The sequence below is a fragment of the Armatimonadota bacterium genome (assembly GCA_013314775.1).
Lineage (GTDB): Bacteria > Armatimonadota > Zipacnadia > Zipacnadales > JABUFB01 > JABUFB01.
This window is the reverse complement of sequence record JABUFB010000008.1, coordinates 57,672-115,342: the sequence shown is the minus strand read 5'-3', so window position 1 is coordinate 115,342 and position 57,671 is coordinate 57,672. Positions and strand designations below refer to the sequence as shown.

The 57,671-nt window shown below is 62.3% G+C and carries 45 protein-coding genes (2 of these 45 cut by a window edge); 21 read left to right on the top strand and 24 right to left on the bottom strand.

Translation table 11 applies throughout. The features are described 5' to 3' along the window. On the bottom strand, positions 1-467 hold the start of the coding sequence (locus HPY44_07980; protein NSW55935.1) for an ABC transporter substrate-binding protein. It extends 1,333 nt beyond the left edge of the window; the window shows 467 of its 1,800 coding nt (coding positions 1-467); the start codon lies at positions 465-467; its stop codon lies off the left edge, out of view. Positions 468-654: 187 nt separating this feature from the next. Between HPY44_07980 and HPY44_07975 the strand changes: the two genes are divergently transcribed. Continuing rightward, positions 655-1,704, top strand: a complete 1,050-nt coding sequence (locus HPY44_07975; GenBank protein ID NSW55934.1) for an aldo/keto reductase — start codon at positions 655-657, stop codon at positions 1,702-1,704. A 24-nt stretch (positions 1,705-1,728) separates the two neighbouring features. On the opposite strand, the gene HPY44_07970 is transcribed toward HPY44_07975, so the two are convergent. The 8 genes from HPY44_07970 to HPY44_07935 form a co-directional block, all read right to left on the bottom strand. After that, positions 1,729-2,493 (bottom strand): TatD family hydrolase, encoded by a 765-nt coding sequence (locus tag HPY44_07970; protein ID NSW55933.1) that lies wholly within the window; start codon positions 2,491-2,493, stop codon positions 1,729-1,731. 24 nt (positions 2,494-2,517) lie between these two features. Further along, positions 2,518-3,873 carry an alkaline phosphatase family protein gene (locus HPY44_07965; protein ID NSW55932.1) on the bottom strand — a complete coding sequence of 452 codons (1,356 nt, stop codon included), beginning with the start codon at positions 3,871-3,873 and terminating at the stop codon, positions 2,518-2,520. A 188-nt stretch (positions 3,874-4,061) separates the two neighbouring features. Beyond that, positions 4,062-4,685 (bottom strand): adenylyl-sulfate kinase, encoded by a 624-nt coding sequence (gene cysC / locus HPY44_07960; protein NSW55931.1) that lies wholly within the window; start codon positions 4,683-4,685, stop codon positions 4,062-4,064. An 86-nt stretch (positions 4,686-4,771) separates the two neighbouring features. Beyond that, a complete protein-coding gene (locus tag HPY44_07955; protein ID NSW55930.1) occupies positions 4,772-6,163 on the bottom strand; it encodes an alkaline phosphatase family protein in 1,392 nt (463 codons plus the stop codon). A 40-nt stretch (positions 6,164-6,203) separates the two neighbouring features. Continuing rightward, positions 6,204-7,358: a sulfate adenylyltransferase gene (gene sat, locus HPY44_07950; protein ID NSW55929.1), complete on the bottom strand. Its 1,155-nt coding sequence runs from the start codon at positions 7,356-7,358 to the stop codon at positions 6,204-6,206. A gap of 20 nt (positions 7,359-7,378) precedes the next feature. Further along, complete coding sequence (locus HPY44_07945; GenBank protein NSW55928.1) at positions 7,379-8,212, bottom strand: sulfite exporter TauE/SafE family protein; 834 nt, start codon at positions 8,210-8,212, stop codon at positions 7,379-7,381. 52 nt (positions 8,213-8,264) lie between these two features. Beyond that, the gene (locus tag HPY44_07940) at positions 8,265-8,498 is read right to left on the bottom strand and encodes a CopG family transcriptional regulator (protein ID NSW55927.1); all 234 of its coding nucleotides are present in this window, start codon (positions 8,496-8,498) and stop codon (positions 8,265-8,267) included. Between the two features lie 245 nt (positions 8,499-8,743). After that, positions 8,744-9,187, bottom strand: coding sequence for a pyridoxamine 5'-phosphate oxidase family protein (locus HPY44_07935; protein ID NSW55926.1), 444 nt, complete (start codon positions 9,185-9,187; stop codon positions 8,744-8,746). A gap of 157 nt (positions 9,188-9,344) precedes the next feature. Here HPY44_07935 and HPY44_07930 point away from each other — a divergent pair, with 157 nt between their 5' ends. Then, on the top strand, positions 9,345-11,537 hold the full coding sequence (locus HPY44_07930) for a hypothetical protein (protein NSW55925.1): 2,193 nt from the start codon (positions 9,345-9,347) through the stop codon (positions 11,535-11,537). A 148-nt stretch (positions 11,538-11,685) separates the two neighbouring features. Next, on the top strand, positions 11,686-14,652 hold the full coding sequence (locus tag HPY44_07925; protein NSW55924.1) for a hypothetical protein: 2,967 nt from the start codon (positions 11,686-11,688) through the stop codon (positions 14,650-14,652). Positions 14,653-14,774: 122 nt separating this feature from the next. On the opposite strand, the gene HPY44_07920 is transcribed toward HPY44_07925, so the two are convergent. Genes HPY44_07920 through HPY44_07910 form a run of 3 tightly spaced genes read right to left on the bottom strand, consistent with a single transcriptional unit; the run spans position 14,775 to position 17,124 of the window. Continuing rightward, entirely contained in the window at positions 14,775-15,113 is a 339-nt protein-coding gene (locus HPY44_07920) for a hypothetical protein (protein NSW55923.1), read from the bottom strand. A 51-nt stretch (positions 15,114-15,164) separates the two neighbouring features. Then, complete coding sequence (locus HPY44_07915; protein ID NSW55922.1) at positions 15,165-16,136, bottom strand: hypothetical protein; 972 nt, start codon at positions 16,134-16,136, stop codon at positions 15,165-15,167. Positions 16,137-16,146: 10 nt separating this feature from the next. Then, positions 16,147-17,124, bottom strand: coding sequence for a hypothetical protein (locus HPY44_07910; protein NSW55921.1), 978 nt, complete (start codon positions 17,122-17,124; stop codon positions 16,147-16,149). A 139-nt stretch (positions 17,125-17,263) separates the two neighbouring features. Here HPY44_07910 and HPY44_07905 point away from each other — a divergent pair, with 139 nt between their 5' ends. Next, positions 17,264-20,293 carry a beta-galactosidase gene (locus HPY44_07905; GenBank protein ID NSW55920.1) on the top strand — a complete coding sequence of 1,010 codons (3,030 nt, stop codon included), beginning with the start codon at positions 17,264-17,266 and terminating at the stop codon, positions 20,291-20,293. Between the two features lie 92 nt (positions 20,294-20,385). Here HPY44_07905 and HPY44_07900 read toward each other — a convergent pair whose 3' ends face one another. Next, positions 20,386-20,724 carry a thioredoxin fold domain-containing protein gene (locus HPY44_07900; protein NSW55919.1) on the bottom strand — a complete coding sequence of 113 codons (339 nt, stop codon included), beginning with the start codon at positions 20,722-20,724 and terminating at the stop codon, positions 20,386-20,388. Positions 20,725-21,092: 368 nt separating this feature from the next. Here HPY44_07900 and HPY44_07895 point away from each other — a divergent pair, with 368 nt between their 5' ends. From HPY44_07895 to HPY44_07885, 3 genes are read left to right on the top strand one after another with little or no spacing between them, the layout of a single operon-like run. Beyond that, entirely contained in the window at positions 21,093-22,400 is a 1,308-nt protein-coding gene (locus HPY44_07895) for a hypothetical protein (GenBank protein ID NSW55918.1), read from the top strand. 27 nt (positions 22,401-22,427) lie between these two features. Next, on the top strand, positions 22,428-24,785 hold the full coding sequence (locus tag HPY44_07890) for a hypothetical protein (GenBank protein ID NSW55917.1): 2,358 nt from the start codon (positions 22,428-22,430) through the stop codon (positions 24,783-24,785). A 34-nt stretch (positions 24,786-24,819) separates the two neighbouring features. Beyond that, positions 24,820-26,229, top strand: coding sequence for a hypothetical protein (locus HPY44_07885; protein ID NSW55916.1), 1,410 nt, complete (start codon positions 24,820-24,822; stop codon positions 26,227-26,229). 9 nt (positions 26,230-26,238) lie between these two features. On the opposite strand, the gene HPY44_07880 is transcribed toward HPY44_07885, so the two are convergent. The 3 genes from HPY44_07880 to HPY44_07870 are packed head-to-tail and all read right to left on the bottom strand — an operon-like array spanning position 26,239 to position 30,544. Next, positions 26,239-27,093 carry a sugar phosphate isomerase/epimerase gene (locus HPY44_07880; protein NSW55915.1) on the bottom strand — a complete coding sequence of 285 codons (855 nt, stop codon included), beginning with the start codon at positions 27,091-27,093 and terminating at the stop codon, positions 26,239-26,241. Positions 27,094-27,126: 33 nt separating this feature from the next. After that, complete coding sequence (locus tag HPY44_07875) at positions 27,127-29,283, bottom strand: hypothetical protein (GenBank protein NSW55914.1); 2,157 nt, start codon at positions 29,281-29,283, stop codon at positions 27,127-27,129. 13 nt (positions 29,284-29,296) lie between these two features. Beyond that, positions 29,297-30,544: an alpha-L-fucosidase gene (locus tag HPY44_07870; GenBank protein NSW55913.1), complete on the bottom strand. Its 1,248-nt coding sequence runs from the start codon at positions 30,542-30,544 to the stop codon at positions 29,297-29,299. Positions 30,545-30,886: 342 nt separating this feature from the next. Here HPY44_07870 and HPY44_07865 point away from each other — a divergent pair, with 342 nt between their 5' ends. The 7 genes from HPY44_07865 (at position 30,887) to phoU (ending at position 37,961) form a co-directional block, all read left to right on the top strand. Then, the gene (locus HPY44_07865; GenBank protein ID NSW55912.1) at positions 30,887-31,570 is read left to right on the top strand and encodes a response regulator transcription factor; all 684 of its coding nucleotides are present in this window, start codon (positions 30,887-30,889) and stop codon (positions 31,568-31,570) included. A 4-nt stretch (positions 31,571-31,574) separates the two neighbouring features. After that, a complete protein-coding gene (locus HPY44_07860; GenBank protein ID NSW55911.1) occupies positions 31,575-33,356 on the top strand; it encodes a PAS domain S-box protein in 1,782 nt (593 codons plus the stop codon). Between the two features lie 174 nt (positions 33,357-33,530). Next, entirely contained in the window at positions 33,531-34,475 is a 945-nt protein-coding gene (locus HPY44_07855) for a PstS family phosphate ABC transporter substrate-binding protein (protein ID NSW55910.1), read from the top strand. Between the two features lie 95 nt (positions 34,476-34,570). Further along, positions 34,571-35,521, top strand: coding sequence for a phosphate ABC transporter permease subunit PstC (pstC, locus tag HPY44_07850; GenBank protein NSW55909.1), 951 nt, complete (start codon positions 34,571-34,573; stop codon positions 35,519-35,521). A gap of 49 nt (positions 35,522-35,570) precedes the next feature. Further along, positions 35,571-36,452, top strand: coding sequence for a phosphate ABC transporter permease PstA (gene pstA / locus HPY44_07845; protein ID NSW55908.1), 882 nt, complete (start codon positions 35,571-35,573; stop codon positions 36,450-36,452). A gap of 1 nt (position 36,453) precedes the next feature. After that, positions 36,454-37,284, top strand: coding sequence for a phosphate ABC transporter ATP-binding protein (locus HPY44_07840; protein ID NSW55907.1), 831 nt, complete (start codon positions 36,454-36,456; stop codon positions 37,282-37,284). Further along, positions 37,284-37,961, top strand: coding sequence for a phosphate signaling complex protein PhoU (phoU, locus tag HPY44_07835; GenBank protein NSW55906.1), 678 nt, complete (start codon positions 37,284-37,286; stop codon positions 37,959-37,961). Before HPY44_07840 ends, phoU begins: the two co-directional genes overlap by 1 nt. Positions 37,962-38,054: 93 nt before the next feature. Here the strand turns inward: phoU and HPY44_07830 are convergent, their stop codons facing one another. Together HPY44_07830 and HPY44_07825 are read right to left on the bottom strand one after the other, a co-directional pair. Beyond that, the gene (locus HPY44_07830) at positions 38,055-40,376 is read right to left on the bottom strand and encodes an RNA-binding transcriptional accessory protein (protein NSW55905.1); all 2,322 of its coding nucleotides are present in this window, start codon (positions 40,374-40,376) and stop codon (positions 38,055-38,057) included. A gap of 197 nt (positions 40,377-40,573) precedes the next feature. Then, a complete protein-coding gene (locus tag HPY44_07825; protein NSW55904.1) occupies positions 40,574-41,503 on the bottom strand; it encodes an MBL fold metallo-hydrolase in 930 nt (309 codons plus the stop codon). A gap of 117 nt (positions 41,504-41,620) precedes the next feature. On the opposite strand from HPY44_07825, the gene HPY44_07820 reads away from it, so the two are divergent. Together HPY44_07820 and HPY44_07815 are read left to right on the top strand one after the other, a co-directional pair. Further along, positions 41,621-43,105: a hypothetical protein gene (locus tag HPY44_07820; GenBank protein ID NSW55903.1), complete on the top strand. Its 1,485-nt coding sequence runs from the start codon at positions 41,621-41,623 to the stop codon at positions 43,103-43,105. A 91-nt stretch (positions 43,106-43,196) separates the two neighbouring features. Beyond that, complete coding sequence (locus HPY44_07815) at positions 43,197-44,192, top strand: Gfo/Idh/MocA family oxidoreductase (protein ID NSW55902.1); 996 nt, start codon at positions 43,197-43,199, stop codon at positions 44,190-44,192. A gap of 87 nt (positions 44,193-44,279) precedes the next feature. On the opposite strand, the gene HPY44_07810 is transcribed toward HPY44_07815, so the two are convergent. Then, on the bottom strand, positions 44,280-45,071 hold the full coding sequence (locus HPY44_07810; protein ID NSW55901.1) for a prepilin-type N-terminal cleavage/methylation domain-containing protein: 792 nt from the start codon (positions 45,069-45,071) through the stop codon (positions 44,280-44,282). Between the two features lie 230 nt (positions 45,072-45,301). Between HPY44_07810 and HPY44_07805 the strand changes: the two genes are divergently transcribed. Then, positions 45,302-45,502: a hypothetical protein gene (locus HPY44_07805; protein ID NSW55900.1), complete on the top strand. Its 201-nt coding sequence runs from the start codon at positions 45,302-45,304 to the stop codon at positions 45,500-45,502. Positions 45,503-45,569: 67 nt separating this feature from the next. On the opposite strand, the gene dusB is transcribed toward HPY44_07805, so the two are convergent. Genes dusB through HPY44_07790 form a run of 3 tightly spaced genes read right to left on the bottom strand, consistent with a single transcriptional unit; the run spans position 45,570 to position 48,191 of the window. Beyond that, entirely contained in the window at positions 45,570-46,592 is a 1,023-nt protein-coding gene (dusB, locus tag HPY44_07800) for a tRNA dihydrouridine synthase DusB (protein NSW55899.1), read from the bottom strand. Next, positions 46,585-47,373, bottom strand: coding sequence for a type III pantothenate kinase (locus HPY44_07795; GenBank protein ID NSW55898.1), 789 nt, complete (start codon positions 47,371-47,373; stop codon positions 46,585-46,587). The genes dusB and HPY44_07795 overlap by 8 nt, the downstream gene beginning before the upstream one ends. Before the next feature lie 23 nt (positions 47,374-47,396). Continuing rightward, positions 47,397-48,191 (bottom strand): sugar phosphate isomerase/epimerase, encoded by a 795-nt coding sequence (locus HPY44_07790; GenBank protein NSW55897.1) that lies wholly within the window; start codon positions 48,189-48,191, stop codon positions 47,397-47,399. Between the two features lie 165 nt (positions 48,192-48,356). Here HPY44_07790 and HPY44_07785 point away from each other — a divergent pair, with 165 nt between their 5' ends. Further along, on the top strand, positions 48,357-49,529 hold the full coding sequence (locus HPY44_07785) for a hypothetical protein (protein ID NSW55896.1): 1,173 nt from the start codon (positions 48,357-48,359) through the stop codon (positions 49,527-49,529). A gap of 53 nt (positions 49,530-49,582) precedes the next feature. Next, entirely contained in the window at positions 49,583-51,067 is a 1,485-nt protein-coding gene (locus tag HPY44_07780; GenBank protein ID NSW55895.1) for a sulfatase-like hydrolase/transferase, read from the top strand. Between the two features lie 11 nt (positions 51,068-51,078). Here HPY44_07780 and HPY44_07775 read toward each other — a convergent pair whose 3' ends face one another. Next, positions 51,079-53,262: a hypothetical protein gene (locus HPY44_07775; GenBank protein NSW55894.1), complete on the bottom strand. Its 2,184-nt coding sequence runs from the start codon at positions 53,260-53,262 to the stop codon at positions 51,079-51,081. A 162-nt stretch (positions 53,263-53,424) separates the two neighbouring features. Between HPY44_07775 and HPY44_07770 the strand changes: the two genes are divergently transcribed. Both HPY44_07770 and HPY44_07765 read left to right on the top strand, forming a co-directional pair. Continuing rightward, the gene (locus HPY44_07770; GenBank protein NSW55893.1) at positions 53,425-54,570 is read left to right on the top strand and encodes a hypothetical protein; all 1,146 of its coding nucleotides are present in this window, start codon (positions 53,425-53,427) and stop codon (positions 54,568-54,570) included. 41 nt (positions 54,571-54,611) lie between these two features. Next, complete coding sequence (locus HPY44_07765; protein ID NSW55892.1) at positions 54,612-56,615, top strand: right-handed parallel beta-helix repeat-containing protein; 2,004 nt, start codon at positions 54,612-54,614, stop codon at positions 56,613-56,615. Between the two features lie 164 nt (positions 56,616-56,779). Here the strand turns inward: HPY44_07765 and gdhA are convergent, their stop codons facing one another. Continuing rightward, positions 56,780-57,671: the 3' portion of an NADP-specific glutamate dehydrogenase gene (gene gdhA, locus HPY44_07760; protein NSW55891.1), read on the bottom strand. Its footprint extends 449 nt past the window's final position; 892 of the gene's 1,341 nt are visible here — the last part of the coding sequence; its start codon lies off the right edge, out of view; the stop codon is at positions 56,780-56,782.

Genomic DNA, 57,671 nt, shown 5'->3' with positions numbered 1-57,671 from the left:
TTCACCCGCCCATCGACCAGCCAGAATCCCGTCCCCAGCGCGATGGGATCGCAGACGCGTCGGAAGCTGTAGACCACGTCTTCGGCGGTCACCTCGCGCCCCTTGCCTCCTGGGAAACACGGGTCGTCCTGGAAATGCACTCCCTTTCGCAGGTAGAAGGTGTATAGCTTACCGTCGGGGGATATTTCCCAGCGCTCGGCGAGGCAGGGGTCCACGGCGAGGGTCTTCTGGTTGTACGCGACGAGGCCCTCGTAGATCTGGGCGCAGATACGGTGGGATGACGTATCCCCCACGGCAACGGGGTCAAGAGTGCGCACCTGGATGGAACTTCCGGCAAGACGCAGCGTGTTCGCCGTTGGTGCTTCCCGGGCGGATCGCCCTGCAAGCACACCCACCAGCCAGAACATGGCCACGTGGATGAGCACCACGATGATAAAGAACCTGATAACACCCGCGTAGAGCCGCAACGACTGCCTCCGAGACTGGGGTTTCGTACCTAAACACGGCAAAACGCTGTGGTGTTCCGCGCAAGCCATGCGGATTCCTTCTCCTGCTCGCAGCGAAAACCATGCAATCTGATTTGCGCTCTCGGGCCCACGGTGCTATAGTCGCGCAGTCCATTCAGCGCCGGAAACGCAAGGAGTGACACAGACCGTGAAGATGCGGACTTTAGGACGCACGGGCGTGCAGGTCAGCGAAATCGGCCTCGGGGGAATTCCCCTCATCCGGGTTGAGGATCTGGACCTGTGCGATGAGATCGTTAGCCACGCCATCGACTGCGGAATCAACTACCTCGACAATGCCGAGGCATACCCCACCAGCGAGATGAAGTACGGGCGTATCGTCAAGCACAGGCGTTCCGAGGTGTTCCTTGCGACGAAGACCACCGCGCGAGACCGTGACGGGGCCCTGGCGCACCTTGAGGGCAGCCTGCAGGCGCTGCAGACAGACGTCATCGACCTGTGGCAGCTTCATGACATCTCCAGCGAAGACCGCTGGGAGCAGGTTATGGCGCCTGGTGGTGCTCTGGACGCGGCGAAGGAAGCCCGTGATCAGGGCCTCATCCGCTTCATAGGCGTGACCGGACACAATGACGCCATGCTCGTGCGCGCCATGGAGACCGGCGAGTTCGACTCGGTGCTTTGCGTGTACAATCTTGCCATTCACTCCAGCGGCGACACTGTCCTGCGCAAGGCGGCGGAACTCAACATCGGCGTGGCCATCATGAAGCCCCTGTCCGGCGGCATCTTTTTCCGCAGGCCGGAGATCGTCATTCCGCCCGACCGCGCATGGCATTTCGTGCTCCAGCGGCCCGAAGTCTCAACGGGGCTGGCTGGAGCCAACTGCATCCGCGATATCGACCAGGCGGTAGCCGCATCGGAATCATTTCACCCGCTGGATGATGCTGAGGCGGCCGACTTGATCGAGAAGGCGCGCTTCCTGGGCGACGACATCTGCCGCAACTGTGGATACTGCCTTGAAGACTGCCCTCAGGGGATAGACATCCCGGGCCTCATGCGCATTCACGACGAATCGCGCAGGTTCGGATATGAATGGCCGCGTTTCCGCCGGGAGTACGCCGGGTTTGACCCGAAGGCCGACGTTTGTATCGAATGCCGGAATTGCGAGGAGCACTGCCCCTTCAACCTGCCCATCGTAGAGAGGCTCCAGAAAGTGCACCAGCAGTTCAATCGGCCGGTTTGAGAGGCGAGCCCCCGGCGCGAGGCGTCAGATGCGATAGAACGCCCGGGAGTTCTCAGATGTCACCCGGGCGACCTCCTCGACGCTGATACCCTTGAGCGCGGCGAGTTCCTGAGCCACGTATGGCAGGTAGCTCGGCTCATTGCGTCGGCCTCGCACAGCCTGGGGGGCAAGATACGGGCAGTCAGTCTCAAGCACCATGTGCTCCAGGGGAATCCGAGCCCCCACTGCCCGGACGGACTTCGAGTTGGGGAATGTCACCACGCCGCCCATACCCAGGAGGAAGCCGCGACCCGTGCAGTTGCGGGCGAAGTTGTAGTCGCTGCCGAAGCAGTGAATGATGGCGCGCCGGCCGGGCTGCATATGCTTGTCAACGATATCCAGCGTAGCCTGCTCGGCCTCGCGGCTGTGAATCACCAGGGGCATGTTCGTCTCGGCGGCGAGGTGTATGAAGTCAATGAACACGCTCTTCTGAACGGGCCGTGGCGAGTTGTCGTAATGGAAGTCCAGCCCGGTCTCCCCCACCGCCACTACTTTCTCCAGCAAGGTCATCTGCCGGAACTCGTCGAGCATCTTAGGAGTGCAGTCTTTCGCATCATGCGGGTGCAGGCCAACCACTGCATACAGGCCCTCATACTTCTCGGCAAGCTCCACAGCCACCCAGCTTGATGCCAGGTCGCCGCCGATGTTGACAATGATCTCGACCCCGGCGTCCTGCGCGCGGCGAATCACGTCCGGCAGTTCACCGAAGTAGCGCTCGTCGTTGAGATGTGCATGGCTGTCGATGAGCATTGTGGTCCGGGGCTCCGTCCCGTACTATCCCACCCTCGGTTCGCCATCCATTCCCGGTTCAGGCTCTTCGCCAAGAAGCGCAAAGACCGTCGGTGCGCCGTCCATTACCTTCGGGCGATCGTTGAACTCGCGCCCGCGGACATACCAGAAGGCGTCGTTGAAGGTGTGCATGCCCACCAGACTGCCCTTGTAGAAGACCTCCGGGCGCCCCAGTTGGCCTTTGAGGTCATACCCGTCGAAGGGGTACGCCACGAGATCGGGCCCTTGTGCCGCGTGGGGTCCGTGGAAAAGCTCATCCCGTCTCAGCACCTGGGAAACGACACGCTCCCCCGTCTCCGGGCAGGTCATCGCGAGAAGGGCCTCGGTGAGTTCAGCCACCAAAGCCTCGTATTCGGCGCCTGGCTCCACGGAACCGTTGGGCTCACGTCCCTTGAGGTTCACGTAGATACGCCCGGGATCCATGGAATATGCGCGGCTGGCGGTCGTCAACTGGTCGAGTTTCGGCCGTTCGCCCGCGAGTTGCTCCAGGAAGCCGCTCTCCTGCAGCCAGCGGTTCACGAACACCTCGCGCTTGATGGAGCAGAACCCGTGGTCGCTCAAGGAGAGCAGCGCGGTGCTCTCATCGAGCTCCGCGTCGAGTTCGCCCAGCATGTCGTCGATGGCCGCGAAGTAACGCTCGAACTCCGGGGCGTAGCGCGGGTCGCCCTGTTCCCATTGCTCGATGAGAAAGTGCGCGATGCGGTCAGTACCCATGAAATGCACCTGCATCACGTCCCACGCTTCGTCCCTCATCAGGGCGAACATGGTGCGCTTGCGGGCCGCGAGGGTTTCATGCAAGTCCTCGATGAGCGGCCCTTTGTCGTCCTGCCGGCCCCTTGCGGGGTCGATGTCGATACGGTACCCCATTGCCTCCAGGCGCGAAGCGAGTTCAGCGGGATAGGTTGCGCCTTCAAGACGCGGCGACAGGAAATCGCCGACCATCAGGCCATTCACTGGCTTCGGAGGGTAGCTACCGGGAATGTTCAGGGCGATGACCCGCTTGCCGCGCCGGCTCAGGACCTCCCACATGGTCTCTGATTTCATGTGGGCCCCGGTTGCGATGTAGGTGTCATAGGTGCCAGGCTTGCGATCCTGGAATCCGAAGATGCCATGCTTGCCAGGGTTGCACCCAGTGGCGTAACTCGTCCAGGCCACGCAGGACACGCATGGGTGAATGGAATCTGCCTGCACGAGGCTGCCCTTGCTTGCGAGGTTCGCAAGGTTAGGCATCTTGCCGGCAGCAATCTGTTTCGCCAGGAATGAACGGGGCACACCATCCAGGCCGACGATCATGACCCGGGGCTTCGCAGGACGCTTCTTGAGGAATCCAAGCAGACCCATGATATCTCCGTTGTGCGACAGAGGCGTTCGAGACGAGGCACTTATGGCAGCCAGCGCGGGAAACAGCAATGCCAGGTGCGGGGCGCCTTTCGCCGAACGGCGCAACTGCCCCACACCTGACCTGCAGCAGTTGATCTCTCGACAGTGCACACCATCCGTATGGTATGCCACCCGCATTCATAGTGTACCTACATGTAACCCAGGTCCTTGAGCCGCTCTTCGACCTTCGCCTGCTCTTCGGCCGTGTAGCCGTCGTCGCAGCCGCAACCGCAACCGCCATCGCAGGACAGGTACCCAAGCTCCCTGAGTTTGGCGATGACCATATTGGCGCAGGTCTCCAGATCTAGCTCGTGGGTCGGAAGGACGACCTCCGGGTTCTCAGGCTCTTCGTATGGCTGGTGCCAACCGGCGATGTCATTGATCTCGCCGCGCTCACCACGCGCGTACAGGCCTTTGGGGTCGCGCTCCTTGCAGACTTCGAACGGCGCAGTTGTGAAGACCTCGACGAAGCGCGGACACCATTCGCGGGCCCGATCCCGGTAATAGCGCATCGGGGCCACGGCGGCAATCAACACGTGTACGCCATTGCGCGACAGGATCTTGCCCATCCACGCGAGACGTTTGGTATTCTCGTCGCGGGCCTCCGGAGTAAAGCCGAGATTCGGGCTGAGATTCTGGCGCACTTCGTCCGCGTCCAGATTCTCCACGAGACAGCCCATCGCCCGCAGCTTCTCCTCGACCAGGGTTGCGACGGTGGACTTGCCTGAAGCGGGCACTCCGGTAAACCATACGACAGCGCCGGGTTCTACCATGGTAAGTCTCCTTTGTTTGTTTGTGTGGGTCAGTGCCTGAGTTCATGCACGAATTTGGCGGAGCGGCCGCTGGTGATTGGCCGGTGCTAATCCGTCGCGATGATCTTGCCTTCCATCTCCTTGGGCACCGGCACCCCGAGGGTGTCCAGGATGGTCGGCGCGATATCCATCACCTGCGCGCCTTCCACTCGGCTTCCCGCGTTGCCCGTGGGAGACATGACGAGTATGCCGTCGTAGTCGTGCACGCTGTCATCCGGGCCGATCTCGGTGTCGAACGAATGCAGGGAGTCGTGCCCGACATCTTGTCCTGCGCGCCAGTAGAGGTCGTCGAAGTACACGAACAGGTCGGGGGCGTCGTTGCAAGGCCCGGTGAAGATATCCTGGGGTTTCAGAGCGCGGGTCCTCATGACGCGCCCAGTGTGGTCGGTGGTGGCTTCCAGCCTGCGCACGAGGTCGTCACGCACCGCCTCGTACTGATCGGCAGGAACGATACCCTCGGGTTCACGCCCTTGCACGTTCATGAATATCCGTGCGTAGTATCCGCCCCACGCCCAGGCTAAGGTCCTCGACCAGTCGACGTCTTCTTCCGAGAAGCGCCTGACGCCTGTTAGCGGCTCCTTGAGTGTTAGCAGGCCTTCCTGGATGAGCCAGTCATTGACGTTGAAGGACCCGTCCATGCGTTTCGCGCCGTGGTCAGAGACCACGAAGATCCGGGTATCGGGCCCTGCCATTGCGATGAGCTCACCCAGTTGCTGGTCGAGAAGGACGTAGTAGTCGCGCGCGGCGTTCTCGAAGGGATTACCGGGTTCGTATTTGGAGTGGGTCTTGTCGATGTACTTCCAGAACCCATGCTGCAGGCGATCGGGGCCCATGTAGACCATCATGAAGAAGTCCCACGGACCCTTTTCCTGCATCAGAAACTGGGCGACCTTGAAGCGCTTTTCGGTCATCTGGTAGATCTGATCAAGCAGCCACGCCTTGTCTTCGGTGCGGAACTCGTCCACATCGATGATATAGCCACCCGACACCCGCTCCACATCGGCCTTGAGCGACTTGGGGTAAGTGTAGTCGCTCTCGGTGCTTGGAGTGAGGAAGCTGGAGATCATCACCCCGTTGATCGCCTTGACGGGGTAGGTCTGCGGCACGTTGAACACGCACGAGCGCTTGCCGTAGCGGGACAGGATATCCCAGACCCGGTCCACCTTCACGGCCTGTGCATTGGCAATCCATTTCCCGGTGTATTCGCCGACGCGGCGATTCCGGAAGCCGTAGAAGCCGAGCTGGCCCGGGTTACGAGATGACATCATGGAACACCATGACGGCACCGTAATCGGCGGGTCAGTGCTCCGCAGGAGGCCGTGGACGCCCTCGTTCATCAGGCGATCCAGGTTGGGCATGTCCTTGCGCCAGTCCTCAAACAGCTCTTTGGGTGGGGCGCTGTCCCAGCCCACGACAAGCACGCGTTGAGCTTTCGCCATTGGCTCAGGTCTCCCGGTCAGATTCGCGCGTTCGGTTCTCTCAGTCCACAAAGGGGTTCTCGAAGCTGCGTATTACCTCGAACACTTCCGGCCGCATGATGCGGGCATCGGGCGCGACGCCGTTCACAATCCCATTGCGAATCAGGGTGCCGCTGAAGGGAATCTGAGAATCCTTGCCGTGCGGGCACGTGCGGTTGCTGGCCACGGCAGCACACGTGGTGCAGTACCAGAAGTCTCCGCGGATGTTGACCGGCTTGATTTCCAGGTCCGCGAACTCGGGCTTGTCAAACATCTCGATGGCCTCCTCCTCGCCGTAGTAGTTGCCTACCCCGGCGTGGTCGCGGCCGATGATGATGTGGGTCGCCCCGTAGTTCTTGCGCATGATCGCGTGCATAATGGCCTCTTTCGGGCCAGCGTAGCGCATCTCGGTGGGCAGGATGTTCAGGAATACCCGCTCCGGGTTGAAGTACTTCTCGATGATGGTCTGGTAGGCCTTGAGAATGGCGGCGTCCTGGAAGTCGCCAGGCTTCTTCTTGCCGATAATCGGCTGGATGAAGAGGCCGTCGAACAGGCCAAGCACCATCTTCTGCATGGTCTCATGGCCCGCGTGGGGAACGTTGCGGGTCTGGAAGGCGCAGCAGGTTGCCCAGCCGCGCTCTTCGAAGACCTTGCGGGTCTCGGCGGGAAACAGGTTATAGTCTGCGTACGGGCCGCGGTCATTGTCGATGAGGTCGATCTCGCCTGCGACCAGCCAGTCACCCTTCTGGGAGTAGCCCTTGACGCCCGGGTGGGCCATGTCGTCGGTGCCAAAAACGGCCTTCGCACAGCTCTCCTTGTCCCACTGGAAGACTTCGGACACGTGCATGATCGCCAGGGGCTCGGCGCTGCCTTCGCGCATGAGGCAGACGTCCTTTCCCGCCTCAATGCCGTCCGGATCGGACACGTCCAGCATGATCGGTATCGTCCAGGCAACGCCGCTTGTCAGGCAGTTCTTCGTGCAGATACTATCAAGGTCCGCCTTGCCCACGAAACCTTCGATGGGGCTGAAAACGCCTCGGGCGATATTCTGTGCGTCGCGCGCCGTGTCATAGTCAACGGTGATCTGCGGCAGCGATGCGGCCGCCTTCTTCGCATCCTCAAGTGCACTGCAGCACAGGACGCGGTCGGTCAGTTTGCCACCATGCGGTGCGATCATTGTATGTCTCCTCTTGTTATCTATTGGAACAACTTGATGAGCGTGAGAAGGCCAAGAAAAAGGGTCGCAAACCCCACGGACCGGCGCATGTCAACGGGCGGGAGTGTCTTGACCGTCCAGGTTGCCAACGGAACTGACAAGAGCGCGCCAACCGTAAGCGGCACGGCAAGCGGCCAGTAGATGGCGCCCTCGCGCACGCAGACATAGAGGACAGCTCCCGCCAGGCAGACAAGCCCCTCGGCCATCGAGGTAATCCCCACCGAGCGCTTGGGGTCCACTCCGGAAAGGATCTGCCCGCTGGTCACAAGCGGCCCGTACCCACCGCCGCTCAAGCCCTTATTGAAGGCAGCCACCAGCCCCAACCCCACCGTGCGTGGCCATGAAAAAACCGAGGCAAATCGAGGCGACCACAGCACGATGACACCCATTGCCGCAACCAGGACGCCTATCCAAAGCTGCAGCACCTTGGCCGGCAGAGTGACCGACACCGCCACCGCAGCACAGGTTCCCACCAAGCTGCAGAGTGCCAGCACTGCGAGAACCAGAGTGTCGCGGGAACCTTTTCGGAACGTAACATTCCCGACGCTGTGGTGGAGAACGCCGGCCAGGATGCCTGACAGGAACTCGGAAACCAGAACCGCGGGAACGATCTGTGAGGTTTGGAACCCCAGTAGCAGCAACGCAGGTGTGAGGGTTGTACCGTAGCCCATGCCGAGCGCAGAGTCAACGTACTCGCAGAAAAAGGCCCCCGCACAAACGAGGAGCAGAAGCCAAAGCCCGGACCCGTCATCAATGTTCGCGGCCACGCCCTTGTGGTCGCCGGACAACGTCAGATACAGCAGGCCGGCCGCCATTGCCAGCAGACAGATCGTCCACAGCTTGCGAAACAGGTTCATTTCCCACGCCTCACAGGTAACCGAGAGAACGGAGACGCTCCTTCACTGTGGCGAGCTCGCTCTCCGTCAACGCGTGGGACTCCTGGGTCAGACCGTGGGTGCTGACAATGTCCCGCAGCACATACACCACAAAGTCAGTGACCGAATCGTAACCGGCGCCGTCGATCGCGGCTGCAAGCTTTTCATACAGCGGGCGCGGGATCTTGATGGTCACCTTGTCGGATGCAAGCGATCGCTTGTTCATGAAGACGCTCCTATTACACTCTCATAGTAGCGTCATGGGGAGATACAGTCAATCCCCAGAACCCAAGAGCATCGGTTTTGTGGGATATGTGCCTGGCTCGTGTGTGGCCAACGTCCGTTGGAGTCGGTGTTGGGGCCGTGCCGTGTACACGGGCAACCGCCAGTCTACCCCGCTCGAGGGCTCACGGCCCGTGGCGGGGCGGCAGTCGACGGTCGCCGCCCACGGCCATGGTCTGTCGTGCGCCTTCACTGGCAGAGGGAGACCTTCACCGGCTCGTGTGAGGCTCCGATGCACAGGATTTCCATGCTCTCGGGCTCAAAGCCGATCAAGGCGAACATCGGGTCATCCGGCCCAGCGAAATAGCGGGCAAGCGCGGGTGTCGAGTCCCAGACGACTTGCTTCAGGTCCCTGTCGTGCACGGCGCAGGCTTTGCCGCTCACCGTGGCCACACATTGGAAGCCCTCGGTATGGAACATGAGCTGGGTTGCGGGATTGTGGGCGATCTGCACCATCTTCCGCGAACCCGCGCCACAGGCCAGGTAGTACATGCATTCCCGCGCGGGGTCTTTCACAATCGCTCCCATCCAGCGCATCTGGGGGTGATCATTCTCGTCCACCGTCGCCATCACAAAGGAACTGCCCGACGCCATCATCTCTTCGAGCTTGGCCAACGCTTCCTCGCGAGTCATTGTCATCTCTCCTTCTCGGCCGTGGAGTCGGCCGTGATCCATACCCGCCGGGTAGTAGATTTGCCGTGCGTTCTCATTCTCCTTCCGGTGGGGGGAGGTCTGGCGTGCTCGAAGACGAATCTGGGCGCAATCATGCCCTGCTCGGAGGCTGGACGCGATGCGCAACCTACTCCCACTGCAGTCATTCCTGACCTGCATTGCACTCACCACACCCATTCTCGCCCGTGGAGATGGCGCCACCATGACCATTGATCCCGCGACCCGGCATTTCCACATCGCCTACCGTGTGCCGACCAGCGCCCCTGAGACGGTCACGGTCACCTGCCGATGGCGCCATGTCGGCCAGGAACAGTGGCAGGTGGCGCGAGTTACGCCGCTGCTCACTGAGACCGCGCTTGCACTGGTAACCCCCGAGGAGTCAGAGACCTGGGAGCACGGCACCGTCACGGAACGACGTGCTGCGGGAATTCAGCGAACCGTGATCTTCAACCCTTATCCCGACGCACAGGTCAACGGAAAGGTCAATGCGGAGTTCGAGCTGCAGATCGCAGGACCCGACGGTGCAGTGCTGCAGACGGAACGGGTCGCTCTGCAGGCCGACAATTCCGACGTGGTCTATATCGAAGACTGGTCGCAGGTGCTCCAGCGAGACGATCTGGCTGAGAACCCTGCACGAGAAGACCGGAAATGGAATTGGACGCCTGCGGGAGAGCAAACGGAAGGCGCCTCGCTTGGCAGCTCGCTGAGCGTCATCTCGCCGCCGGACGTGGGCGCGCGGCCCATCACATACCCGCTTGACCTCAAGGGGCACTACCTGATCTACGTCTGCAACAAGGCGCGGTACGGCATCGATCTGCGTTTGACCGGGGATGAGCGCGCGGACCGCATCTCGTCCCGTTTCCCATGGCAGGAAGTGCTGTGGCGGTGGGCGCGGATGGATCGCCAGCATCTTGTCCTCCAGCAGCCACACGCGTACACGGGCTACTGCACCGGGCAAATCGACTACGTGAAGTTCGTGCCGATCTCGGATGCGCAGGCCGAGGCCCTCAACTCCCGCATCCAGGGACCCCAGGACCGTCTCGTGGTCGGGTACTGGGAGCCCTACTCCTGGGCTTTCAGCGAGAACATCCGCAGCACTCTCCAGCATCGGGAGCCCCTGGTGGCCTTTGCCGAGGCGCGTGTGGGGATTGTCGACACTCAGGTCGGTCGCTTCGGGATGAAAGTGGTCTACGAGAGCCGTCTTACCGACCAGCTTCTCTACTCCACCCAGGGCGATCCCATCGGCCACGTAGCTAACCCGACCACGGACAACGTGGGGCGGATGCAGCAGTACACCAACACGCTGGACGCCACGCTCCGGTACTGCAGGGAGCTGGGCATGGGGGCCCACGCCAACTTCGGCGCCACCAACTGCTACCCGGGCAGCCCGCTTCAAGGCGACTTCTCCAAGGAGCACCCGGATTGGATGCGCGGTCATGCCCTGCGATACGAAGTGCCGCAGGTACGACAGTACATTCTGAGCCTATACCGGGAGACGCTGGAGATCGGCGCAGAAGGTATCTCCATCGACTACTGCCGTTACCCGGAGGGCATCGATGTCGCGGAGACCTGCAATGCATTCCTGCGCGAATTGCGGGCTCTCGCGGATGAGTTCGGGCAGGCGCGAGGGCGGCGGGTGCCCATACTCATCCGATTCCCGGCCCATGGTGTGCGCCTGTCGGAGCGCTTCGACTATGCGACGTGGTGCAAAGAGGGTTTGGTGGACTACCTGTGCCCCAGCAATATTCAGGGTCGGCACATGAACTTTGACGTCACCCCGTACCTGGAAGCCACGAAAGGCACCGGGGTCATGCTCCTGCCTGTTGTGGATGGTCTTGACTGGGGACTTCCCTTTGCGGGGCCCTTCTTGCAGCGCGTGGACCAGCTGTACAAGGCCGGATGCCCGGGAGTATATATCTATCAGGCGGATGGACGCATTCTTGCGCGCAACTCAGATCGGCGCGTTATCTCGATCCTCCCCGACAGCAGCGCGGTGTCCTCGTGGTGCGAGCATGACCGGGCCATGCGGTTGCTGTGCACCAAGAACATCTACATCACACCATACCACCAGGAGCCCGGCTACCATGGCTGGGAGCGCATCCGCATCTGGGTCGAAGGCGTGCCCGAGGGCCCGATGGAGGTCTACCTGGATGACAAGCTCGTGAACACTTGCGACGGCCCGCCGTACCTCGTAGGCACCGAGGACTATGCGTCGGACGGTGTGATCCCGTCGGGCGATCACGTCCTGCGCATCCGGGTGAAGGACGGGGACGGCTGGCTGGAGCGCACCTTCAAGATTCGCGGAGCGTGAGGACTTTCCCGCACTGATCTCCAGGAAAGAGCGATACGGGGGAACAGGCCCCCGGTATCGGGCCTCATGCGAAATCCATGCCTGTAGCCCGTTTCTACCAAACACAGAGCCTATGCGGCCAAAGACCTGAACTCCGGAGGACCTGAACGTGAGACCCATCGCGCTGACGCCGATCCTGCTTTTCATCCTCGCATCGTGCGCGGTCTGCCAGGACGGGCCCTGGATTGTTGTCCCGCACAAGCCCGACCCTGCCTTCGCTCTGGATGCCGACCTGTCCGACTGGGCCGGCCTACCCGGCGAGGTGCTCATCACAACCCAGGAGCAACTCCACGTCTCACGCGGTCCATGGCCCGGCCCGGAGGATCTTAGCGCCCGGGTGCAACTCGCGTGGCGGTCCGAAGGCCTGTATCTCGCGGCGGAGGTTCGGGACGATCAGCTTCAGCAGTCCCAGCGTGGGAGCCTGATCTACAAGGGCGACCATCTCGAGGTGTTCATCGACGCCACGCCGGACGTGGACACCAACCGCACCAGTCTCGGCGCGGGGCAGTTTCAGTTCGGCCTGAGCCCCGGCAGTTTCAAGCGCACCGGAGACGCTTTGGTGGACGTTGGTCCCGAGCTCTTCGTGTTCCGACCTGAAGACACCGCTGCAGAGGGCGCGGCATTGGCTTCACGCCGCACAAATGACGGCTATGTCATCGAGGCTCTCCTACCTTTCGCGCTCATGGGCATCCAGACCCCGAAGCAGGGAATGCCGCTTGGGCTGGAGGTCGCCCTTTCCGACTGCGACTCCCTCGAGGCCGCGCAGGAGAAGTACATGACCATCGGGACGGCGCCGTGGGCGATCAGCCGCAAGCGCCTGCAGCCCACGCTTCTGGGCGATTCCGAGGGTAAGGCCACCCCGCCGGCGCGTAAGGTGGTCATCCGGGAAGAGCTCTCCGTGCCGCACAAGACCACCACCGAGATCACCTTCGATGCTCCTCCCACCCCAGAGGGATTGGAAGCCTACCTGCGCTTCCTGGGGCGCAATGAGTTTGCAAAGCCCGCCGGGTATGCGCCGGTGCTGCACTTGTGGCTCAACGACCAACCGATTACCGGCGACCGTCTGACCAACCGGCCGCGCGTGTCCACCTACCGCACCGGCCTGACTATGACCTTCATGACCGGTGACGGGTACATCGCTCTCCCCTATTCCCCGGACTTCGAGGCGGTGGACAAAGATCCCACCTACGGGCTGGTGGATTACCCCAAGGCGTGCGAGTTCGAGCTGCGCGTGACGGACCTGTTGAAGGAAGGCACGAACGTCCTGAAGATGCAGACGCGGGAGGACCCCAAGGGCAAGTGGGTGCTGGTGTTCGGTGATATGTCGATTGTCTTCAAGGCTCCGCCGCCGCCCGAAGCGGTCCGCCGACCTGCGCCAACGGGCGAGATCCCCATCATCCGGCCCAATCCGCCCGTGGGCCCGTGTTATCAGGTCTCCGAACAGTCTTCCGGCAGGCTGGTGCTCAAGGTGGGAAACGAGACCTTCGCGGTGGAGAGCCGCTTCTCCACCCCCGACAGCGGGTGGGCACAGGGCAGCAACGCTTTCTTCGAGCACACCCGGCGAATTGAGGAGGGGATCGACGGGGTCACGGTCTTCGATACCTTCCGCAATCTCACTGACGAGAACCTGCCCATCATGCAGCGCCACACAATCCCGCTGGGTGATCGGCTTGCGAGAGTCTGGCTTGCCGGGGCATCGCCCTTCGGCAACAACGGCTCGCGCGGGGAGAAATCAAACCCGACCACCTACGCCACAACCGCAAATGCGGGCATCGGAATCATGCCCATGAACGACGAGTTCCAGGTGCATATCACCAACTACTGCCTGGACGGTGTGCCCGGGATGTCCGACGACGAATTCGTGCTGCGGCCGGGAACCAGCTATACCGCGGAATGGATGATTGTCCCGACCGCAAGACCTGACTTCTGGGACTTCGTGAACGCAGCGCGCCGAGCACGGGACGCCAATTTTACATTGCCCTACCAGTTCGCGTTCCTCTCCGCACGACCCCAGCATACCGACGAGTTCCTGAAGCGGTTTGTCGAGCACAAGTCCCCCGACCTGGTCTGCGCGAGCATCAATTACCCCCTGTACAAGGGCATGTATTCCCACGGGACGTCCTTCCAGCAGGTGGATCATTCGGTCTACGCGAGACACAATGCGCGTCTGAAAAAGCTCTTCCCTGACCTGAAAACATCGATCTACTTCCACTGCTTCCTGGACGTGACCGAAGATGCGCCGGAGCGTTACGCGGACGCCCGCACTCTGCGCCCCGACGGCACCCAGGCGAACTACGGCAAGGACATATACAAGATCTTCTTCCCCACTCTCGACAACACCTACGGGCAGGCAATCGCCAAGAACCCCGAGATGATCATGGGTGTCTGCGGGGCCGATGGTGTCTACTGGGATGAGCTCGAATACAGTGCCTATCAGTACCACTATGGCGAACCGTGGGATGGCTGCAGCGGCGACATCGACCCGGTGACTCACAAGCTCAAAGGGTTGAAGACCTCCGTGACCCTCATCAGTCAGCCGTGGCGAGTGGAGCAATTGAAGAAGATTCTGGCACGGGGACCCTTCATCGCCAATGGTCAGCCACACACTCGCACCGTGGCAAGTCTGAAGCTTCAGCGGTTCGTGGAAACCGCTACTATCAGCAACTGCCTGCGGGCAATTCTGTACTCTCCCATCGCGCTGGGCGACCACATTGCCGAGAAAACCGAGGTGGACGCCTATCGGTGGATGGTCAAGGCGCTGGACTACGGCTGCGTCTACAACTGGTACAGCGAGGGCGTATCCACCGGTTACAAGACACTGACCGAGCACATGTTCCCGATCACCCCGGTGGAACTGCACGAAGGGTACATCATTGGGCAGGAGCGCATCATCACAAATCGGAGCGGACTTTTTGGTTGGGGAGACGATTCGGGGCACGAGGTGCACGTGTACAACGATGAGGGCCGCGAGGTGCCGGACTTCAATGCCCCCTTGGTCACCATCGATGGAAAGACCTATACGGAGCTTCGCCTGGCGGAAGACTGGTCGGCGGCCATCATCCGGAAGGGTCGGTAGCAGGCAATATGCCCGGATAGCGTTCCACCGGATCTCTGGGGGCCCCACGAAGCTCCGCCCAGTGTGCTCTGCGGCGAGCGCTGCTTCTCGAAGCAGTGGCACCCAGAATCCGATACCCAGGGCTACTGCGGAACGGCCGTGGTTGCGTCGACGACCACGTTCTGCGATGAAGCCCGTCCGGTGGTCTCCGCGACCGTCAGGGGGTCGAGGGAAATGTAGTAGCGCAGACGCTCGTCCACCCGCAGTTCTACTCTCCCCCCGGCCTGGACCGTAAAATCCCTTGCGGTCCACGCGCCGGATTCGTCCTGCCAGCTCACTTTCACAAAGGTGGGCTCTGTACCGTCACCAGTGAATACCAGGCTCACTGGACCGCGCCCGATAACGTCGTTCTGATCACTGCTGCCGCAACCAGACAGGGTAAAGACCACCGCGACAGTCGCAGCGACGAGTGTAAGGCGCATGGTGAACTCCTCCGCAAAATGAGTGGGGGACGCGCGGCGAGAGCGCGGGCGCTAGTATGCCGGCCACAAGTCTTCAGCCAACGGGTATCTCCCCCACTTCTCAGCCGCATTCCACATTGCCGCGATGTTCTCGGGCGGGAAGGGCATGCCCTGGTCCGGCGCGATGATGAACCCGCCGCCGGGGGCAAGAATCGACAGCACCCGCCGTACTTCGTCCTCAACACTCTGCGGTGTGCCGCGCATTAGCACCTGCTGGGTGTCGATGCCCCCGAGCAGGGCCATCTTTCCATGGGTCAGGCGCTTGACCTCGGCCAGATCATTGGCCCTGGCCTGAACGGGGTTGAGGATGTCCACTCCCACGTCGATGAGGTCCGGCAATACGGCCTGTACACAACCGCACGAGTGGAAGTTGATCATCATGCCGGCCTGCTTTACCGGAGCGAACATCCGCGCGTACTCGGGCTTCAGGAACTCCCGGAAATGGGCTGGGGAAATCAGTAGGCCCCGCTGGGAGCCCAGGTCTTCGGAGAACCCGATGCCGTCCAGCCCAAGTTCGGCGTATCGCCGGAAAACCGCGATATTGTAGTCGGCGATCTTGCGCAACAACGCGCAGATCAATTCCGGCTCTTCGATAATGCCCGCAAGAAAACTCTCCATTCCGCAAAGAGCCCAGGCGCGCTCGAACAGCAGGTAAGTCTGCTGGCCGAAGACCAGGCAGCGCCCGTCGGCTCTTACCTGCTCAACGCGCTCCGCGAGGCCACTGTCGGCGTCAATCAGTGCATTCGGGTCGGGTGGCTCGAAGTCGGCGATGCGCTCCAGGTCCCGGAGCGGGTTGCCCCTGGGGAAGGGCACCATGTCCTCACGGGTGGTCTCCCAAGCCACGCCCCAGTGGTCTGTCCAGGTGGCGATGCGGAAGTTTCCTTCATATGCAACGCCGCCCAGCACGCCCTCATTGGCCCGGGGCACATACTCCGGTTCGTCGAAGCGGATTGCGCGCAGCAGGTTCTCCAGTGGATCCATCATCAACCGGAGATCAACTCCCGTCGGCCCAGCGGATTTCCGCCGAGGGGAGGATCGCGCAGACTTCCTGGAGCCAGATGTTGAACTCGGCTGCGTGGTCGATGTAGATCAAGAGCTGGTCAGGCTCGGTCTCGTCGCGCCAGCCGCCTTCGGGGTACTGGGTGTCAACGAGGAACTCGCAGAATCTCATAGCGGCGTCGCGGGCACGAATGTCGCCGGTCAAGAGATAGAACAGTGCGGATCCCAGGCTGCTCTTGCCGCTGCCGACGTAGGTGAAACGGTCCTCGAAGCACCGCAGCTTGAATTCGAAGAATCGCGCGGCAAAGTCCAGATATTTCCCGTTTCCTGTCGCCATGTACAACCGGCACATGAGCTGAAGCGGCAGTCCAACCTCCCAGTAGTCCTGCTTGGGCTTGCTGATGTCGATGAACAGCGCGCCCTCAGGATCGACCTCGGGGGTGACGAGACGTCCGTCACGAGTGGTGCGGAAGTAGAAGCGGTCCGGGTCGGGCTGCTGGTACAGCACGCTGATGGCCCACTCCGCGGCCTTCTGCGCGATATCCAGGCGGCCGGCATAGATCGCCGCCACACCCGTCCAGCAGGTGGCCAGGGAACGCAGGTACTTGTCTCCGGCGAAATGCGGCAGACCGCCGCAGGGGGTCTGGCAAGACGCCAGAAAGTTGAACACGGGCATGCTGAGCTCAAACCGGCCCAGGCGATGGGCGCCGTGGAAGAACCACGCCATCTTATAGCAATCCCCGTTATAGGCTTCCAGTTGGCCGTCGGGGCGCAGGCGGTTGTCGCGCACCCAGGTAAGAAGGCGGTGCGCGGGTTCCACTTTCCCCGCTAGTGCCCAGGAGTACGCCTGCTTGTGGAAGGCATCGACGGCGTAGCCATCCCAGATGTAGCCGCCGTCCGCCTGCTGATACTGAAGCTGGTAATCCACGGCCTTGAGTCCTGTCTGCTGGAACTGCGCAATCCGATCGGTCATCAGGATGACCTCCTGTGGTGGGCTAGTGACGGAACGCAGGTGTCAGCAAGCTATTCGCTCAACAGCCAGGTAATCCTTTCGGAGGTCTCGCGAGGCTTGCGAGGAAACCTGGATCAGTAAGCGAAACTGGAGAACTCACATGCGCAAAGTCATCTCGGCGGCTCTCTTCGCACTGCTTTGTCTCTCCGTGACGACTTCAGTCTGCGCGGAGGAGGTGACGGTTCTTTTCGACGGATCGGACCCCGCCGCCTGGGATACTGCAAGAGACCGTGACCGTCTGAACAGGGAGTTCTCGCTGAGTGAGCTGACCCGGATCGAGGGCCCTGCCCTGCGCTGGCGGTTCGTTTCGCGCGGCGTTTCCTTCAATGACATCTTCCTGCGCCGCCCCGTGTCCCGGGGGTTTGAGAAGATCCGCGTGCAGGTGCGCAATGCAGGAGCGAGTGTCACTCTTGCGGCCAAGGTCGCCGACGCCAACGGCGCCGAGTGGACCGCGAACCAAGTGGGGGTCGAGGCCGGCGCCGAACAGCGCTGGATCGAGTTCCCGTGGGGAGAATGGAAGGTCGCCTCGTGGTCGCGCGATGCAGACGGCCGCATGGACTTTCCTCTGCGGTTCTTCACCCTCATCGCCTTCGGGGTGCGCCCGGACACGGAGTACAACGTGGAAGTCTTCCGGGTAGAGACCGTCTCCCCGGACCCGCCTGTCGCAACCTTGCGCTCCCTGGATTTCCCCCGCACCGTGCGTGCCGGGCAGGAGTACACGGCGGCTCTGTCGTTCTCCCTTGACCGTCCCTGCAGAGATGACCAGGCGCGCCTGATCCTGCGCCACGGGAAAACCATGGTGGCCAAAGTTCCCCTGTCACTGCCGGAACCGTTGAGCGCTGCCGAGCCGGGCAAGGTGTACTCGATCAGTGACATCCCGGTGCGCATACCTCAGTTCGCCTGGGGAGGGCAGTCCTCCCTGCAGTTGCAGCTCGGTGAAGCGCATGTCGAATTGAATGGAACTCGAGTTGACGAGGAGGTCTTCCCCGTGACCGTGGAAGCGCGCACGCCGGGACACGTCGTAGCAGCCGTCCGCATGCACAATGGCGCACCGACGCTGTTCATCAACGGAAAGCCCCACAATGGAATGGCCTACACGGCTTACGGCCCATCAGTGGAGGTGTTCACCGACTTCGCGCAGGCCGGGGTGAACCTCTTCTCCTTCAGCGCCACGCCGACGGAAGCTGGGTATGGCCTGAGCCGCACTGCCTGGACCGCTCCGGACGAGTATGACTTCTCCCAACTCGACGAGCGCGTGATGATGGTGCTTGCCGCGAATCCCGATGCCTACATTTTCCCGCGCCTGTATCTGCATGCTCCCGAATGGTGGAGCAAGCAACACCCCGACGAGATCGTGCTCATGGACCCGGGCGACGGTAAGCCCGTGCCCTTTATCCATTCTGGCGGCAAGCCCGCGCCGTGCTGGGCTTCCGAGATCTGGCGGAAGGACACCATCGAGGGTCTGCGACGGCTCATCGCCCACGTGGAAGGATCGCCCTACGCCGACCGGATCGTCGGCTACCACCTGGCATCTGGAACGACCGAAGAATGGATGATGTGGGGCGGCAACGAGAATGAGTGGGTGGATTACTCTCCTGCGAACCACCGGGCTTTCCGCAAGTGGCTGGCGGCCAAGTATGCGGATGTCGACGCATTGCGCGCGGCCTGGGGCGACCCCCAGGTCACTTTCGAGACGGCCGCTGTGCCCAGCAAGGCCCGGCGCCAGGCCAGCCGGATGGGTGCCCTGCGCGACCCGGCGCAGGAGCAACAGATCATCGACTACTACTTGTACAACTCAGACATGGTGGCCGACACCATCGCGGTTCTCTCCAGGGCGGTGAAGGAGATCACCCGGCGCGAAAAGGCCGTAGGCGTCTTCTACGGATACACGCTGCAGTTGTGCGGCGAACAGCGTCAGCAGAATGCCGGGCATCTCGCGCTGGCACAGGTGCTCGCCTGCCCGGACGTAGATTTCGTCTGCAGCCCCACAAGCTATGCTTTCCGGCAACTGGGCGGCGAGGGCACCAGCCACTTCATGTCATTGCTGGGGAGCGTGAAGCTCCATGAGAAGCTGTGGTTCGACGAGAACGACATCCGCACGTCCCTCTCGCCGGGCGAAGTGGGCTCCTGGGGACGTCCTGCCAACGTTGACGGAGACATCATCCAGCAGGACAAGGAACTCGCCAATGTGCTCACCAATGGAGCGGCTCAGTGGTGGTTCGACGTGGGCGCGAACCGCTACGATGACGACCGCCTCATGGCGCGCATCGGCGAATTGACGCGCAATGCCGAGCAGGCCCTGAGCCTGGACCGCCGCCCGGCTGACGAGGTGGCGATGGTCGTGGACGAGCGCTCCCTGTGTTACCTGCAGGTGGCGCACTGGCTGGGGAGCGAACTGCTGGTGGGGTATCTGCCCGGGCTCCACAGAATCGGCGCGCCGGTGGGACACTACCTGGCATCCGACCTGCCGCGCATTGCGGACCACAAGCTGTTCCTCTTCATGACCAGTTTCGCGCCAACCGAAGCCGACCGCAAGGCAGTGGATGCACTCAAGCGCGACGGGAACGTGCTGGTCTTCTTCTACGTGCCGGGACTGTACCGCGACGGGAAGCTGGATCCGGCAGCGATGGAGGAGTTCACGGGGATCAGGCTGGGCCTGTCCATGAAAGAGCAGCCGCTGAGGGTCACCCTCACGGGGGACCATCCCCTGTTAGATGGGCAGGCGGGAAAGCAGTACGGCTCGGGACGAAATGTAGCCCCCATCTGCAGCGCTGACGACCCGGCGGCCACTGTGCTGGGGACGCTTCCAGATGGTTCCCCAGGGCTTGTGGTGAAGGAATACGAGGACTGGACCGCCGTGCACTCCGCTGCGGGGCTCATGCCCACTGAGATCGTGCGGGCGCTGGCTCAGAAAGCCGGTGTACACCTGTACATCGACACTCCGGACGTCGTCTGGGCGGCGCGGGATATGGTATCGGTGAGTGTGAAAGACCCCGGGACGCGAACCATCCGGTTGCCCGAGCCCCGCGGTGTTCGCGACCTGTACACTGGGCAGGAGTTGGCCCCGCGCACCGGCGAGTTCTCGGCGGACTTCGCTGATCGTGCGACAAGGGTATTCGTACTGGACTGAGGGAGGCGACCACGGGCCGCCTCCACAGCCATCCTCAGGCAATCGGCAAGGTCGCCCCACGCGCCCGTGACGAAGTCGCCGGGCAAGCCGCTCTAATCGGTCACGTGCTCCTCGATCCACGCTGCCAGGGCGTCGGGCTTCATCGCGCCGGTCTTGGTCTTCACAATCTCGCCGTCGCGCAGGAGAACAAGACAGGGAATCGAGCGCACCTTGTGGGCTTTTGTCGCATTCTTCGCCGCATCAACATCGGCAGCGTACAGCTTGACCGGACCGCCGTAGCTGTCCGCGAATGCCTCGTAGTCGGGCCGGAACGCCTTGCAGTGCGGGCACCAGGTGGCATAGAAGTCTACCAGACACCAGCCTTCCGCAACGGCCCCGGCATCGAAGTCCGTGTCAGTCAGCTCGATGATCCCGTTTGTCTTTTCGCTCATACCTCGATGCCCTCTCCATTAGACAGGCTGTGCCCCGCCGGGTCATAGGATGATCCAAATCCCATTGCCACGTCAAGAGAGCGTCTGGATCATCGATTCAATGGAAGGCGTGCCGGCCCCGGGTGTCGCAGCGACACCATGCCTCCCCTCTTCGGAGAAGGTTCTAGACACAACCCATGCCGAACAGAGAGAGCGCATGATCTCGACTGGTCCAGACACCCTCGGGCCAGCGATCAGATGACGCACAGATGCGCACAGGTCTGAGATGCACTCCTCGAGTCCAGTGGAGGTCTGCCGTCGAGTTGAAAGGAACTGCCTTATTCCGGGGAACATACTCTGCCATGCACGTCCATAAGGTGATATTCATCATGTACACTCTCCGCCCACCCTACGTCGCCATCCTCGACGAAGTGCTGCGGGATCCCATCATGAAAGCCCGCGTCGACAAGATGTTGTCTGCGATCCCGCCGGACACTCCCGTCGAGGTCATCTCCAAGGACCAGATTCCCGAGCTCTCCATCCGTCACGACTGGGCGCATGCCCGGCAGAGAATGGGCGCGACGAAGGACTTTTCCGACCCCGCATGGTTCCTGGGGGTCATGCGTTTCGACAACGCCTGGGACTCGAAGGCCGTATTGGAAGGCCACCCTGGTGCGGGTGGACCGCTGCAATGCGCCTACGGATATGACGCCTTTCGCTGGTTTGACTCCCACATGAGCAGGATTGCGCCCTGCCCGGATCACATCTGCCGACCGGCGTGGCGGATTCACCTCACCAACGGATGCCCCCATCATTGCTGTTACTGCGGACTGGGCTCACTGATCACGGTCATGATGAATATCGAGGAGTACATCGAGCACCTGGACCAGCTGGTCAGGGCCAATCCGTGGGAGAAGACGTACCTGTTTGAGGACGACTCCGAAGCGCTCGCGCTGGAACCCGAATACGGCGCGGTCCCGGCGCTTGCCGAGTACTTCGGGACCACCGACGACCACTACCTGCTGATCCACTCCAAGAGCGCGAATGTGGACTTTCTTGCCGACGTCTCCCCCTCCGGGCGGAAGCACACGATCATCGTCTGGAGCCTGACCACGCAGACGCAGAGCACTCTGCTGGAGCGCGGCTCGGCAACCACGGCCGAGCGCATCGAGGCTGCCCGCAAGTGTGACGAGATGGGCATCTGCACCCGCTACAAATACAAGCCGATCATCCCCACGCGCAACTGGCGGGACGAGATTGCAGATATGACCCGCATGGTCTTTGAACGCAGCAACCCGGACCTCATCGCTTTGTTTACGCTGGCCTGGATGACTTGCGACGACATGCTGAAGATCATCGACGAGGATATGCTAGACCCTGTGTACCTCCAAGCCGCACGCGAGTCCGTCGATGAGATGAAGGACCTGAAGGTGAAACCCTTCCCCCACTGGGTGCGGAAGGAAATCTACGAGTTCTGCATTACGGAGATCCGCAGGCACAATCCGGAGATACCCATTGTCCTGTGTACCGAGACGACCCAGATGTGGGACGAACTTGGCCCGGTCGTCGGATATCGTCCCCAGGACTACCCGTGCGGCTGTGGTCCACAGGCGACCCCGTGGCTTGCGCGTCTCCCGGAGAGCCCGTGGCGCATTACGAAACCCGTCGGTGTCGAAGGCTACCCGGCCCCCTACTGAACTGCTCTGCACAGCAAAGGAGAGCCCATGCGTTTCGAACTTGCACTCATCGCCGGACTTGCGCTCCGCGCGACGTGCCTGAACGCTGCGGCAGTCGCCGTGGAGTGCGCCTACTATCATGTTGACATCGGCGGCCAATACGCCTGGAGTGAAGGAGCGCCGGGCCTGGCAGATTTCGCCAGCCAGAGCAAACGCGCAGGCCTGCTGAAGGTCTACCTGCGCAACCACTCTGACGCGCCGGCGCAAGTGGATGCGCTGTCGCTGGACGGCACAGCCCTGACCGACCTGCGCAATAACGAGCGCCACGAGGTCATCTGGTGGCGCACCTGGCCGAACCCTATCCCACCTGGCCAGTGTGCCGAGGTGTCCGTGCGTTTGCGGTACCCGATGGAGAGAGATGCCACTCTTGTGCTCTCGGCGCCCCACGGCGAGATGCGGGTCACCGTCCCGCTGGAGCCCCCGCCCTTTCGCATCGAGACGGTCGCCTGGCCTGCCGCGGATACCGTGTTCCTCGTGGCACAGCAGATCCGCGATGAGGACTGCCGTATCGTCCGGGTGTTCCTGGACGGGAAGGACGTGACAGCAGTCAGCGACCTTCCGGCGCCTGGTTTCTTCGAAGGCGTCTGCCCCGTGCACATCAATGCGCCGGAAGACCTGGCACCGGGGTCCTTTCATACATACCGGCTGGAGGACGCAGCCGGTCGCTCCGCCGCCTGCACACTACGAACCCTGGAGCCGGTACTGCGTCTGGGGATGTATGGCGCGTCCGACCTGGAGCGGAACATCAAGCTTGGATTGAACACCGCCGCGCATTTCGGAGGGCAATCTCGTTCGGAACTGGATCGCTACGCCGCCTACGGCATGCGAAACGCCTTCCATGTGAACCACAACCCGCCAGCGCCCGAGGTCCGCGGACACCCGGCGGTACACGCCTATATACTGCACGATGAGCCGGACTGCTGGGACTATTCAGCGGACGAGTGGCCCATGCCCATGCGCATCGGCTTCCACGCCCCGGATATCGTGGCGCACACGAAGCAGTGCGCCGAGGCCGATCCCCTCAAGCCGGTGCAGGTTACGCTGGACCTGACCTTCAAACCTGCGAATTACTTCGTCTATGCGCAGATTCCGGATATCGTGGCGCCTGATTGCTACCCGCTGACTGTGGGTCAGCCGATTTCCTGGGTGCGCGATGTCACCGAAGCTTGCCGCTCCGCGGCCGGCCCGCGCCGCGTGGAGATGGTGCCGCAAGTGGATTTCGAGGATCGTCAGAATGCGGAGATGCGGTTCCGCAGGCCACCTTTCGCGCCGGAGGTTACGATCCAGTATCTCTATGCGCTTGGTGCGGGCGCCCGAGGATTCAGCGGCTGGGAATGGTTCGACGAGAAGGCCGACTGGTGCCACTTCTACGGTGCTCCGAACTTCCCGGACGTGCTGAACGCCGTGGCCACCACTTATCGCCGGTTCAAGCTGTTGGAGCCGCTAATCCTACAGGCCCACCGCCGCGATATGGTGAAGTGCAACCAGGACAAGGTTTGGACCAGCAGCCTGATCTGCGGCACTGAAGCCATGCTTGTGGTGGCCGTCAATGACGACTACGAGTCCCTGCCCACGGATTTTGTGCAGACCCCGGCGACGGAACTGCGTTTCACCGGGCCGCAGATGCCGTGGCTCCGGGTGGGATATGCCGGCCTGGTTGAGGACGGGGCGATCCGCGATCTCACTATGACGCAAGGCGGAGAGCATTTCTCTGTCGAGTTGCCCCGCCTTGAGTCCGGGCAGATCATTCTTCTGGCGCGGGATCGTGCCTTCGCAGATGATCTGGTGGCGCGCTACACCCGTGAGCAGGAAGCCGCCGGCATCGCGCTGTTGCGCGGCGCGCGACTGGACGCGAACCGCAGCGCGCGTCTTGAGGCGACGCGGCGTTTCATCATGGCCCGCTACGGGCCGTACAGGCTGGATGCGACAAGGAACCTGCACGCCTATGGGATGACCGACGAGAGCTTTATGAACCCCGAGAAAGTGCAGTACCCGGCTCTCGAATGGTGGACCGAGGAAACACCGCGGGGCGGCGAGTGGACGGTGGCGATCCCCGAAGAACAGGTCGGCGTCGAGCACACGGTTTACTTCCAGATGTCGCGATGGTGGGGCGGCGGGCGTCTTCGGATTGAAGTCGAGAATGCTGCGGGTGAGATTGTCCTCGAGATGGACGAGCCAACCTGGACGGGCCCGGTGCCCAATGTCCGCGTAACCTTCCCCACTGCGGGCGAGTACAAGTTGCGAATCCTGCAGGTGGGCGGAGGGAAGCCTGGCGGTCGGCTGAACAGGTCGATATGGGTGGTTCCGGCAGACGCGCCGAGCCTGCCAGGCGACCCGTGGGAGTAGCCCAGCCCTTTCCAACGCAATGGAGGGCAATACTATGCTTGCGACAGGCCTGCTCCTGTCTTTCCTCATCCCTGCCGGTTGCTTGGCCGATGGCAAAGCACCCCTGAACCCCACCGTGGAGGCGGAGGAAGAGGTCTACAGCTACACTCCTGCCGACAATGGTGCGGCGCCCACCTGGTGTTGGGGCTGCCCAATACTCGTGCGCGTCGGCGACAGTCTGTTCACCACCGGGCTGGAGACCCTGCCGGAAGCGAAGCCCTTGAACAATGTGCGCTGGACGCTGTATCAACGCACCGAACAGGGCTGGGAGCTCCAGCAGGCGGATCCCACGGGCCGCACCCGCGAGCCTTGTCCCCTTGTAGCGCTGCCCGACGGCCGGCTGATCATCTCCGCTCATCCGACGCTGGTCACCGATCCACAGAAGCAGGGCGGCGGACCGGCCCAACCCCAATTGCTGCAGTTTGACTCATCAGACCCGAAAGCGCCACCGACAGTGCTCTTGCCGGAATGGGACGGCGCCCCTGCCTTCACGGAGCACACGTACCGATACTTCTGCACCGACCCCGTATCGGGCGAGGTGTTGGTGCTGAACAACGTGGGGTACCTGCACAAGGAGTGGGCGCTGCTCAAGAGTGACGGAACGTGGGCAACCGGTAGGCTGGAGTCGCCCCCCGCGCGACCGGGAGACATCGAGCCCTACGGCAGCACCCACTGTCGCCCGCACTACGGCAGCGTGGTGCTCAAAGGACGGGCTGCCTGGATCACGGGGGCGGTCGCGTATGACAACTGGGACCGTGTCGGCAAGCCGGAAGCCGAGGCCGGGTTGACCGGGCGCAAGTGGGGCAATCGCTGGCGCAGGCTGATGATCACCCGGACCCCGAACATCACCACCACACCCTTCACTGACTGGGTGGAAATCAGCAACACATTCGCAACTGGCGGTTGGCTGTTTCCCGGCGATCTGTGGGTGGATGAAGACGGCGCGGCCCACGTCCTGTGGTACGAGGGGCCAATCAGCCAGGCTCTGCGAGACCAGCACTTTCCAGACATCAAGAGGATTCACGCAATCAGATACGCGGTCTTGCGGGAGGGGGAGATCATCCGGCAGTCCACGATAATGGAAACCGGCGAAGGGCTGGGAAACGAGGTACCCGGTGCCAGGCCGCGCTTCCAGGTCACGTCGGAGGGGCGCTTGTTCGCCGTGTTGTTCGTTTCTGGGTGGGACGCCGCCGGGAAAAGGTACTGGGAGAACCGCGTCGTGGAATTGCTGCCGGACGGCAGTCAGGGGCAGCCTGTGCGACTGCCCCTGAAGTTCCCCTTGTCTGAATTCTTCACTGCGACCCCGCGCGGGGGGTCGCCGGCGTCGGCCACGCTGGACCTGATCGGGACCCGCGTGGGAGCGCCTGTGACGACGCTGTACTACGCACGGGTCAAGCTGTGGTGATGGGCCCGGTCAGGAGCTCACAGACCGCAGGAAGCGCAACTGCTCCCCCAGTTTCTGCGCCGGGTCCATGTCCCGGAAGTCTTCCACCGAGATGAACCCCTGGTAACCCATGGCTTCCAGGTCGCCCACGAACTCGGCGACATCCGCGATGCTGTCGGCAAGATCGCAGGTGTCCCAATTCCAGGTGAGCTGTCCCTTGTCGTCGCGCTCACCGGGGCTCACTCTGCCGCCTCCCGCATGCACATGAGCCACGTAAGGACCCAGCAGGTCCAGGCCCATCTTGAAGGGCTCATATCCCTGGCCCAGGCTCATGTTGGCGATGTCGAAAATCACTCCCACATCGGCCGGGTCGAAGTGCCGCACGATGTTCCACGCCTGGGTGGCGCTGCAGGCCACGGTGTTGCGGTGGATTTCCAGGATCACGCGCACACCCAGGGGCTTTGTGATCTCCAGGGCCCTGCCGAAAGCCTCGATGGTGTCTTCGATCAGGCTGGGGTAGCTTTCGTCTCGGGAGTACCCTCGCGGCGCACCGAGCCGGAACATGGGAATGCCCCACTTCGCGCAGCCCTCGGCAACCTTGCGAACCTCATCCAGGTCACTCGCCGGCATAGCGGTAGCCAAAGCCACCACCTTCAGTCCATATTCCTCGCTGACGGCCAGCAACTCCTCGCCGCGTTCCGCCAGGTTGTTGGGGCTGAAGTCGTTCTTCACATTGCCCCAGGGGGAGAAGGGTTTCCCCTGCTGGCCCTCCGGGATGTGTCGGCAGCGCCATTCGGCGCCGTCGAAGCCCAGGTCCGACAGGAATCGGGCAGTCTCACGCATGTCAAACTGCGGCAGCATCACGGTTGTGGCGGAGATAAGCATCTGTGAACCCTTCCTCACTGTGTCGTGTTCGAATCAGTCGACCGGTTTGAGCAACCAGCGCTTGACGCTGATGAAATGCCGCTCTGACTTCGCATTCTTGCCGATGACCTGGAGCTTGACCTTATGCTCCCCTTCGGTAAGGGTGACCTTCCCGAAACTCACACGCTGTCCGTCGCTCTCCAGCGCGGGAGAGTAGCCGTCGAAGGGCTCGCCCACCGGCTGCCCGTCCAGCGAGACCTGGACGATCCCATAGCTCTGGGCGAGAACGAACTCGCCATACAGCTCATAGCCACCGGCAGGCACCGCGGGCAGTGTGAAGGTGATGGACTCGCCGACCCTCTCGGCGCCCAGGAACTGGGAGCCCACGTCATCCAGGCGCTTGGTGCGCGTGCCGGTTTCGGACACGGAAGGGATATCCCGGGCCTCGAAAACCAGGCCGTCGAAAGGCGGTGGCGCTACTCGCGACAAGCGCACAGTCTGCTCCGTAACCCCGTCGGTGAACGGCATCACCACGACAAGTTTGGCATTGGACAGGGGCGATGAGCCGTCCTTGGTGTACGGATTGTGCTGCCTCGCGGGCCAAAGGAGACTGGCGCCCTCGGGCAGGTCAATCAGCAGGCCCTTGAACTCCACGTGCGCACCCGTCTGGTCCCGGCTGAGGTTTACAGGCGCAGCATCCAGTGGAATGGTACCGCCGCCCGACAGCTTAAGCCTGCCACCGCGGTTCATCAAAGGCAGGTGCGCTTCGACGCCCACATCGGACGGCGCGCGGTAGGTGACCGCGAGAGAACCGTCCTCCAGCGCTTCAACAGCCACCGAACACTCGATCTGACCGTACTTCAGCGACAGCCGCGACGGCTCCTCCAGAGGGTCGACGGAGGCCGAGTCCGGGGTCCAGCGAAGCCCGTCGGCGGAGGTGAAGTCGGGGTTCTCATCCCCCGGCTTGTGCTGGAGCTTCGAAGTGTCGCCCACGGTGAAGGTGGACCAGAAGGGCTGCATCTTGGTGTTGCCGCCACCCGCAACCAGCCCCAGTTCGTCGTGGAAGATGTCCAGCAGATTCTGCCGATCCTGAATCCACCGGCTCTTGCTGACCTCGCAGGCGTAAGCCGACAGCGCCCACTGCCAAGGCTTGTCACGCTTGATGAGCGCGCCATTGGTCCCCACGATGGTCTGTCCTTTATCCGCCCCCGCTGGCGGCGGGGTTCCTTCGCCTGACCCACCGTACAGAAGCATGCTCGCGGCCCAGTCGGGATCCACGAGCCTGGTGCCGCCGTTGGAGTACCGGCGCAACTGAGCCAGGAGAAAGCCACGTCCCTCGGGCGTCCAGGAGAAACCCACGTTTCCGCGATCCACGCCGGGGTGATACACCTGCCGTTCGTCGATGCAGGCCACCGAGGAACCATCAGGCCAAAGGATACTGGAGTGGAACAGGGCCGAGCGCCGCAGGGCCTCCAGGGCCACGGGGTCCCGGGAGAAGCAGTAGTAGACGCCAAGCGCCTCCACGTAAACCGCGTTGTAGCCCACCACCGGCCCGGAGTGCTCGGACCAGTACCCCGCCGGGTCCTGGTGCTCGACCACTTCCGCCATGAACGGCCCCACGGCGTCCTTCCAGTCTTGCATCCCGAAGGCTTCTCCCGCGATATAAAGACCCATGGCGTGGTGGGTGGGGATGTTGTGCACCGAGTTGGCGAAGTACGTGCGGATATTGGAGTACCCCAGCTTCAGGCCACGTTCCCATTTCTCACGCACCGCCGGCGGGAGGGCATCCCGGACCAGCGTGTAGGCGCGGATCCAGCGGCTGTAGGTCCAGGGCATGTGTATCTGGCCCCACGTGGAGTTGTCCTTCTTGCGGAAAATCCACATGCCCTTCGCGTCCTGGTCGTCCACAAGCGCTTCGCCGCCCTTGCCGATGGCTTCGAGCAGGCGCGCATCGTGGTACCAAGGGTTTTCCGGGTCTTCGATAGCCCAGGCTGCCGCCAATGGCAGCAGCACGTTCTGATCTGTGCAGATCCATGGCTGCGTCCCGAACCTGCCGGTCGCCGGGTCCTGAGACGCGAGGATGCTTTCCACCGACGCGATCAGGCTCCGCACGAGATAAGAACGCGGCGGCCAGGTGTCCCATTCGTCACAATGCCCGGCCGTGGTGAGCGCCATGAGGATCACTCCAGTCATGACTGCTGTTCGCATCATCTCACGCCTCCAACTAGCCGCATGCATTGAAGAACGAGATCTCGCGCAGATCAACATCGCCATCCTGCTCCAGGATTTCCAGCCAGACCTTCCGGGCCTTCACCAGCGGGAAACGGCAGATGGCCTTGTGGCCGATATTGTCCCCCCGGTACAGCACAATCGGGTCGTGTCCGGAAGTCGTGAGCATTTTCAGTTCGAACCGTCGCACATGCTCGCCCCGTGTCAAATCTTCCTGAATGACAGCATGGTCAATGAGCATCGGCTCCGGCAACTGGCAGCCCCAGCGAGTCTCATTCTCGCGCTCAAAATCGGCGAGCCGGGTCAGGGGATTGGCGAAGCGGCGCCTGACCTCGGCCCCGAACTCAAGCAGTCTCGCTGCGTCGGCATCGGGCAGGAGACCCCGCCGGTCCGGGCCGATATTGAGCAGCAGGTTGCAGCCCCGACCCACAGACATGTAGTACAATCCCATCAGTTCTTCCACGCTCTTGATGGTGTGCTCGTCCTGGTCGCTGTAGAACCAGTTGACTTCGCGCATGCGGCAGTCACACTCTGCGGGAAGCCACTTGCTGCCGCTATCCACCCGCACCTTGCCCTGGGTCTGTATGCTGAAAGGCACCTCTCTCACCGTGTTCCAGATGGGCATAGGTGCGAGACCGGCTTCATTACCCACCCAGCGGATGTCCGGGTCGGCCATGCTAAAGATCAGCACATTCGGCTGCAGCCGGCGTATCTCCTGGACGATTCGGGGCCAGTCATACTCGTGGCCTTCCGACCCGCACCCGTCGAACCAGAGCACGTCCACCTGCCCGTATCCGTCCAGAATCTCGCTGATCTGTCCGACGAACTTGTCGTCATACTGCTCCGGCGTGTGGAAGGTGGGTGAGGCTTCGGCCGGCGAGTAGTAAAGCCCCACGCCCATACCGTGCTTGTGGCACGCATCGGTGAACTCGCGGACGACATCGCCCTTGCCGTCTCGCCAGGAACTGGATGCGACGCTGAAATCGGTGTACTTCGAGGGCCAGTTAGCAAAGCCGTCATGATGTTTCGCGGTCATCACCATATACTTCGCACCGGCCTGCTTCGCAGTGGTGACCCACTGCTCGCAGTCCAGGGCTGAGGGCTGAAAGCCTTCCGGAGACATGGGCTTGCCATCCCAGTCGCGGTGGCCCTCGTAGAACGTGCGGACTCCGAAATGAAGGAATATTCCGAACTCCCAGTCCTGGTACTCCAACTGGCGCGGGGTCGGAATTGCGGTGGGCATGGGCGCGTTCCTTTCAGCGTGGAAATGAGACGGGGGCCAGGCAGGGAGGCCGGATGCCTTGCCAGAGCCTGTCATGACGGGGCAGTTCGCGTCCGACTGGGCTAATACCTCCCCCTGGTGCTGAGACATGTATACTTAACAAAAGCTTCACACATGCATAATGCATGATTAACGATCGCGCCACTAACATGCATACGTGGGCTTGCATTGGCGCGGGGGAATGAGTTCGGGGCACCCCTCGCGGAATCCGAATGCGCCACGAGAACTCCCTCGGAGGAGACGCGATCAACTGTGACGAAACGAAAGCCGACGGTGAACACCGCCTCCGGCTCGAGGAACAGGATGTCCGACACGATCCTCATCATCGAGGACGATACAAGTATCGCGGATTCGGTCGCCTACAGTCTCCGGCAGGAGGGTTTCCAGGTGCTGGTGGAGTATGATGGGCCCTCCGGTCTTGCGCAGGCGGTGGAGAGCAAGCCGAATCTGGTGCTGCTCGATCTCATGCTGCCCGGAATGGGTGGGCTCGACGTCTTCCGAGCCATCCGAAAGCATTCCTCGGCCCCTGTCGTGATGCTCACCGCCAGGGATTCTGAGAGCGATCGAGTTGCGGGTATCGAGTTGGGTGCTGACGACTACATCACGAAGCCGTTCTATATGCGCGAGCTGGTTGCACGCGTGAAGATGATCCTGCGCAGGGCCCGTAAAGCCGACGAGAACGAGGACGATGTGCTGCAGGTGCGGGACCTCATCGTGGACACCGCGCGTCGCACTGTCACGGTGGCCGGGCGCGAGGTTGACCTCACTCCGCGGGAGTTCAACCTGCTGGAATGCCTGGCGCGGAACCACGGCCGGGCGCTCACCCGCGACGTGATCCTGGAACAGGCCTGGGAGGAAAGCGAGTATATCGACCCGCGCACCGTCGACGTCCATATTCGATGGCTGCGGCAGAAGATCGAGGACGATCCGAGCTCACCCAAGCGTATCCTGACCGTGCGAGCGATCGGCTACAAATTGGCGGACTGAGAAAATGCGTCTCACACTGAAGTGGAAAGTGGCCGCTGCCTACTCCGCACTGATCGTCCTCATGTGCGTGGGGCTCAATCTTGTGGTGCGCCAGACTGTTTCTGACGCCATGACCACACGCCTGCGTGAGGATCTATCAGGCGCCGCCAGGCTTATCCGAGCCGCCATTGATCGAGCAGAGCCGGGTGCTGATCTGGAAGACCTTGTCGCCGACCTGTCGGCACGATGCAACGCGCGGGTCACTTTGGTCGCGCCGAACGGCCGTGTGCTTGCGGATTCCGCCGCCGACCCGGAGACCATGGAGCCGCATGATACCCGGATCGAGATCGTGGAGGCCCGGCAGACGGGACTGGCCTGGTCCGTGAGGCCGAGCGCCACAGTGGGCATTCCCATGCTCTACGTGGCCGAATCGGCGGGTCCTGACAAGCCCACGGTGCGGCTCGCCATGCCCTTGTCCGGGGTTCGTCATGCTTCTGCCGGCATCACCGGGACGATCCTGACCATCGCGCTCATAACTGCTCTGCTGGCCGTTCTCGCCGCCGTCTGGCTTGCCGGCGGCATCACTCGCTCTCTGGCCGACGTCGCCGATGTCGCGCGACGGATCGGGTCCGGCGACATGTCCGCTCGTGCCCGCGTGGATGCGCGCGATGAAACATCTGACGTGGCTATCGCCCTGAACACCATGGCGGAGAATCTCGAGCAGACTCGCCGCAGGCTCCAGGAGCGATCGGCGTACCTCAGCTCGGTCCTGGATAACATGGCTGACGGGGTCATTGTTGTGGGTACCGACGAGACGATCCAGCTCTTCAACCCCGCAGCCGCAAGCCTCCTCTCAGTGGCGCCCGGTGAAGCTCTGGGGCGCCACATCAACGAAGTTGTGAAGCACTATGAACTGCGGGATATGGTGCGCCGATCCCTGCGTCTGCGCACCTTGGTGCAGGGCGAAGTGCGCATCGCCGCAGCGGATCATCGCCACGTGGCGGCCGCGACAAGCCCGGTGGAAGGCGAGGACGGACAGATCGTGGGCGCAGTGGCCTCACTGCGCGACATCACCGAAATCAAACGCCTCCAGCTGGTGCGCCAGGACTTCGTGGCGAACGCAGGCCACGAGCTACGCACGCCGGTCGCCGCAATCCGCTCCTTAGCCGAGACGCTGCACTCCGGGGCGATTTCCGACAGCGCCGCCGCGCCGCGCTTCGTTGAGCAGATCGTTGAGAACACGGTCCGCCTGGAGCGTCTCATCAATGATATGATGGCGTTGGCCCGTATGGAAGCCGCGCCGGTCTCCCTGGCGCCAGGTTCGGTCAATGTCCGCAGGCTCATGGAGAGCACCCTTGAGCGACTTGCCCCTCAGGCCCACGAGAAAGGCCTTCACGTGAGTATAGAGGTACCGGATGACCTTACCGTCTGGGGTCAAGAAGACTCCCTCGCGGCGGCGCTGGTCAATCTCCTGGATAACGCCATCAAGTACACCCCCGCCGAAGGGCGCGTTACGCTGGAAGCCCGAAGTATCAATGGAACCGTTGAGCTGGTGGTCGCGGATACCGGTCCCGGCATCCCATACGGCGACCGCGAGCGCATCTTCGAGCGTTTCTACCGCGTAGACCGCGCCCGGTCCCGTGCCCTCGGGGGCACCGGCCTCGGCCTGAGCATCGTCAAGCATGCGGTTGAATCAAACCGTGGCAAGGTCTGGGTCGAATGCCCTGACGAGGGTGGTTCACGGTTCATCATCCATGTCCCCGCCAGTGCTCCGTCTGACTCCGAATTGCGCGCCGAGTCGTCTTAACATGGGCTTAACCATTGCTTAATGGATGGTTCATTCTCTCGCGCTACGCTTTATCGCGTAAGAGAGCCCTGTCCGCGTGTGGCTTGCTTCCTCCCTCCCTTCGGAAAGACGTGACCCTCGAGGGCAGGGCTCCACAATCACCCACCACACTCAAAGGTGCGAAGGAGAAGACGGATGTCCGCTCACAAGTTGTCCGCGCTGTTGGTCGTCCTCGTCGTCTGCGTCTCGCTGGTTATTGCCGGTTGCCCCAAGCCGCAGCCGACCGACCAGCCCTCCATGGACCCTGCCCAATTGGGTGGCGCCAACATGCCGGAGGGATCCGCTCCCGCCGAGGGTAGCGCCACGACCACCATTCAGGCGAAAGGTTCCGACACCCTCCTCCAGGTCGCGCAGGCCCTGGCCGAGGCCTACAAGGCTGTCAAGCCTGGTATCGAAGTCTCCGTTACCGGCGGCGGTTCCGGCACGGGCTTCCAGGCCCTCCAGGAAGGCACTACCGACATCGCCAATTCCTCCCGCAGCATCAAAGATGAGGAGGTCGAGGCCTGCAAAGCCAAGGGGATCGAGCCGGTTGAGAACCTCATCGGCTACGACGGCATCGCGGTCATCGTGAACAAGGCTAACCCCATTGAGAAGCTTACCATTGAGCAGCTCTCCGACATCTACACCGGCGCCATTACGGACTGGAAGGCTCTGGGAGGCAAGGGCGAGATCGTGACCCTGTCCCGCGATACCACCTCGGGCACCTATGAGTATTTCAAGGAGGCCGTGGTCCAGAAGGGCGATAAGGACAGCGGTCTCGATTTTGCTGCCAGCATCGTGATGCTCCCGTCCAACAGCGCGATTCACGACGAGGTGGCCAAGACCGAGAACGCAATCGGCTACATCGGCCTGGGCTACCTGACCGATGCGGTGAAGGCGGTCCCGGTTGTGGGTAAAGACGGCAAACCCGTCTCCCCGGCCGTGGACACCGTCAAGGACGGCTCCTACCCCATCTCGCGCCCGCTGTTCATGTACACGAAGAAGGGTTCCTCCCCCGAGGTCACCGCCTACCTGGAGTGGATCATGAGTGACGAGGGGCAGAAGATCGTCGCAGACGAGGGCTTCGTCCCCGTCAAGTAGTGGTCCTTGCCGCGTATACCTGACCTGAAGCGGCACTGGCCGCCCAACGCCGGCCAGTGCCGCTGTGCCAAGAAAGGAAAGCAGGGCTCCTTCGGATGAGACGCAATCTGCGGCGGACATGGGAAGCTGTGATTGAAGCCGCGATCAAGTTCGCCGGCGTGGCTTCCATCATCTTCGTCATCCTGATCCTTGTCTTCCTACTCAAGGACGCCCTCCCGATTCTGCGCACAACCACCCTGGGTGAGTTGATCAGCGGCCAGGAGTGGCGGCCTACATCGACTCCCGCGAAGTTCGGGTTCCTGCCCCTGATCCTGGGCAGCTTTCTGGTCACCGCCGCGGCGCTGGTCATCGCCATTCCTCTGGGCGTGGCCTGTGCGGCATTCCTGTCCGAAGTGGCCCCGTCTTCCGTGCGCGAGGTAGTAAAACCAATCGTCGAGATACTTGCTGCGATTCCGTCCGTGGTGTTCGGCTTCGTGGGCCTTATGCTTCTGGGTTCCTGGGTAAAGGGCGCAGCGAACTCGGTCGGTGATGCCATCCCAGGGCCCGAATGGCTTCAGAGCGCCCTCAACATGCCTACGGGGATGGCGGCGATCACGGGGGCAATCATGCTCGCACTGATGACTCTTCCCACCATCGTGTCCATTTCCGAGGACGCTTTGAATGCAGTGCCCCGATCCTATCGCATGGGCTCCTGGGCTCTCGGGGCAACGCGCTGGCAGACCATCATCACGGTGACGCTCCCTGCCGCCCGGTCAGGCATCATCGCGGCAATCATGCTGGGCATCGGGCGCGTCGTGGGCGAGACGATGACGGTGCTGATGGTCACCGGCAATTCGCCGGTAATCCCGAAACTTACGAACGGCCTGTTTCGTCCGGTCCGTACCATGACCGCCACCATCGCCGCCGAAATGGGCGAGACGGCGCATCAGACCGAGCATTACCATGCCCTGTTCATGCTGGGCGTCCTGTTGTTTCTGATCACTTTTGCTGTGAACACTGCCGCGGACTATGTGACCAATTCCCAGAAGCACGTGGAGACCCGCTGAAGTGACCGAAGCGCGCCCCTTCGCAACATCTCGAGGACGTGCACAGCGAGTGAATCAGTCGCTGGCCTTCGGCTGCCTGGGCCTGCTGGCGCTGTCAATCGTGGTGCCCGCGATCCTGATAGTGTGGTTTGTTGTCGCAAAGGGTGGCTCCGTGGTCAGCGTGGAGTTTCTGACCGGCATGCCCAAGGACGGCATGACTGCAGGGGGGATCTTCCCAGCCATCGCGGGATCGGTCGGTCTCGTCCTGGTGACCATGGTCTTTGCGGTGCCAGTGGGTGTGCTGGGCGCAGTGTACCTGAGTGAGTACGCGAAACAGGGCCTGCTGGTACGCGCGATCCGCATCGCAATCATGAACCTTGCGGGGGTCCCATCCATCGTCTACGGTCTATTCGGGATGGGTGTTTTCGTGATGGTGGTCATGCCCGCAATCATCAACGCGTTCAATCTCGACCCCCACGAATACTCCCGCAGTTGCCTTCTCGCCGGTGCGGCGACCCTGGCCCTGCTGGTGCTTCCGATGATCATCACCACCACTGAGGAAGCCCTGCGCCAGGTGCCCCAGCACCAGCGCCACGCGAGTCTGGCACTCGGGGCCACCAAGTGGCAGACCATCTGGCGAATCGTGCTGCCTAATGCCATGCCAGGGATACTGACGGGTCTCGTTCTGGCGATCGGACGCGCGGCGGGTGAGACCGCACCGATTCTGCTCACGGGCGCTGTCTTCTACATGTCCAGCATGCCCGGTGCCCATGACGCGCTGTTCAAGCCCTTCATGGCCCTGCCGTATCACCTGTTTGCCATCGCAACTCAGCTTCCCACCGCCCCCGATGAACTGAAATGGGGCGTTGCTCTGGTGCTGCTGACCATTGTCCTGGGGTTCAACATCATTGCTGTTGCTATGCGCACTTACTTGCGCAAGAAGAGGGTCTGATATGGCGGCGCGGACGCCGGAGATACAGGCAACACACGACGTCACTCGATCCCGTACGGCCGAGGCATCGACAGCGCCGGTTATCAAGCTTTCCGCCCAGGAACTAAGCGTCTACTACGGCAAGTTCCATGCGCTCAAGGGCGTCAGCATGGACATCCCGGAGCGCCAGATCACCGCGCTCATCGGACCATCTGGTTGTGGAAAGTCCACATTCCTGCGCTGCCTGAACCGCATGAATGACGTGCTGGAGGGGGTTCGCGTCGAGGGCAGGCTCTTGATGGACGGCGTCGATATCTATGACCGGCGCGTGGACGCCGTGGAATTGCGCAAACGTGTGGGAATGGTGTTCCAGCAGCCCAACCCCTTCCCCATGTCCATCTTCGACAACATCGCATACGGTCCGCGCCTGCATGGAGAGCGGAACAGGTCTCGGCTCGCGGAGATCGTGGAGAATACCCTGCGAGGAGCCGCTCTTTGGGACGAGGTGAAGGACAAGCTGCACCAGTCGGCGTTTTCCCTTTCCGGCGGCCAACAGCAGCGCCTGTGCATTGCCCGCGTGATGGCTGTGCAGCCGGAAGTGATCCTGATGGATGAGCCTTGCTCAGCTCTCGACCCCAATGCTACCTTCCGCATCGAGGAGCTAATGACGCAACTGAAACAAGATTACACTGTCATTATTGTGACACACAATATGTACCAGGCAGCGCGCGTCTCCCAGAAGACTGGTTTCTTTCTCCTGGGAGAGCTCGTGGAGTTCGACGAGACTTCAAAGATCTTCAAGGCTCCCGCAGACAAACGCACGGAAGATTACGTTCAGGGAAGGTTCGGATAATGGTTACTAGCGGCAATGGTCTGCCGATCCGGTCGGAGTACCGGGAGAAGCTGGCGCGCTTGCGTGAGATGGTGCTGGAGATGGCGACCTTCGTGGATGGCATGCTTTCTCGCGGGATGGAGGCGTTACAGGAGAATAATCCTGAACTCGCCGAAGAGGTTCGCCTCAGCGATGATGTTTCTGATGCCCTGAACTACGGCATTGAGGAACTGGCCATCAACCTGCTCGCTCTTCAGCAGCCCATGGCCCGGGACTTGCGCGAGATCACCGCTGCAATCCGCATCGCCACGGACCTGGAACGAATCGGCGACTACTCAAAGGATATTGCCAAGGTCGCGCGCAAGTTGCGCGGGGAGCCGCTTTACTGGCCTCTCGAGGACATCCCCGAAATGGCCCGCCTCGTGGCCGACATGCTCCGCAAAGCCATCAACGCCTTCGTGGATCGAGACGTTGAATCGGCACGATCCCTCGCGGATGATGATGAAGCCGTGGACATCATCTTCAAGCGGGTGACCGAACAGCTCATGGAACACATGCGCCAGGACCCGCGCTATGTCTTTCAGGCGACCCAGTTGCTCTTCGTGGCCCGCTATCTCGAGCGCATCGGCGACCACACGGTCAACGTGGGCGAACGTGTCGTCTACATGGAGACCGGACGGTTGACGCCTGAAGGTTAGCTGCGGCGAACCGGTTCCCCAAAGCAAAGCCTCCCGGACAAGCGACAGAGCACCTGCCGGGAGGCTTTCTCGAGTTCGCGCCAGGCGTCCTGGCTACCCGCCTTTTTTCAGTGCATCTAGAAGTGCCTTGCCCAGAGCTGTGTCGGGGCCGCGTTCGGGCTTCTGGGGCTTCTCGCGACGATCCGACTTGCGGCCACCGAAGGAATTGCCGCCCTGGCGCGGAGCGGACCTGGATTCCTGCGCTGTGCGCTTCTCGGGCGCCGGCTTTCCCACAGGAGCTTCCGGATTCGCGCGCATTGTCAGGGCAATACGGCCCCGCTCCAGGTCCACTTCCAGCACCTTCACTTTCACGTGCTGGCGCAGCTTCACCACATCGTTGGGATCCTTCACGAAGTGATCTGCAAGCTGGCTGATGTGCACGAGACCGTCCTGGTGCACGCCCACATCCACGAACACCCCGAACTTCGTAATGTTCGTGACGATCCCCGGCAAGGTCATTCCCGGCTGCAGGTCTTCCAGCTGCTCGATCCCGTCGGCATACTGGAACGCCTCGAAACGCTCACGGGGGTCGCGGCCTGGTTTGGCAAGCTCCTGCAGGATGTCCTGCAGGGTTGGCATCCCAAAGGTTTCAGTCACGTAGTCGTCCAGCTTGATCCTGCTGCGGATTTCGGGATCGCGCATCAGTTCCCGGATGTCGCAGCCCAGGTCCTTCGCCATACGCTCCACGATGGGGTAGCTTTCCGGATGCACTGCGCTGGCATCCAGGGGATTCTCACCGTCCCGGATGCGCAGGAACCCGGCACACTGCTCGAAAGCTTTGGGGCCCAGGCGCGGAACCTTGAGCAGGTCGCGCCGGGAGCTGAACGCCCCATTTTCATTGCGGTAATCCACGATCGCCTGGGCAAGCTTTGGTCCCAGGCCGGACACGTAGGACAGAAGTTGTTTGCTGGCGGTGTTGACCTCCACCCCGACAGCGTTGACGCAGCTAATCACCACGTCATCCAGGGCTTTGCGCAGCGCGGCCTGGTCCACATCGTGCTGATACTGGCCCACTCCGATAGACTTGGGGTCGATCTTGACCAGTTCGGCGAGGGGATCCATGAGCCGGCGGCCAATGGACACTGATCCCCGCACGGTGACGTCGTGTTCGGGGAACTCCTCCCGGGCCACTTCCGACGCAGAATAGATCGACGCGCCGCTCTCATCCACCATCACACAGGCGATGCTCTCGGGAAGATCCAGACTGCGCACGAAGCTCTCGGTCTCCCGGCTTGCGGTGCCATTTCCGATGGCGATAGCCTCCACACCGTGCCTCTCGCACAGGGCCCGCACCATCTCGGCGGCCACCTGTCTCTGGCGGTCCGACTGAGTGACAAAGATCGTATCGTTGTACAGGAGCTTGCCCTGGCGGTCGAGGCAGACCAGCTTGCAGCCGGTGCGGAATCCAGGGTCCAGTGCAAGCACCGCTTTCTGTCCCAGCGGCGGCGCGAGAAGAAGCTGCCGCAGATTCCCGGCAAACACCTGGATCGCTTCCTCATCGGCCCGGCGCTTGCTTTCCATGCGCGCTTCGGTCTCCATGGACAGCGACAGCAGTCGCTTGTAGCTGTCTTCCACTGCCAGTCGCACCTGCTCGGAGGCAGCGCCTTCTCCGGTTACGAACTGGGAGCGCAGCATAGCCAGGGCCTGCTCCTCCGGCGGGCTGACGCGCAGCGAAAGAATGCCCTCGTCTTCGCCGCGGCGCATTGCCAGGACACGGTGTGATGGCGCCTGCGCGAGGTTTTCTTCCCATTCGAAGTAGTCGCGATACTTTGCTCCTTCTTCTTCCTTACCGGGGATAACCCGGGAGCGCAGGGTAGCCTTCTCCGCGAAAAGCCTGCGCATCGTGGCCCGGGCGATCTCGTCCTCGTTCACTCTCTCCGCGATGATATCTCGGGCCCCGGCCAGTGCTTCCTCAACATCATTGACCTCCTTGTCGGGGTCCACGAAGGCCAGCGCTTCGGCCACGATGTCAATGTCCCCCTGGGCGAAGATCAGATCGGCCAGCGGTTCCAGACCCCGCTCACGGGCGATGGTCGCCCGTGTTCTGCGCTTGGGCCGATATGGCAGGTAGATGTCTTCCAGCACCGCGAGGGTCTCGGCGGCATTGAGCCGGTCGCGCAAGTCGTCGGTGAGGAGTTCGCGCTCCTCCAGGGACTTGAGAATCGCTTCGCGCCGGGAATCGAGTTCGGCGAGCTGCTCGAGACGGTCGCGAATTGCGGCCACAGCCACCTCGTCCAGGCTGTCGGTGGCTTCCTTGCGATACCGGGAGATGAAGGGTACAGTTGCGCCCTCGGAGAGAAGGTCGGCAGTGGCGCGCACCTGGTTGGCGCGCAGGCTGAGTTCCTCGGCAATTCGGCTGATATGTGCTTCGTTCATAGCGACCTCGGACGGTTTGACGTGTGGAAAGTGGCGTGGTTACTCACGGCCGAAGGACGGCTCCGGCGGAGCGGCAATCATAGCACAATGGAGAGGGCGATGGAAGAGCACCACGGCTTGCAGGGGGCTCGCCGAATGCCTTCATTCCCAACGGTGCGGTGTCGGCGCAGAGGAAGCAACGGGCCCTTGGAGCGCCGTCACTCAATCAACTCGCCATCCAGACAGGTCACATAATGCCGCTTGATGGGCAGCTTCTCCATCCAGGCCCGCACTTCCAGGGTCTTCCAAGGGCCGGAACCCTTGCCTGCGCCAGTGTCATTGTTCCAGAGCCAGATCGGCGTTGGCCAAAGACAGCCATTAGCCCCAACATGCTGGTAGAAGGCCTCTTCGACCCCATTTTGCCCGTGGTGCGCCATCTGGATATAGTCGGCGTGGAGTCTGTCGGCATAGGGGCCTGCAAGAGCTTTGCGCCCGCCCTCTCTGCCGAGATCGCCAGTGAAAAGGATGCTTCGGTCCGCTCCGGTGACCTTCAGGATGACGCTCTGGTTGTTGATGGAGTTCGCAGTGATCTCGGGGTTCTTGATGCCCAGAATCTCAATGCGCACTCCGTCGATAAGAAACTCCTGCCCGAGTTCCAGTTCGGCGGGCGCTCGCCCTGTCTTCTCGAACACCGCGCAAGTGCGCTCGTACACCCGCCACTCCTCAGCATTGGCGTATGTCTTCACCCATTCCCTTTCGGGCATGGAGGCGTAGATGCCGTCGATCCGCATCTCCCCGGGCGACTGGAGGATGGATACCAGAGCGTCTGTGTGGTCGCTGTGCGGGTGGGTCAGAATCCACAACGACACGTGGTTGCCAAGACCGGCGATGTGCTCTGCCAGGTGCTTCGCATCCCCCGCCGTGCCGCCGTCGATGACGATGACCTTCCCGGTCTGTGTGCGAATGACATACGACATCATCTGGGTGCGCGTCTGTTCTTTGAGTTGCCAGAGCGTAAAGGTCTTGAGCTCTGGGGCTTCAGCGGCCACGCAGAGCGTCGGCAGGCAGAATGCGAACATGAGGGCGATTGCTCCTGGCATGCGGGCGGCTATCGGTGGCTGCCATGTCCGGGCGTGTGTGAGTGACATGCTCGTCAGCTTCCTCGTACGCCGGGCCTTGCCCTCCCACGGATTTGGCAGGAGAACCCGGGCCGCTGCGGAATACCCAGCTGTTCCGCAGACCGACACGTCTTTCAGGAGGCACCAATGTCGAGCCCCAACCGCGATCTCACCGGCATCGTCACCGGCCCGCAGGACCTGCCCACGGGTATGCGGCCTTGCGAGGCGCTTGAGGTGGGTTCGCAGAGACAGCTTTTCATCGATGATCGGTTTGTCCAGTGTTGCCGGGGCGTCAGACTGCAGATGAACCCGGCCGTGAAGCTGGGGCCGGTGCTGCGTCCCGAAGCGCCCTGGGAAATGTCCATGGGCTTCTGCGCCTCGGTCATCGAGTACGAGGGAGAGTTTCGACTGTATTACCGATGCGAGAACTTCGACGACACTGCCAATGTCTGCCTGGCGCTGTCGGAAGACGGCCTGCGCTGGGAACGTCCGACCTTGCGCGTTTGTGACGTCGGGGGTAGCTCCGATAACAACGTTGTTATGACCGATGTACATGAAACCGTGGTCTTCCTGGACCCGCACGGCAGGCCGGAAGAACGGTTCAAGATGGTCGCCATGCACAAGTGGCCCGATCCGGTGGAAGGCGGCATCGTCTGCCATACGTCTGCTGACGGCATTCACTGGAACCAGGGACCGCGGGTGCTGGATATCGCTCCGGATACCGCGAATCAGGCCGCCTGGGACCGCCAGAGGGGCAAGTATGTGGCCTACCTGCGCAAATGGGACCCCTTGCGCAAGATAGGGCGCATCGAGACCGACGACATCCTCCAGCCCTGGCCCTACGAGAGCCTCGGGGAGGATGCCTACTTCGTGTGGGGGCGCGACAAGATCCCGGTGCCGACCCGGGAGTTCCCTACAGCCTTCGGGTATGACGAACTCGACCCTGTTGAGTCGGACCACTACAATCCCGCGGCGGTGGAGTATCCCTTCGCCCAGAGCGTGTACTTCATGTTCCCAAGCCCGTACATGCACCATCCCCCGCCGCCCAATGATGGTCTGCTGGACATCCAGCTTGCTGTGAGCCGTGACGGAGTGGAGTTCCATCGGCCCGAAAGACGGCCGTATGTGTCTCTGGGCATGCCGGATGAAGTTGATTCCCAGCGGCTCTACATGGCGGTGGGCCTCGTCCGACGAGGCAACTGGCTCTACCAGTACTATGGCGGGTATGAGATCAGCCACGGAAAAGGCGCCGAGACCCGGCGCGCGAAAAAGCGCTTCGGCTCCATCTGTGCCTTGCGTCAGCGGATCGACGGGTTTGTATCGGTGGACGCTGACTTCACGGGTGGGATCTTCGTGACGCCCCCCGTGAAGTTCGAGGGGGAGCGGCTCGTCCTCAACATCGACTGCTCCGCACTGGGCGGCTGCCGAGTGGGACTTCTGGACGCCGGCGGCCGACCGATCCCGGGCTTCACGCCGGATGATTGCGATGTTATCTATGCCAACAACCCGTCTCGAACCGTGACGTGGGCCGGGAGTCCGGACGTCTCGGGCTTCGCGGGGAAACCGGTTCGCCTGTGCTTCGTTATGCGTTCGGCGAAGCTGTACGCATTCGAGTTCGTGGCCCGCAGGTAGCCAGGCATATCATTCGAGGGGCAGGTATCTCCTGCCCTGCGCGGAATTGTGCTGCAGCGACGTAACGAGCGTAACAGAGGAGAACCTATTCATGTCACTGAAAGTCGCCATCGCCGGCCTCAAGGGCCACCAGGGCACGATCACAAGCGGCATTCCGCTGATTGAGGGAGCGGCGCTTGTTGCAGTGTCCGACGACAACCCCGAGTCCCTGGCCAGCGTACCCAGCTGGCCATGCGCGAACGCGAACACTCGCACCTACACTGACTGGCGCGAGATGCTGGAGAATGAAGAGATCGATATTCTCGGCGAAGCCGGGGTGGACAGCGAGCGCCATCAGATCCTGATCGCTGCGGCCAGTAAGGGTATTCACTGCCTGTGCGAAAAGCCGCTCGTAAATGCTCTTCCGGACCTTGCGGATGTCCGGCGCGCGGTGGAAGAAAATGGCACTCACCTGTCGATGCTGCTCACGATGCGCTTTGAGCCTGCATATCGCCTGGTGCGCCAAGTCATTGCTGATGGCGGCATTGGTGAGGTCTGCATGGCGACGTTCCAGAAGTCTTATCGCCTGGGGAACCGGCCGGAGTGGCAGCGCAACAGCGCTACTTTCAGCGGGATCATCCCCTTCATCGGGATTCACGCGCTGGACTGCATTCGCTGGTGCACTGGCCGGGAGTTCACGGAGGTCTTCGGGTACTGCTCGAACGTGGCGCACCCGGACATGCGCGACATGGAGGACCAGGGACAGGTGCTCTGCAAACTGGACAATGGTGGCACAGCCTCGGCACGCCTGGACTACTGCCGTCCCGCTGCAGCGCCCACCCATGGTGACGACCGGATCCGAGTGGCTGGAAACAGGGGTGTCATCGAGTCCACTGCCTGCGGGAATCGGGTGACGCTCATCGACGCCGAGAAAGGTGAGATTGAGCTGGAACTGCCCAGCGCGCCGGAACAGCAGTTTGTCAACTTCGTCCGGAGCGTACAGGGCGAGTGTGCCTGCGACGTGCCGGCGGAAGACTGTTTCCGTATGACTGAGGTGGTGCTCAAAGCCCGGGCGAGCGCCCGGAAGGGGATCACCTTCCCGCTGTAGACCCAGGATATGATCGCCGGGCGTGAAGCGTTGTCCTCGCGCCCGGCTGTCCCGCCCCTTCTTCAGGCAACGCGCTTTGCTTCGCCTCTAGCCACCGTAGAACACAAGATCCTCGGGGAACCCACTGACCCGCTCTACGTGGCCATCGGCGTAGGCCACATTGAACCCACCGGCGTGTGGCCGCGGGTACAGAGTGCCGCTGAACACTCTCTCGGCGGTCAGGGGGCCGGTGCATGGACAGCCGCCTGTGGAGGTCAATTCAACCCCCTGGACGATGCTGGTCTCCTCAGTCCAGATAACCGGTACCACCTCTTCGGCGACAGTCACCAGACCACAGCCCGTGATCGTCGAGCCTAATACCAGCATGGACGTCTGGTCCGGCCGGATACCGGTGGTGGTGGCAGGCGGGGCAGGTGTGGTTGTGCGTCTCGCGCGGGTCATCGGGTCGAACAGCAAGGCCACGCATGAGGGATCGACGACCTGGCCGACCGTGGATACGCGGCGCGCGCCGCGAGTCCACGAATTCACGGGCCGCGGCATAAGGCACTCGTTCTCTGCGTAGAAGCGCGGCTGGTCCAAAGACGGGCAGGCTCCCCAGCTGCGGGCGCCCAGGTACGGGCTGAGCGTCCCTGGCAGCGTGGCCTGATATATCGGACGACGCGGGTCGGTGGCACGGGGAGTACCGGCGGGATAGGCACCGTCGTAGTCGTCCGCATAGCAGGAGATGGCCAGCGCTGCCTGCCTGAGGTTCGATGCGCAAGTCACCTCCAACGCCTTCTGACGCGATGCTGCGAACACGGGGAACAGGATTGCGGCCAGTACGCTAATGATTGCCATGGCCAACAGTAACTCAGCCAGGGTGAAGCCTCTGCGGCCCATGCCGTACCTCCTTGAGTTCGCCCAGTGTTGCGGAGGCGAGAGTCGAGAAAAGGATGGGCCTGCCGGGCTTGGGTCTTGAGGGCGGCGAGAGATGAGACCGGAGCATTTGCCGAACCGTTACGCCGAGGAAATCGTCGTACACTCATGTACAGGTTGGCGGCGGATTACGCAGCCGACGACGTGGGTATTATCCCGGTCAGATGGCTTCTGCGGCGCAGGAAAAGGGTGGCGTGAGCCGAATGATGAAGTTCCTGTCGTTCCTGTGGTCTGATGAGGAGGGTTCTGCGGGAAGGGATATCGCCGTGATACTCGCAGTTGCGGCCTGTGCAGGCCTTGTCTGGTTTCAGCAGATCGGCGGCGAGACGGGCCTGTCCGAAGTGCTTTACGCGATTCAGACCGGAGGACGCAACGTGACAGTGCTGCCCCGCTGATCCAGCCACGCCCGAGGCCGAACTCACACGCGCTGCCCCCTATCCGGGCGGCGCGTTCAGTTTGCGTCTACGCATCACCTCCTGCGGTTTCGCGCAAGTGGACGACGTACTCCGTGAACAATTCCGCCAGCACCCGGAGCGACCCCACGTGGTTGGTCCGTTCCCGCAGGCGCTTGCTCTCAGGCAGGCCACGGGTGTACCACGCGAGATGCGCCCGCATCTCGTGCACCGCAAGCTCTTCACCCACGTACTGGGCCATCAACTGCGCGTGGCACAGTGCCAGGCCCAGGCGCTGTTCAGGCGGGGGGTCACTGCCGGGCTCCTCGTCCCTCAACACCCGCGCAGCCTGAGCGAAAACCCACGGGCGACCAATCGCTCCTCGCGCGAACATCACTCCCGAGCATCCCGTGTCCTCGATTAGAGAAGCAGGAGTCCGCGGGGAGTAGACGTCTCCGCTTGCGATTACCGGGATATCCAGGGCCTCCACGAGGCGTGCGGTGTGTTCGTGGTCCGCCTCGCCGTGGTAAGCCTGCGCCACCGTGCGCGCGTGTACCGAGATCGCGGCGACGCCCACGTCCTGCAGCCTGAGAGCAAGCTCCAGATAGCCCGCGTCGTTCTTGTTGATTCCCGCGCGGATCTTGCAGGTCACCGGCACATCGGCGGCCTTCACCACGGCCTTCGCGACCGCAACCGCCTGATCGTGGTTGTGCATGAGCGCCGCGCCGCCTTCGGAACGGATAACCTTGGGCACCGGGCAGCCCATGTTGATATCGATGATGTCCGCACCGCGTTCCTGGACCTCTGCAACCCCCGCCGCCATGATCTCCGGGACTCCGCCGAAAATCTGCACCGCAACGGGGTGCTCGGGCTGCCAGATCTCCAGGAGCTTGCGGGTCTTGCGATTGCCCTGGTACAGGCCGTGAGAGGACACCATCTCGGTGAAAACGAGATCGGCGCCTGCACGGCGGCACAGAAACCGCATGGGTGGGCTGGTGAACCCGGCCAGCGGGGCCAGCACGAGAGGGCCGCCGATCTCAACGCTTCCGATTCGCCAGGCGCGTGATTGATTGGGGGCTGTTCGCTTAGTCATTGCGGGACGCATCATATAACAACCGTAGGCCATCGAGACACAGGTGCGGGAGCGCCAAGACCGATCCGGGGTGTGCAGCCAGCAACCACGGCGCATCTCCCCCGGTGAACACGATCTCGGCCTCAACGTATCCAAGCGCCTCTCGGGCCATGCGGATAAGCGCCTGCCCGGTGCCGCCCATGAAAGCGCACATCCCGGCGGTGATGCCATCTTGCGTGGATCGGGTCCCGACGCCCCGCACGATGTTCGGCATCCAGCCGGCATTGTGCAGATACCGGGTGAGATGCTGTGCAGTTTCGCCTGCGCCGTGAAGCACGATGGGCAGCCCGGGTGCGATGGCGACGGGCAGGTGCACGCCTCTTGCATCTACGGCGTCGCAGGTGAGATACGTGCCTGCGTCCAGCACGATGCACGGCTTTCCGGCGAGCCTTGCAGCCGACCAGGCAGCCAGGCGGCGGTCCATCCCCAACTGCTTCGGGTCTTTGTACGTGCAGCGCATCTTCAGCGGGATTTCGCGACCGAGACGCGCCGTCTCAGCTCCCCGCTCACGCGCGGCCCGCTCCAGAGCATCGGTGCATGCGGATGTCGGCCGGCTGGTAACCGTGGCCAGGCTGGAGATTGGGGCTCCCGCTGACACATCATCCAGCACTCGCGCCCATGCATCGGCATCGGCGGCATCAGGCATGGCGAGGCGCGCGTGGTTCTCCCACTTGCCTCGCCATGCCGCTATTGTCAGGTTGGTGTTACCGATCTGGGCGAAAATCGGCACGCCTTTGGACATCGGTCTGGATCTCCGCTATGCGCCTACATTTCCAGGATCTTACGCATCGCGTCGGCAGTCTCTTCGAGGGACGCGGTGCTGGGAGCGACTTCAGAAAGCACGGGGTCATTGTAGCCGACCTTGCGCAGTTCGGCCATGACTGCCGGAAAGTCTACGTCGCCCTCGAGCAGCGGGGTCCAAGTGCCGGGGCGCTTGAAGTCCTTGAAGTGCACCTTCTGGATATGCTTGCCACAGATGCGCGCCCAGTGTTCGGGATATCCAAAAATCACCATGTTGCCGGTGTCGAAGAAGAACCCGACCCGGGGGCTGGCGCATTCGTCGCAGAACCGCGCGAACTCCATGGGGCTCAGCAGGAACCTATTCCACACATACTCTATCGCCAGATTGACCCCGACCTCTTCCGCATACGGGGCCAGCGTAGTCATGGAGCGCAGGGCGTTGGCGTAGGCCTCGTTATAGTAGAGCTCTGCCGGCAAGCCGCCCAAGGTGAGCAGCATGGTATCAACGCCCAGGCCCTTCACAACGTCCAGCGCACGGCGGACATTGTCGATGCTCTCCAGCCGCACCGCTTCATCGTTGGTCATCAGGTCCTTGGGCCTGTTGCGGAAACCGGGACAGACGCTGGTCAGTTCGATTCCCGCATCCTTCGCTCGGCTCGACAGTCTCTCCAGCTCACTTGCCGGCGTGTCCAGCGTGATTTCGCCCTCGTCTGTGATCACGAGTTCGAGGGCCTCGTATCCCGCCGCCTTGGCATTAGACAGGGTCTCATCGAAGCTCCATTCACGCGGGGTGATAATGCAGCTCAGTCCGATCTTCATGGGGCAGTCTCCTTCTGCGGAACGGCACTTGTCCGTCCCCGGTGGTCGCGTTGAGCCGACCGCGGGCATTTCCCCTCCGATTCTCACACACCTTCCAGCAGGTCCGCACGGCTGACAAGCGAAATATGCCCGGCGGACCGCAGCACTCATGTGCAGGTGATGAACATGTGGAAGACCATCGATCTCGACAAGTACCAGGACCGCTTCGAGGCCAGCCGCAAGCGTGTCCGGGCGGCCATGAACTTCGAGGAGGGTGACTGCGTCGCCACCCACGCTTCCGTGGCCGGCAGCTACTACGCGTGGTTGTTCGGGGTGAACATCCGTGACTATTACACCGACATCGATACCCAGATCGAGGTGCAGATGCGCGGAATCAAGTGGCGACTGGACAACATCCCCGACGACCGTACCGACGCGTCCCTCTACTACGACGCCGGACCGGTGGGAGAAGCCGTGGCCTGGAACGCCCCCATTGAGTACCCGGACAACACCTCACCGCGTATTCCCCATTTCGTGATGGATGCGAAGGATATCGAAAAGCTGGAGCCCATAGACCCGCGCGACAACCCGGCCGTTGCAGCTTTCTTGAGGCGAGGCCAGGAGTTCGCTGACCGCGCCAAAGCGCTCGGGGTCAACCTGCCCGCGCATTACGGAATGGTGGGGATTCATCCGCCCCTGTCATGTGCCTGCGCTATCGCCCCCCCGGATCTCGTTTACTATCTCATGGCTGCCGACCCGGATCTGGTTCGGATTCTGTTCGAGAAATGTTACCGGCAGTTTGTGATGCTCAAGGAGTACGCGCTGGAGGTCTTCGGCGGTAATCGCGACGCGCTTGGCCTGGCGGACGATAACTGCTCCTTCGTGAGTAAGGCCATGTATGACGAGCAGGTCCTGCCCTGGAACAAGGCCCTTTGGGATGAATACGGTCGGAAATACCGCAGCCTGCATTCCGACGGCCCGCACCACCAGCACTGCGAGACCTATGCCAAGGTCCTGCACCTGAACCACGTAGACATCGGCGGCTGGAGCCGCCTGCAACCGGCTGTTGAGATCCTGAAGCCTGCGCGCTGTGTGGTCCACGGGAACATGAATAATCGTGACCTGTATGCGGGCTGGACTGAGACGCTGAAGCAGAAGATACGCAACCGGATCAGGCTCGCGGCGCCGGGCGGAGGCTATGTTTTCGCCATCGGTGGCGAGACCTACGCGGGCACCGACCCCGACGTGCTCTGCAGGACCTTCGAATATGCGCACGAGGTTGGGCGTTACCCGATCGACCTGCCCGAGGAGGAATGGCTGGAGGAAGTGGACCGCCCGTTCTCCCTCGCGGAGCGATAACAGTCGCACCACCATTCCCCGTCTTTCGCCGACACAATACCAGGAGGCCGATTGTGAACGTCATTCTCATCATGGCCGATCAGTTGAGCGCCCGGTGGCTCGGGTGTTACGGCAATCCCGCCGCATCCACTCCGCACCTGGACAACCTTGCGCGCAGTGGTGTGCAGTTTGACCGCTGCGTTTCGCCCTATCCTGTGTGCATGCCCGCGCGGGCATCGCTCATTACAGGGCGCAGCGCCCAGCACCACGGATTGTGGTACAACGGCTGGGAACTCGCACCCGGTCTCACGACCTTCCCGCAGGTCCTCCAGGGACAAGGGGTGCAGACCTTCGGAGTGGGCAAGTTCCACCTGGAATGTCACGGGCGATCCGCCTACAACGACGTACGGAAGTGGGGGTTCGACCAGGCGCAGACCACCGAAGACATCCGCGCGGGGCACTGGTTGGACTGGGTGGAGCGCGAGCATCCAGAGCATTTCCAGCGGGCCCTGGCCACAGTCTGGCCCATGCCCCACCTTAGCGACTACGGCCCGAGTCACCGCGACCTGCTCAGCGAAGTGCGCGAAGCCCATGCCGCCTTCCCACCCGATGTTCAGGCGCGCATGACCTACCCGTCCATCATCGACGCCCACGTTTGTCAGACGCGCTGGGTGGGCAACGAGGCAATCCAGTACATCGAAAACCGAGACCCGTCTCGCCCGTTCTTCCTGAAGATGTCCTTTGTGGACCCCCACGATCCGTACGACCCTCCGGCCGAGTATCTCGACCGCATTGATCCGGCATTGGTGCCCGAGCCACTGACTTCAGACGACCCGGCCCTGCACCGCGCAGTCCAGCGCTATCAGCATGTGCATTTCATCCGCAGCTTCAACGACGTGACGCGCGAAGATTGGCTCACCATGCGGCGCTATTATCTCGCATCGGTGGCATTCATCGACGACCAGGTCGGACGGGTAATGGACTGCCTTCGGGCGCAAGGAATCGCGGATGACACGCTGGTGATCTTCACCGCCGACCACGGCGACATGCTGGGGGATTATGGCCTTGCCACTAAGGGCGGCTGGCATTTCGATGCTTGCTACCGCATACCGATGATCGTCGCGGGAGCTGGGGTCAGCCCCCACCGCGACCCGTCGATGGTCACGCTGCTGGACATCTTCCCCACCGTCCTTGACTATATGGGTGCGCCGAATGAAGTGCCGGTGGAAGGCCTGAGCCTGCGCCCGGTGCTGGAAAGGTCCGGGAGTCTGGATCGTCCGGACGCAGCGCTGATTGAGAGTTACGGGAACTACGGTGTCATCGACGTGGACCTGCGGTCGCGCTCGGTCCTCACGCCACAGTGGCATTACACCCAGTTCGGGGATGGTTCGGGGATGCTGTTCGACGTGGAGAACGACCCCCTGGAGAGCACCAATTTGTGGGACGACCCGGATCTGGAGAGGGAACGCACGCGCCTGAAGTGCCTGATGTGCGACCTCATGGCCCACCAGAACGAGCCGCTGCCCCTGCGCCAGCGGCATCCGTCGGCTCAGCACTAAGGACCTTGCACCTACCGCTCGAAATACTGCTGGGTGCGCTGGATGATCATATCCTGCCATTCCTTACTCAGCGTCGCAAAGCGCGCCGACCACCCGGAGATGCGCACCGACAGGTTCGGATACTTCTCCGGGTGCTGCTGGGCGTCGATCAGCATCGCCGAGTCCACCACATCCACCTGCAGGTAGAAACCGCCCAGTTCTACGAAAGTGCGCAGGAGGCTGACCATCGCCTCCAGACCGTCCTCGCCCTGGACCGTGGTGGGGTGCAGTTTGAGTTCCAGCGTCGCGCCGTTTGGGGTGCGGGTGAAGTCCAGCTTGCAGAAGGACTTGACCACACATGTCGGGCCCTCGCGATCAGTGCCGGGGCTCGGGGAGCAGTTGGTCGCGAGTATCGCCCCTGCCCGGTGCCCGTCGGGGCATGCGGAGCGGCTTGGCGCCCAGTCGATCTCCCGCCCGAAGGTGCTGATCCCTGCCGGACGCTTGACCCCATTGCGCTCAGGAACCTCCCACACCAGCGCCGTGTAGTCTTCGAACACCCGGCGCATCATGGCATCTGCTTCGGGGTCATCATTGCCGTAGTATGCCAGGCGAGTGGTGACCATCCGCCGGAGATGATCCTGCCCTGCCCAGTCGGTGCGCAGAATCCCCACGAGTTCGGGCAGGCTCAGCGTTTTGTCCTCGAACACAATCCGTCGGATCGCCAGGAGACTGTTGGCAGTGTCAGGCATGCCGCCCGCGTGTGGCGAGAGAACAGTGTAACGAGCTCCGCGGTCGAAGTATCCGCGGGCGCGTTCGATGCAGTCTTCCACCATGAGCGAGACCAGCGGCGCCGGATGACCGTGGGCACCCCAATGATCCGCACCCGCATTGAAGGCATCGAGATGCGCGCGCAGAGCGTCCAGGAAAGCGGCATAGAGGGCCTCGAAATCCTCGAACTCGGGCGTCTGCGCGTCCTCAGCTCGCAGGCCCAGCACGTCCTGCAGAATTCCCAGCATGTCGAAGGGCGCGTAGCCGAAGCAGGTGCGGCCGGGCATGATGACTTCCCAGCAGCCATCATTGGTGTAACCGCGGGCCTCCTCGAGGGAATATCCGAACTTCACCAGCCCTTCGAGGACTTTGTCCTCATTGTAGATTGCCACGATCCCGCCACCGTGACGCTGGACCTCGGCGATGCGCCGCAGGAGCCGGTCCGGGGTGCGAGAGTTCACGCGCACCGCAATGGGAAAGTCGCTGATATGCAGTTCCTCGACTACATCCAGCACAAGATAAGTGACCTCGTTGGTGACCTCATTGCCGGATTCGTCCACTCCGCCGAGGATCACATTCTGGTAATGTTGGGCGTCGCCTGAACCGGGCTTGTCGAAGGCGCCGATCCACTCGCAGCCCTTGATCCAGAAATGCGCGATCAGTTCTCGGGCCTCGTCCAGGTCGATCAACCCGGCCTCGAGGTCGCGCCGCAGGTACGGTCCTAGCATGGCATCCACGCGGCCCAAGCCCGACCAGTTGCCCATGAGCCGCTGGAAGGCGTACATGAACCAGAGAGACTGGACAGCTTCGCGGAAAGTCTCTGGTGGATTCTCAGGCACCCGCTCCAGGCTGCGCCTGACCTCCAGGTATTCGTTGCGCTCATTGCCTTCTGCATTTGCCGCAAGGTCATCCAGCAGCGCTATGTGCCGTCGGTGCCAGACGTGTGCGGCATCCAAGCACAGCAGAAGCGACTGCAGGAACTCCTCGCCACGCGCTGGGCTCGCTTCAGGATTATCAGGGGAGTACGGCTCGAAGTCGCCTCGCGCCAGTCGGTCCTCGATCTGCTGCCTCAAGCCACGGTATCCCGTCTCCAGCACCCGATGGAAGCCGAGAGTGGTGTGGCTGGTGCTGTGAACTCCCGCCACCGGCGTCATATGCGCGGCGGCTTCGAGCAGCGTCGCCGCCCCCACGATCTTCTCGCCCGGGAGAATGCGAAGCGGCGCCTCGCGCGCCACCAGCATCGCCGCGTGAGCATAGCGCAGGTCGGGGGACATCCCCGCGACTAACGCTTCATCAAGAGCGAAGTCTGCGTTGCGCATGGTACGCCCGTGCTCGCCGGACTGCGCTCGCCGAGCAAGTTCCCGGGTCGTATCACGCAGGCGATGCGGCTCTGCGGGACGCCAAATTCCGGACCAGCCCGCCGAGGTGGTGGTTGGGGTCTCGCTCATTGACATGCTCTCGTGCCTCCGTGTACTGTGCAGCACCCGGTCTATAACACATTTATCCTTAGGGCACAAGCAGATGCGAGACGTCCGGCGTCCGCGCAGGTACAAGTGCCTGGTGCGGTGAATTACTCCTGAGCATGCCAGATTGCCGGGGAGGCCTCGCCTGTGACTGCAAGCTGCTGCGGCCGCAACCTGCCGGACCGCGCTGTACTCGAAGGTGTCCCGAGGGTCGGGTTCGAACCTGAACTGCCACGCTGCCCGGAACTCACACCGTTTCCGTCTTGCTTGCGCGCTTGTCTGGAGTTCCTGGGCGAAGACTATGGGGCTCGGAATATCCAGGCCCACGGCCGTTCCTGGCGACTGGATGAGCTGTACGTGTATCTCATGGGCACCACCGGCGCGGCCTTCAGGCTGTCCTGGAAACCCGGATGGAGCCCGGACAATGTGGACCTTGGCGTCGCCTGCAATGACCCCGCCGGCCCCTTCCAGCGTGGTTTCGAGGCGGTAGGGTACGGTTGCGAGATGCTCTGCGAGATCGACCGAAAGGCTGACCCCGCCCCACTGACCCAACGCATCATGGAGAGCATCGCCAGAGAAGTCCCGGTGCTCGGGTTTGGGGTCGTGGGTCCGCCCGAGTGCTGTATCATCACTGGGTACGAGGAGGCTGGAGCAGCCCTCACCGGCTGGAGCTTCTTCCAGGACTGCGACGAGTTCAGCCGTGGAGTGGGCCGCCTGCCGTCCGGCCAGTTCCGCAAGACCGCCTGGCTCGGGGACACCAGGGGACTGATTTTCATCGGGGAGAGGCTGCCTGCGCCGGACCGTGCCGAAGTCCACCGCCAAAGTCTCTACTGGGCACTCACCATCTCGCGCACGCTCACGGTGTTCCCCGACCGCCACAATGGTCTCGCGGCGTATGCGGCCTGGGCGGAGCATCTCGGGCATGACGACGAGTTCGCAACCGATGATCTGAGCCGCCTGCGCCTGATGTTCGATGTCCATGATGACGCGGCGACCACCGTTGCTGAAGGGCGCTGGTACGCCGCGCGATACCTGGAGCAGACCGCCCAGTTCCTGCCCTGGGCGGCGGAAGAGCTTTCCACCGCGGCCAACTGCTACGACCGGGAGCATGATCTGGTTTGGCAGATGTGGGGGCTGGTCGGTGGCAACGGACGCTCCGACCAGAAAGCTGAACTGCTCGCCGAGCCCGGTGTCCGTAGAGATGCCATCGAGATCATCAATGAACTCGCCGAACTTGACGCGAAGGCCGTCGCGCACATCGATACCGCCCTCAGTGACAAGCAACCGTGGTGATAGTCGCCGCTCACCAACGAAGCCGATGGAGATGACCCACCATGAGCAGATGCACCCTGACCCCTGCTGCAATTCTGTTAGCTGCTCTGACCTGCGCCATCGCCGCTTGTCAGCCCGCGGTGAACCAGCAGGCGATCGATGATGTGAAGTCCGGCAGATTGACCACCGCCAAGGCTTCCTGGTGGGGCTTCGACGAAGTTGACTCAACCGCCGCTCTTCAGGCTGCGATCAACTCCGGCGCACAGAAGCTGATCATTGAGAACATGGGCAAGCCGTGGATCGTGACCCCGATTCAACTTGCGTCCAACCAGGAGATCTTCTTCGAAAAGGGAGCGGAGATCCTGGCGAAGAAGGGCGAGTACAAGGGCCGCAATGACGCGCTCATGACTGCGGCGAATAAGGAGAACATCGTCCTCAACGGATACGGAGCCACTCTGCGCATGCATCGGTCTGACTACGACGGCCCCGAGTACGAGAAGGCCGAGTGGCGGCATTGCCTGAGCATCCGCAGTTGCACCAATGTGAAGGTCCTCGGGCTGACGCTGGCAGAAAGTGGCGGCGACGGTATCTACCTGGGTGTGGCCACCCGCGGCCGCACCAATCAAGACATCGTCATCAAGGATGTCCTCTGCGACCGAAACTACCGCCAGGGAATCAGCGTTATCAGCGCCGAGAACCTGCTCATCGAAAATACCACCCTCAGGGACACGGCCGGCACGCCTCCCCAGGCGGGCATCGACTTCGAGCCCAACGAATCCAGCGAGAAGATTGCGAACGTTGTCATGCGTAACTGCCTGAGTCAGGGCAACAAGGGCGGCGGGTTCGTCGCCTACCTGCCCTCGCTGACAGCAGAGTCCGCGCCGGTCACCATGCGGTTTGAGAACTGCCGCTCTGTGGATGACGCAGGCCCGGGATGCGCAATGTACACCGGAAACACGGAGGCGGCTGCGGTCTTGGGGAACGTGGTCTTCACCAACTGCATCTTTGAACGCAGTGGAGGCGGCGGGATCTATGTGGGCGGCAAGCCGGTGGGAGGCATGGGCCTGTCCTACGTGGACTGCAGCATCATCGACCCGGCGCCCAATTCCGTCACGGCTGCCCCCATCATCCTGGCGGCGCGCGATGGATCAAATCGGCCTGTGGGCGAGATCGAGTTCCGTAACATCTTGATCCGCGACGCAGTGGACCGCGCGCCGATGACCTACGTCGACAACTCCGGCGAAGCGGGACTGGAAGCCATCACCGGCAATCTCATTATTGAGCGCGACGGGCAACGCGAAGATGTGCTCATCGACGAGGCCGCCGTCAAGAAGTGGATGCCGTATACCCTCCTCAAGCGCTATGCGAAGTTTGACATGGGCGACCGCTCACTGGTACCCGTTTATCCCGACGCCGCTGCGGCGTGCGACCTGTCTCCGATACGCAATCGTGGCACAGCCACTTACATCTTATTCGCGAAGGAGGGCGACGACGTCAGCTTCGCTGTCAAGCACGGGCAGGTGGGTAAATACGGCGGCTCCACAATGCCTGTCACAGTGACGAGCCCTTCCGGGGCAGTTGTCGCCGACGTGAAAATCCCCTTCCAGGGGGAGGGCAAGGTTGAGTTCGCCGCCCCCGAGACCGGCGCGTACACGGTCAAGCTCGATGCAGGCGCGAACTACGTGGCCATGGGCGCTTCGACCAATCGGATGTGCATCATCGGCGCGGGTTCGCCCATCCGGTTCCTGTCCACGGTCACGAAGCTGTATTTCTATGTGCCGGAGGGAGTTACCGAGTTCGGCGTGAAGCTCTTCGGCGAGGGCTCTGGGGAAGGCGTGAAGGCGACCCTTTACAATCCGTCGGGGGAAATGGTGGGCGAGCAGGACAACATCACCCGTGCACACCAGTTCGATGTCACCCTCCCGGCGGTCTCCAAGGGTGAAGTCTGGTGCCTTGCGATGGCGAAGCCTTCTGGAGTTCACATGGAAGACCACTACGTGGACCTGTTGGGCATTCCGTCAGTTATGTCCACGTCGCCGGAAGCATTGCTGAAGCCCGAAGACTGAAGCGCTCCGGCAGCGATTGCGATACCGGACGCTGCGGCAGGTGTGTCCGGGACCGTGTCCCGGCAGAGCAAAGCATGCGGGTGTAAACGCGAAAAGGCCGGACGCTTTCCTCAACCGACATCGGGGATAGCGTCCGGCCTTTGCAGTCGGGCAGATCGTCTGGCCTACACCACTCCCTGCGCCAACATCGCGCGTGCCACCTTGAGAAAGCCGGCGATATTCGCGCCTGCCGCGAGATTCCCACCGCGCCCGTAGTTTTCGGCGGCATCCACGCACTGTTCGTAGACGCAGTTCATAATCAGCTTCAAACGCCGGTCCACCTCGTCAAATGTCCAGTTCAGGCGGCTGGAGTTCTGGGCCATCTCGAGCGAACTGGTGGCCACCCCTCCGGCGTTCGCGGCCTTGGCGGGTCCGAACAGGACTCCGCTCTCCTGCAGAATGTGAATCGCTTCCGGAGTGCTGGGCATGTTTGCGCCTTCAGCCACCGCAATGCAGCCGTTCTCCACGAGCAATTTCGCCGCTGCTGCGTCGATTTCGTTTTCCGTGGCGCTAGGCAGGGCCACTGCGCAGGGCACAGACCAGATTCCGCGCCACCCCTCGTAGTACTCAGCCCGCGGGTGAAACTCGGTATACTCGCGAATTCTCCCGCGCTCCACTTCCTTGATCCGCCGGACCGTCTCGAGATTGATGCCCTCTGTGTCCACGATGTACCCGCTGCTATCGGACATAGCAATAACCCGCGCCCCCAACTGCATGGCCTTTTCGGCGGCGTAGATTGCCACATTGCCCGATCCGGAAATGACCACGTCGAGACCGTCCCAAGCCTTGCCGACACTCTCCAGCATGCGCGTGGTGAAATACACGAGGCCGTAGCCGGTGGCTTCCTTACGCACGTAAGAGCCGCCCCATTCGAGACCCTTGCCGGTGAGCACGCCTGTAAACTCGTTGGCGAGCTTGCGGTACTGGCCGAAGAGATAGCCGATTTCTCGAGTGCCCACACCGATGTCGCCCGCGGGGACGTCGGTGTCCGGACCGATGTGCCGGAACAGCTCATTC

Excerpts from the sequence above, each read along its gene's own strand:
- HPY44_07970 (NSW55933.1), bottom strand. The coding sequence starts at position 2,493 with ATGCTCATCGACAGCCATGCACATCTCAACGACGAGCGCTACTTCGGT.
- HPY44_07965 (NSW55932.1), bottom strand. The coding sequence starts at position 3,873 with ATGGGTCTGCTTGGATTCCTCAAGAAGCGTCCTGCGAAGCCCCGGGTC.
- cysC (NSW55931.1), bottom strand. The coding sequence starts at position 4,685 with ATGGTAGAACCCGGCGCTGTCGTATGGTTTACCGGAGTGCCCGCTTCA.
- HPY44_07955 (NSW55930.1), bottom strand. The coding sequence starts at position 6,163 with ATGGCGAAAGCTCAACGCGTGCTTGTCGTGGGCTGGGACAGCGCCCCA.
- sat (NSW55929.1), bottom strand. The coding sequence starts at position 7,358 with ATGATCGCACCGCATGGTGGCAAACTGACCGACCGCGTCCTGTGCTGC.
- HPY44_07945 (NSW55928.1), bottom strand. The coding sequence starts at position 8,212 with ATGGCGGCCGGCCTGCTGTATCTGACGTTGTCCGGCGACCACAAGGGC.
- HPY44_07940 (NSW55927.1), bottom strand. The coding sequence starts at position 8,498 with ATGAACAAGCGATCGCTTGCATCCGACAAGGTGACCATCAAGATCCCG.
- HPY44_07935 (NSW55926.1), bottom strand. The coding sequence starts at position 9,187 with ATGACTCGCGAGGAAGCGTTGGCCAAGCTCGAAGAGATGATGGCGTCG.
- HPY44_07930 (NSW55925.1), top strand. The coding sequence starts at position 9,345 with ATGCGCAACCTACTCCCACTGCAGTCATTCCTGACCTGCATTGCACTC.
- HPY44_07920 (NSW55923.1), bottom strand. The coding sequence starts at position 15,113 with ATGCGCCTTACACTCGTCGCTGCGACTGTCGCGGTGGTCTTTACCCTG.
- HPY44_07915 (NSW55922.1), bottom strand. The coding sequence starts at position 16,136 with ATGATGGATCCACTGGAGAACCTGCTGCGCGCAATCCGCTTCGACGAA.
- HPY44_07910 (NSW55921.1), bottom strand. The coding sequence starts at position 17,124 with ATGACCGATCGGATTGCGCAGTTCCAGCAGACAGGACTCAAGGCCGTG.
- HPY44_07905 (NSW55920.1), top strand. The coding sequence starts at position 17,264 with ATGCGCAAAGTCATCTCGGCGGCTCTCTTCGCACTGCTTTGTCTCTCC.
- HPY44_07900 (NSW55919.1), bottom strand. The coding sequence starts at position 20,724 with ATGAGCGAAAAGACAAACGGGATCATCGAGCTGACTGACACGGACTTC.
- HPY44_07895 (NSW55918.1), top strand. The coding sequence starts at position 21,093 with ATGTACACTCTCCGCCCACCCTACGTCGCCATCCTCGACGAAGTGCTG.
- HPY44_07890 (NSW55917.1), top strand. The coding sequence starts at position 22,428 with ATGCGTTTCGAACTTGCACTCATCGCCGGACTTGCGCTCCGCGCGACG.
- HPY44_07885 (NSW55916.1), top strand. The coding sequence starts at position 24,820 with ATGCTTGCGACAGGCCTGCTCCTGTCTTTCCTCATCCCTGCCGGTTGC.
- HPY44_07880 (NSW55915.1), bottom strand. The coding sequence starts at position 27,093 with ATGCTTATCTCCGCCACAACCGTGATGCTGCCGCAGTTTGACATGCGT.
- HPY44_07875 (NSW55914.1), bottom strand. The coding sequence starts at position 29,283 with ATGATGCGAACAGCAGTCATGACTGGAGTGATCCTCATGGCGCTCACC.
- HPY44_07870 (NSW55913.1), bottom strand. The coding sequence starts at position 30,544 with ATGCCCACCGCAATTCCGACCCCGCGCCAGTTGGAGTACCAGGACTGG.
- HPY44_07865 (NSW55912.1), top strand. The coding sequence starts at position 30,887 with ATGTCCGACACGATCCTCATCATCGAGGACGATACAAGTATCGCGGAT.
- HPY44_07860 (NSW55911.1), top strand. The coding sequence starts at position 31,575 with ATGCGTCTCACACTGAAGTGGAAAGTGGCCGCTGCCTACTCCGCACTG.
- HPY44_07855 (NSW55910.1), top strand. The coding sequence starts at position 33,531 with ATGTCCGCTCACAAGTTGTCCGCGCTGTTGGTCGTCCTCGTCGTCTGC.
- pstC (NSW55909.1), top strand. The coding sequence starts at position 34,571 with ATGAGACGCAATCTGCGGCGGACATGGGAAGCTGTGATTGAAGCCGCG.
- HPY44_07840 (NSW55907.1), top strand. The coding sequence starts at position 36,454 with ATGGCGGCGCGGACGCCGGAGATACAGGCAACACACGACGTCACTCGA.
- phoU (NSW55906.1), top strand. The coding sequence starts at position 37,284 with ATGGTTACTAGCGGCAATGGTCTGCCGATCCGGTCGGAGTACCGGGAG.
- HPY44_07830 (NSW55905.1), bottom strand. The coding sequence starts at position 40,376 with ATGAACGAAGCACATATCAGCCGAATTGCCGAGGAACTCAGCCTGCGC.
- HPY44_07825 (NSW55904.1), bottom strand. The coding sequence starts at position 41,503 with ATGTCACTCACACACGCCCGGACATGGCAGCCACCGATAGCCGCCCGC.
- HPY44_07820 (NSW55903.1), top strand. The coding sequence starts at position 41,621 with ATGTCGAGCCCCAACCGCGATCTCACCGGCATCGTCACCGGCCCGCAG.
- HPY44_07815 (NSW55902.1), top strand. The coding sequence starts at position 43,197 with ATGTCACTGAAAGTCGCCATCGCCGGCCTCAAGGGCCACCAGGGCACG.
- HPY44_07810 (NSW55901.1), bottom strand. The coding sequence starts at position 45,071 with ATGGGCCGCAGAGGCTTCACCCTGGCTGAGTTACTGTTGGCCATGGCA.
- dusB (NSW55899.1), bottom strand. The coding sequence starts at position 46,592 with ATGACTAAGCGAACAGCCCCCAATCAATCACGCGCCTGGCGAATCGGA.
- HPY44_07795 (NSW55898.1), bottom strand. The coding sequence starts at position 47,373 with ATGTCCAAAGGCGTGCCGATTTTCGCCCAGATCGGTAACACCAACCTG.
- HPY44_07790 (NSW55897.1), bottom strand. The coding sequence starts at position 48,191 with ATGAAGATCGGACTGAGCTGCATTATCACCCCGCGTGAATGGAGCTTC.
- HPY44_07785 (NSW55896.1), top strand. The coding sequence starts at position 48,357 with ATGTGGAAGACCATCGATCTCGACAAGTACCAGGACCGCTTCGAGGCC.
- HPY44_07775 (NSW55894.1), bottom strand. The coding sequence starts at position 53,262 with ATGAGCGAGACCCCAACCACCACCTCGGCGGGCTGGTCCGGAATTTGG.
- HPY44_07765 (NSW55892.1), top strand. The coding sequence starts at position 54,612 with ATGAGCAGATGCACCCTGACCCCTGCTGCAATTCTGTTAGCTGCTCTG.